Raw genomic sequence first — 57501 nt, forward strand, 5'->3', positions numbered from 1 at the left:
GACGTGGCGGTGGGGATGGATGCGCCAATCGTGAAGCCGACTGCGTTCGGCGATGGACTCGCAGTGCAGCAGGTCGGGGGTCGGCCAGCTACCGGTTTCCCCGTAAAGGGTAAAGGTGGGAACCGCTGACGATATCGTGGTGGACGGGGTCTCGGGGTTCATGGTCTGCGCTCCTGGCGGTTGCCGGGGAGGTGATTGAGCGTGACTACGACAAATGTCAGGGTAGATTCCGCGAAAAGTCCAGTTTGTGGCGAGGAATATGCCTTATCTGGGGTGGTGTTTCAGCGAAAAATACAAGGCATAACCATAACGTTCCGCTGACGAGGTAGCCACCATGACGACAACATCTTCCCCCGAGCGTATCGATAGTGAACTCACGACCCAGGTCGCCATCATCGGGGCCGGGCCCTCCGGACTGCTGCTGGGGCAACTGCTCAGCCGGGTCGGGATCGACAATGTGATCGTCGAACGCAAGAGCGGCGACTATGTGCTGGGACGTATTCGTGCCGGGGTGCTCGAGCAGGGCATGGTCGACCTGCTGCGTGAAGCCGGCGTCAGCGAACGCATGGATGCCGAGGGCCTGCCCCACGACGGCTTTGAGCTTGCCTTCGACAACCGCCGGGTACGCGTCGACCTTGCGGGGCACACCGAAGGCAAGCAGGTGATGGTGTACGGCCAGACCGAAGTCACCCGGGACCTGATGGAAGCACGCGAGCGAGAAGGCGGTATCAGCTACTACGAGGCCAGCGACGTCACCCCCCATGATCTGGAGAGCGAGTCGCCCTCCCTCACCTTTCAGCATGAAGGCAAGGGGTACCGTCTGCGCTGTGCCTATGTGGCGGGGTGCGATGGATACCACGGCGTGTCACGCCAATCGATCCCGCAGGAGCGTCTGAAGACCTTCGAGCGGGTCTATCCGTTTGGCTGGTTGGGGCTGTTGTCCGATACGCCACCGGTGACCGATGAGCTGATCTACGCACGCCACGAGCGGGGCTTCGCCCTGTGCAGCATGCGGTCGGAGAATCGCAGCCGCTACTACGTGCAGGTGGGCCTCGATGAGAAGGTCGAGGACTGGTCCGATGAGCGTTTTTGGGACGAACTGAAACGGCGCCTGCCGGAAGACGTGGCCGAGACTCTGGTGACGGGACCTTCGATCGAAAAGAGCATCGCACCACTGCGCAGCTTCGTGGTCGAGCCGATGCAGTACGGTCGCCTGTTTCTGGTGGGGGACGCCGCCCATATCGTGCCGCCCACCGGTGCCAAGGGGCTGAACCTGGCGGCGAGTGACGTCAACACCCTGTATCGCCTGCTGGTGAAGGTGTTTAACGAAGGGCGCAGCGATCTGATCCCGCGCTACTCCGAGGTGTGCCTCAAGCGTATCTGGAAGGCCGAGCGCTTCTCCTGGTGGATGACGTCGATGCTGCATCGTTTCAGCGACGAGGAAGACTTCGAGGCGCGCATGCAATTGGCGGAGCTCGATTATCTGACCGGCTCGACAGCGGGCCTGACCACCATCGCCGAAAACTACGTGGGGCTGCCCTACGAACCCCTGGAGTAGCGTCATAGAGGTATCTGCCGGCGAGGGACCTGCGAGGGAAAAGCGGCTCTCGGTCAGGGGCAATACCGACATCGGGGCATCGACAGGGAAAGGTGCAATGGGGTCGACGTTGACCTGGTGAGGGCTCGGGGCGTGTCCTGCCGCTAGGCAGCTTCCGGTGCATCGCGTAAGGTCGTGATTCTGCTTCCCGGTCGATGTCGAACCCCATGAAACAAGAGAGCTTGACCCCATTTCAGATCCTGATTCTGATCCTCTCCTTTTACGTGCTTGGTGCCATGGCGGTGCAGGAGCTGAATGACCTGCCGCCGGAGGTCGATGACCTGATTTTCAAGCTGGACCTGGTGGTCTGCGGCTTCTTCTTTGCCGACTTCTGCATCCGTTTTCACCGTGCGGAAAGCAAGTGGCGCTTTATGCGCTGGGGCTGGATCGATCTGCTGGCGAGTATCCCGGTGAGCTTCTTGATGGCTGGCCGTCTGGTGCGCGTAGTGCAGATCATCCGCATGCTGCGCGCGATCAAGTCGGTACACCTGATCTGGAACCTGCTGTTTCGCAACAAGGCCAAGGGCATCTTCGCCTCGGTGGCCTCGGCCACGGTACTGCTGTTGATCTTCGGCTCGGTGGTGATCCTGGTGGTGGAAGGCCCCAATCCGGAAAGCGCCATCGATACCGCCGAGGAGGCGCTGTGGTGGGCCTTCGTCACCGTCACCACGGTGGGGTACGGCGATTACTATCCGGTGACGTCGCTGGGACGGGTGGTGGCGGCGCTGTTGATGGTGGCCGGTGTGGGTCTGTTCGGTAGCTTCGCGGCCTACGTCGGTTCACTGTTCATCGATGATCAGGAGGACGAGTCCGAACGGCTGCATCGGGTCAATCGAGACATGCTGCGAGAGTTGCACCGCGAGGTGCGAGAACTCAAGGCCGAGGTGGTGGCCCTGAGGGGGGCACTCGATGGGAGCAGCGACGCCCCGTCAAGCGGACAGGTTGCCCGTGAAGACCGGGCAGGCGGGTCTGATCAGGTGCCCGAGCCCGGTCCCGAACAGCTGCCGGGAGGCGATCCGCGCGAGTGACGCACACTCGCCGCTGCATCGCCTCCCGGGTGCTTCACTTGACCTCATACTGGCCTTCCCACACGCGGGCATCGTCCTGACCGGGGGCTCGGGTGGTCGCCCCCGGCGTGATGTCGTCGGCATGATCGGCGCGGTAGGCCTCCATGCGCTTCTTCATGCGGTGACGCACCAGCGGCATCAGCGCCAGTCCCACCAGGCTCAGCACCAGGGCCATCATGGTGGCCAGCACCAGGGTGACGGCGCCGACCAGGGTGGCGAGAGCCAGCTTGAAGCCACCCATCCGGCGGGTGGGGCGTGCCTGGCGAGCGCGTTGCTGCCAACGGGACGCCGCCCTCCAGGCGGCGTTGTGCTGGTAGTCGTCGGTGCTGAAGGAATGATCAGTCGTCATGCTGGACTCCGGTCACGTCAAGGGTATGGCGATCGAGGCGGACCTCGAGCTCCTGGTGCTGGGCGTCGTAGCCTTCGATCTCGATATCACCTGTACGGTCGACATCCAGCGAGCTGAACAGTTCCAGGCCGGCCGACTGGGCGGCGTCCAGCGCCTTGCCGACATCGTCGCCGCTGAGGCTCCAGGTCGGGATCTCGCTCTGGCGCCGCTGTTCGCCCAGCAGGCTGCCGTCACGCAGGTCCATGTCGACGTCCAGGCGCCAGCCGTCGTCGCGCCAGCCTTCCGCCTCGAAACGATCGCCGTCGTCGATACCCAGCTCATCGTAGTGGGTGAAGCCGTACTCCCCGGTGCTGGCCAGCAGGCGGTCGATCTCCTCCCGGTTGACGGCTTCATCGTCGGCCATGGCGTTGGTGGCGAGGGTACCGCTCAAGGTCAGGGCGGCCAGGCTCAGGGTGACAGTCTTGTTCATGCTGGGGACTCCATTCGCTGTTGAGGTAAGCTCACCGTGTGCTTGGTGATCTCGGCGAGTGGGACCATCCTGACAGGGGGGACCTGTCGCCAGCCTGACGGGATCGTTCATCTTTCATTCATCTGCAGTGGGTCAGACTTCGCCTCATGACCTCCAAGACACTTTTCTTGCTATGCACGTCCGTGATGGCCGCGAGCCTGGCCCAGGCCCCGCGCCCGAGCGACGACGTCAGCCTCGCGGCGCTGGCGAGCGAGTCGCTGGGTATCGGTTTCGCCCGCGCGGATGACGACTGGCGTGACTTGCACCAGGAGGTGCGTGAGGGCCGGCTGGTGGCGTTGCCGACGCTGCTGGACTGGCTCGATGAGCGCTACGACGGGCAGGTGCTCGAAGTGGAGCTCGAACGTGACGACGGCAGAATCCTCTACGAGATCGAACTGGTCGGCGCCCAGGGACAGGTCGTGGAGTTCGAGTTCGACGCAGGCAGTGGTGAGCTGTTGAGCATCGAAGGGGTCGGCATCGATGCCATGCAGCGCCCCGCGCCGCGCGATACCGACTAGCCCGCGGGGATCACCGCAATACAGGGATGACGCCGGAGGAGGCGTGGCATGAAGATTCTGCTGGTCGAGGATGACCAGGCGCTGAGCGAAGCGCTCGCCGCCTCCCTCGAGGAAGGCGGGCTGCTGGTGGAGGTCGCGGCGACCGGAGGCGAGGCGGATTTTCTGCTGCGCACCGAGCGCTACGACGCAGTCGTGCTCGACCTGGGACTGCCGGATGGCGATGGCACCCGCTGGCTGGCCCAGTGGCGCGACGACGACATCGACCTGCCGGTGCTGGTGCTGACCGCGCGAGAGCGCTGGTCCGACAAGGCTGCGGGCTTTTCTGCCGGGGCCGACGACTACGTCACCAAACCCTTCGAGACCGCCGAAGTCATGTTTCGGCTGCGGGCCCTGGTGCGCCGCAGCCACGGCCACGCCCACCCGGTGCTCAGCGCCGGGGCGCTCAGCTTCGACACCCACACGGGGGCCGTGACGCTGGCCGGCAGGCCGGTGGCGCTGACGGCTCAGGAGTCACGGTTGTTGTCCTACCTGATGCACGCCCGCGAGCGGGTGGTCAGTCGCGCCGAGCTGGCCGAGCACGTCTACGACCGTGACCATGAACCCGATTCCAACGTGATCGACGTCCAGATAAGTCGCCTGCGGCGCAAGCTCGGCAGCGAGCGGATCGAGACACGGCGCGGCGAGGGCTATCGCCTGGTGACCCCGGCGGGAGAGGATGCGCCGTGACGCCGCCGCGCGGTTCGCTGACCCGGCGGCTGCTGCTGGCGTCGCTGGTGCTGGTGCTGGTGATCCTGCCGCTGGTCGGCGGTGGGCTGTCCTACAGCTTTCGCGAATCCGCCTCGGCCTCGTTCGACGAACGCCTGTCGTCGATGCACCGGGTGCTGCTGGCGGCCCTGGATCGAGACTCCCAGAGCGGTGCCCTGGTGGTCAACGACAGTCTCGGCGATGCGCGCTTCGATCAGGTGTTCTCCGGTTGGTACTGGCAGATCAGCGACGGCGAGCGCCTGTCCCGGGGCTCGCGTTCGCTGTGGGATCAGCGCCTGCCGATCACCGCCTCCCCGGACACCGTCTGGCGCACCATCGAAGGGCCTCGTGGGCAGCGGCTGAGGCTGGTCGAGCGTTCCCTCAGGCTGTCGGGGCATCCCCACCCCGTTCACGTCAGCCTGGCGGTCAGCCGTCAGGAGCTCGATGCCGAAGTGGCACGCTTCGAATGGCTGCTATGGCTGTCGCTGCTTGGGCTCGGCGTGCTGTTGCTGACCGGCCTGGCGCTGCAGATCCGCTGGGGGCTGGCGCCCTTGAGGTCGCTTCACGCGGACCTGGCGGCGGTCAAGGGCGGCCAGCGGGAGCGCCTCGATACCCGGCTGCCGACCGAGCTCGCGGAACTGGCGGTGACCATGAACGAGGTGCTCGACCATGACCGACGGCTGATCGAGCGCGGTCGCGCCACCGCCGGCAATCTGGCCCACGCGCTCAAGACGCCGGTCAGCGTGTTGATGACCCAGGCGGAACGCCTTCCCGAGACCGAGCGAGCCAGGATGCGCCAGGAGCTAGGACGTATCGATGCTGCCGTGCGCCACCACCTGGCTCGTGCCAGCGCCGTCGGCAGCGCCGCCCTGGCCGCCAGGGTACGTCTGGCCAGAGTGCTGGCGCCGGTGCTGGACGGCCTGTCTCGGCTGGCCAGGCGTCGTGGTATCCATCTCGAGACCCGCGTGGCGGATGGGCTGGCGCTGCGCATCGATCCCAACGATCTGCAGGAGCTGACCGGCAACCTGCTGGAGAATGCCATCGACTGGGCGCGTACCCGGGTCGAGCTCGATCTCTGGCTCGAAGGCGACAGCGTGCGCCTGCGTCTGGAAGATGACGGTCCGGGCATGAGCGCGCAAGAGCGTGAGGCGGTACTCAAGCGCGGCGTGCGTCTGGATGAGCGCCGCCCCGGCAGTGGGCTGGGGCTTTCCATCGTCGAGGAACTGGTGTCGCTGTACGGCGGTACGATGACCCTGGATCGCGCGGCGCTCGGTGGACTGAGGGTAAGCGTCACGCTGCCCGGCGGCTTGCTGGAAAAGGCGCTGGCCGAGTAAGCCTGCGTTGTGCCGGTGTCCCTGGCTTGCGATGATGCAGGCTGTACGATCAGCCAGAGAGACGATGCGTGGACAAGTTCGAGGTCAAGCTGGACCAGGCCGCACGAGCCGCCTGGCTTTCCTATGTGGGTGGACAGACGCAGGATGAGATCGCCGCACAGCTTGGGGTCTCCCGGCCGGGCGTGCAGCGACTGCTGGCGCTGGCCAGGCAGGAAGGCCTGGTCAAGGTCCATATCGACCACCCCGTGGCCCACTGCACCGCACTGTCCCAGGCCATCCGTGAACGCTTCGAACTGGACTACTGCGACGTGGTGCCTGCGTCCGCCACCGCCGAGGACAGTACCCCCTACCTGGCGGTGGCCGGCGCCGAGCGTCTGTCACGCATCATCGAGCGCAGCGAGCCGCAGACCCTGTCGCTGGGCTCCGGCCGCTCGATTCGTGCGACGGTGGAGGCCTTGAGCCGGATCGACCGTCCACGTCATCGCTTCGTCTCGCTGGTCGGTAACGTGGCCAGGGACGGCTCGTCCAACCGCTACGACGGGGTCATGGTGGCGGCGGACAAGACCGGCGGCGAGCGCTACCTGCTGCCGACGCCGGTGGTCGCCAGTTCGGTCGAGGAGAAGCGGGCGCTGGCGGCACAGCCGCTGTTCCGCGCCATCGGCGAGGTGGCCGAACAGGCCAGCGCGGCCTTCGTCGGGGTAGGGCGGATCGATCGCCAGGCGACGCTGTTTCAGGATCATTTCATCAGCGAGTCGGAACTCGACGAGCTGCTGGCGCTGGACGCCGTGGGAGAGCTGGTGGGCTGGCCGATGGATGCCGATGGCCGGTTGATCGACTGCTCCACCAGTCAGCGAGTGACCAGCCTGCCGCTGACCACGCTGAAGCGTCAGGCGATGGTGGCGGTGGCCGGTGGCCGCGACAAGGGGCCGGCCATCCTGGCCGCGCTGCGCGGCGGCTGGTTGACCAGTCTGATCACCGACGATCAGGCGGCGCGCTATATCGTCGAGCGCCTTTCCTCGCAAATCTAGGCAGCGCGGCCGCTGTATCGTCGAGCGCCTTTGCCTGGCCCCCTTCCTGACACCCTTCCTGGCACCCTCGCGCCCCGGCGGCTCGCCGGGGCGCGAGGGTGTTGTCTGACGCGCTTCTTCGTCACTTCGTGTGGATCTGGCCTTCATGCCTTCACGCCTGCTGGTGCTGCAACTGCTGCTCCTTGCGCGCGGTGATCGCCTTGAGCTTGAGCGATGCCAGCATCCCGACGATGCCCATGCAGGCGATGTAGCCGAAGTACAGCTGGTAGGCGGTGACCGCCTCGAAGCGTGCCGACAGGAAGCCGTAGATCTGTGGCAGGAAGATGTCCGGGGTGTAGGCGAGCAGCGAGATTACGCCGATGGCCAGTCCCGCCACCTCTATGGAAATATCGCAGTCATCGAGTATCGCCCAGTACAGTCCGCGCAACGCATAGGTGAGCACACCGATCATCAGCACCACCGCCAGCAAGGCCACCGTGCCCACCGAGGTCGGCATCAGGATCAAGGTGGCCAGAAAGGCGGTGGCGCCTAGAAACAGCAGTGCCAGCACATTGGTCTTGCCGAAGCGGTCACCGAGAAAGCCGGCGGTGATGCCGCCGATAGGGCGCATCCACAGCTTGGCCACGGTGATGGCGCCGGCGGCGACGGCGGTGACGCCATATCCCTCCTGGACATAGGCCGAGAAGGAATAGGTCGCCCAGAACAGCTGGTAGCCGCACAGGATGATAAGGGCAACCAGCCACAGCGCCGGAATCGACGCCAGATGCTTGAGGTCGGCGAGTACATTGCCGCTGGTCTTGATCTTCTTGGCGCGTATCTCGGAGCCGTCATGGCGAGTGAAGAAAATGAAGGTCAAGGCGGCGATCACCAGACAGGTGAACGAATACATGTAGACCACCACCTTGAGCGCCTCGGTGGTGTTGTCCTGCTGGTCGTTGAGGTAGTAGGCGAACAGGCTGATCGCAATGGTCGCCAGGATCGCCTCGATCAGTCCGCGCCCGCCATCGAGGATACCGAAGAAGCGGCCCTGCTCGTCTTTCTTGGCCAGCATCTTCACCCCCTTCAGCATCGCCGACCAGAAGGTCAGCCCCGAGGTCAGTCCCCAGCCGAGAAAGACCATCGTCAGCATGACGCCGGAAGGGATGGTCGCGAACAGTAATCCGAGCAGCCCGGTGCCGGTCATGGAGACCGTCACCAGCAGGCGGGGCGAGAACTTGTCGGCGAGCCAGCCGCTGGGCAGGTAGCACAGGAAGAACACGACACCCAGCATGGAATAGAAGTTACCGAGTTCACTCGAGGTGATGTCGAAGACCTCGAGGATCGGTGTTTCGAAATTCTGGCGCAGGTAGAGCAGGGGGTAGATGGACCCGGCCGCCAGCAGCATCAGACTGAACTGGAAGTAGCGCTTGCGATTGGACTTGTTGGCGATGGCCGGAGGCAGAGCAGCGTGGTCTGTCATTGTTGTGGCTCCCTCGATCCAGGATCGATTGGCTTGGCATGCGTGGTGGCGTGGGGCCTGCAGGCATGCTCGGCGAGGCCCTGGCCGGCGCTTCACGCAAGGGCCCCGGGGCACCGGACGAGAAGGCAGGGAACTAAATGACAGGTCGCGCGGTGGATCTGCAGAAGTGCCGCAAAGGACGCATCGAACTGCCGGATCAGCGATCGATCGAAGCCTAGGAGGCGGGTCTGAGAGCGTCAATTTTATTCCATATAGGGAATAATATTTCTATATATGGAAAATAAGGAGAGGGTTAAAGTAATTGTTTGATTTTAAAGAAAGTACTGACTGTTACAACGGCTTTTCGAGGTAAGGGGCCAGGCTGAAGCCAGGGGCGGGAAACTACCATGGGAGGATGAAAAGCCTTTAAACAACAAGGTAATGAAGAGGCTGAATATCTAATATTTGCTGTTTTGTGCGAGCTCGGTGAAGGCCAGACGTTTGGCTGATTTACGTCGATGAGTGGTTGCCGGGGCAGGGGCTGAAAGGCGTCCGTGTACCGCTAAAGTCTAAAGCTATCGGCTTTGCGTTTTGTGTGGCTGTGTCCGATCATTTGATCATCAAGTGATTTGATTGATCATTTTCTGGGAGAGGTATCCGCAGCGTTGGCTTGCTCGGATGCACGCAAGGCCCGACCACCACGACGAGTCCGAGGATTCGCGTCGGCGGTACAACAATATCCCCGCCAAGCGGGTAACGATCAGGAGTGCGCCATGAAGCCGTCTTACACCCTCCGTCCTCTTTGCGCGGCGCTGTCCAGGCCGCTGGTGCCGGCAAGCGCGCTGGTGCTGTCGCTGGGCGCGTCAGCCGCCCAGGCCGAGACCATCACCGTCGCCACCGTCAACAACAACGACATGGTGATCATGCAGAGCCTGACCGAAGCGTTCGAGAAGGCGCATCCGGACATCACCCTCGACTGGGTGGTACTGGAAGAGAACGTGCTGCGTCAGCGCATGACCACGGATATCGCCACCCAGGGTGGCCAGTTCGACGTCATGACCATCGGCAGTTACGAGGCCCCAATCTGGGCCGAGCGGGGCTGGCTCGAGCCGCTGGATGATCTGCCCGAGAGCTATCAGGTCGATGACCTGCTGGGACCCGTGCGCGATGGCCTGAGCCACGAAGGCAGCCTCTACGCGCTGCCGTTCTACGCCGAAAGCTCGATGCTCTACTACCGCAAGGATCTGTTCGCCGAGGCCGGTATCGAGATGCCCGAGCAGCCCACCTGGAGCCAGGTGCGCGACTGGGCAGAAGCCCTGCATGACGACGACGGCGAAGTGGCCGGCATCTGTCTGCGTGGCAAGCCGGGCTGGGGCGAGAACATGGCCTTCGTCTCCACCTTGACCAACACCTTCGGTGGCCGCTGGTTCGACATGGACTGGAACGCCCAGATCGACAGCCCGGCCTGGCAGGAGGCGGTCGCCTTCTACGTCGACCTGCTCGACAACTACGGTCCGGCCGGTGCCAGCTCCAACGGCTTCAATGAAAACCTGGCGCTGTTCTCGCGCGGCAACTGTGCCATGTGGGTGGACGCCACCTCGGCGGCGGGCAAGCTGTTCGATGCCGACGAGTCCCAGGTCGCCGACCAACTGGGCTTCGCCCCGGCGCCGGTGGCCGAGACCCCCAAGGGCTCTCACTGGCTGTGGGCCTGGGCGCTGGCCATCCCCGCTTCTTCGGACGCCAAGGATGCGGCTCGTCAGTTCGTGACCTGGGCCACCTCCCCGGAGTACGTGGCGCTGGTCGGCGAGCGTGAAGGCTGGACCAGCGTGCCCCCCGGCACCCGCCAGTCCACCTACGACAACGCCGAGTACATCGAGGCCGCGCCCTTCGCCAGCTTCGTGGTCGACGCCATCAGCAAGGCCGACCCGCTCGACTCGAGCCTCGAGCCGAACCCCTACGTGGGCGTCCAGTTCGTCGGCATCCCCGAGTTCCAGGCCATCGGCACCCAGGTCGGCCAGATGGTGGCCTCGGCCCTGACCGGCGAGACCAGCGTCGAGCAGGCGTTGTCCGCCGCCCAGCGGGCTACCGAGCGCACCATGAAGCGCGCCGGCTACACCGACTGAAGCTCGTTCGCGGGCCGGCCTCCACGGTCGGCCCCTGGCTCCGATCGCCTGCGGACTTACCCCGCAGGCCTGACCAAGCGTGATCCCCCATGAACAAGAACCGTACTTCCGGGCGCACCGTCGGAGGGCTTCGCACCCTCTCGCTGCAGGCGCCGGCCGTTACTCTGCTGCTGCTGTGGATGATCGTGCCGCTGGCGATGACCGTCTGGTTCTCGTTTCAGCGCTACAACCTGTTGATGCCTAGCATGACCGGCTTTGCCGGTTTCGAGAACTACGAATACCTGCTGACCGACCCGGCGCTGTGGTCGGCGATGGGCACCACCCTGCTGCTGGTGGGCTGGGTACTGGCCATCACCGTGGTCGGTGGCACCCTGCTGGCGGTGCTGTTCCAGCAGGACTTCATGGGGCGCGGCGTCGCCCGAGTGCTGGCGATCTCGCCGTTCTTCGTGATGCCCACGGTCAGCGCCCTGGTGTGGAAGAACATGATGATGCACCCGGCCAACGGCGTATTCGCCTGGCTCGCCGAGAGCCTGGGGCTGCCGGCGGTGGACTGGTTCTCGAGCCTGCCGCTGACCTCGATCATCATCATCGTGTCCTGGCAGTGGCTGCCCTTTGCGCTGCTGATCCTGCTGACCGCGATGCAGTCGCTGGACGACGACCAGGTCGAGGCTGCGCGCATGGATGGTGCGGGCCCGGTGGCGATCTTCTTCTACATCACCCTGCCGCACCTGAAGCGTGCCATCAGCGTGGTGGTGATGATCGAGATGATCTTCCTGCTGACGATCTTTGCCGAAATCTTCGTCACCACCTCGGGCGGTCCGGGGCTGGCCACCACCAACCTGGCCTACCTGATCTACATCCGCGCGCTGCTCGACTTCGACGTGGGCACCGCCTCCGCCGGCGGCGTCATCGCCATCATCCTGGCCAACATCGTCGCCATCTTCCTGGTGCGCATGGTGGCCAAGAACCTCGAGCAGTAGCGCCTTGCGGCCGCTGACGACCCATCGACCAACAACAAGCTGACGAGGTGCACCACATGACCACCACCACTACCACCGGCGACAGTGTCAAGGCGCCGGTCGCCGACGCCGGGCGAGGTGCCTCGGCCCTGCGCGCCCAGCGCAGGCGCAAGTTCGGCATCACCCTGCTGGGCTGGGGCGTGGCCCTGATCATCTTCTTTCCGATCTTCTGGATGATCGTCACCGGCTTCAAGACCGAAGCCGAGGCGATCGCCGATCCCAGCCTGATCTTCACCCCGACGCTGGAAAGCTATGTCGAGGTACAGGAGCGGGCCGACTATCTCAAGTTCGCCTGGAACAGTGTTGTCGTTTCCTTTGGTTCGACCCTGCTGGCGCTGTTGATCGCGGTGCCCTCGGCCTATGCCATGGCCTTTTTGCCGACCAAGCGCACCAAGGGCACCCTGCTGTGGATGCTGTCCACCAAGATGCTGCCCTCGGTGGGCGTGCTGGTACCGATCTATCTGCTGTTTCGCGACTTCGGCCTGCTCGATACCCGCATCGGCCTGACCATCGTCTACACCTTGATGAACCTGCCGATCGTGGTGTGGATGCTTTACACCTTCTTCAAGGACCTGCCCAGGGAGATTCTGGAAGCGGGCCGCATGGACGGTGCCAGCACCTTCCAGGAGGTGTGGTACCTGCTGCTGCCGCTGACCCTGCCGGGGATCGCTTCCACCGGATTGCTGTCGGTGATCCTGAGCTGGAACGAGGCCTTCTGGAGCCTGAACCTGACCACCTCTCAGGCGGCGCCGTTGACCGCTTACATCGCTTCCTTCTCCAGCCCCGAGGGACTGTTCTGGGCCAAGCTGTCGGCGGCCTCGACCATGGCCATCGCGCCGATCCTGATTTTTGGGTGGTTGACTCAAAAGCAAATGGTCCGTGGCCTGACCTTTGGCGCGGTGAAGTGACCGATCTTCGGCGCGATGAAAAAACCGATCTTCGGCGCGGTGAACGACGCACCGGCAGACAGATATTCCAGGCGGCGCCGAGGCGCCCCTGACAGAACTTCGAGGACAACAAGATGGCAACACTGACACTCAACCAGGTGGTCAAGAGCTTCGGCGACACCCACGTCATCAAGGGCGTCGATCTGGAGGTCAAGGACCAGGAATTCGTGGTCTTCGTCGGCCCGTCCGGCTGCGGCAAGTCGACCCTTTTGCGGATGATCGCGGGACTCGAAAGCACCAGTGACGGCGATATCGTCATCGACGGCCAGCGGGTCAATGACCTGGGGCCGGCGGAGCGGGGGCTGGCCATGGTGTTCCAGAGCTATGCGCTGTACCCCCACATGACGGTGGAGGACAACATGGGCTTCAGCCTCAAGCTGGCGGGGGTGTCCCAGCAGGAACGCCGCCAGAAAGTGCTGGACGCGGCGAAGATCCTGCAGCTGGAGCCCCTGCTCGAGCGCAAGCCCAAGGCGCTTTCCGGCGGTCAGCGCCAGCGTGTGGCGATCGGCCGCGCCATCGTGCGCAACCCCAGCATCTTCCTGTTCGACGAGCCATTGTCCAACCTGGATGCGGCGCTTCGGGTACAGATGCGCATCGAACTGGCGCGTCTGCACGAAGAGCTCAAGGCGACCATGATCTATGTGACCCACGACCAGATCGAAGCCATGACCATGGCCGACAAGATCGTGGTGCTCCAGGGCGGCGTGGTGGAACAGGTCGGCTCGCCGATGGAGCTGTATCACCATCCGCGCAATCGTTTCGTGGCGGGGTTCATCGGCTCGCCCAAGATGAACTTCCTGAAGGTCGAGGCCGTTGCCGGCGACGCCCAGGGGGTCGAGGTGCGTGTGCCGGGCGGCGATACCGTCAAGGTGCCGGTGGAAGGCGACGAGGTGGCCCAGGGCCAGGCACTGGAGCTCGGCATCCGTCCCGAGCATCTGATGCTCGACGACCAGGGACCGCTGAAGGCCAGCGTCAGCGTGATCGAGCGGCTGGGCGGACAGACCTCGCTGTACGTGGAGATGGACGGCGACTTGCTGACGCTGATGGTGGATGGCGACGTGACCCACCGGGTGGGAGACGAGATCCGCTTCGGCTTCGAGCCGGGCCGGGCACATCTGTTCGGTGAGCAGGGTCTGGCGCTGGCAAGCCTGGAGCGTCACCCGCTGGCGTCTCTGACCCGCCAGGACAATCGTGCCGCCAGTACCGCGGAAGCCTGAGGAGCGACCATGACGACCCTGATCTTCGACTGCGATGGCGTGCTGGTGGACAGTGAGGTGATCGCCGAGGCGACCCTGGCCGAGCGGCTGGCCGAGTGGCTACCCGACCTCGACGTCGAGGCGGCCCTGAATGAAGCCCTGGGCCGCACCACCGCGGCGATTCTCGAACTTCTCGACGGCCAGAGCGCCCACGCGCTGCCCAAGGACGCGCTGGCCCTGCTCGACGACGAGATCGAAGCCCGCCTCGCTCGCGAACTCACCGCCATCGATGGTGTGGCGCAGGCGCTGTCGGCGATTCCCGGTGCCAAGGCGGTGGTCTCCAACAGTCGTCGTCAGCGGGTCGTCGCCTCGTTGTCGCGCACTGGTCTGGATCAGGTGCTGGGCACGGCGCCGATCTTCTGTGCCGAGCAGGTCGACAAGCCCAAGCCCGATCCCGGCGTCTACCTGCTGGCCGCCGAGACCCTGGGGGTCAGCCCTGGTGCCTGCCTGGTGGTCGAGGACTCCATCGCCGGTGCCAGCGCCGCGCTGGCCGCCGGCATGACGGTCATCGGCTTCGTCGGGGCAAGCCATCTGCCCGCCGATCACGCCGAACGGCTCAGCCAACTCGGTGTGTGGCAGGTGATCACCCATATGGCGCAATTGCCCGCCCTGGTGTCCAACTGGCAGCAGCGTCAGCAGGCCAGCGTATGAAAGACGGCTCTGTTGGCCCGGTGGCGGGCAAGCTCCAGGACAAGACCGCCGTGATCACCGGTGGTGCACGCGGGATCGGGCTCGCCATCGCCCGGCGTTACGCCGAGGAGGGCGCGCGCGTGGTGATCGCGGATGTCGACAGCGAGGCCATCGACGAGGCGCTGGAAGGTTTCGACCGTGAGCGTGCGATGGGTACTGCGCTGGATGTCCGCGACAACACCGCCATCACTGCTATGGTTCGAAAGGTAGAGAAACGTTTTGGCGCTATCGACGTGCTGGTCAACAATGCGGCGGTATTTGGCATGGCGCCGGTGCTCGAGGTGGATGAGGCCGACTTCGAGCGCCAGTTCGCGGTCAACGTCAAGGGGCTGTTCTTCACCCTGCAGGCGGTGGCCAGGGCCATGGTCGAGGCGAAACGTGGCGGTGTCGTCATCAATATGGCCTCCCAGGCCGGGCGGCGTGGCGAGCCTCTGGTCAGCACCTATTGCGCCACCAAGGCAGCGGTGATCAGTCTGACCCAGTCCTGCGCGCTGGACCTGATTCGCCACGGTATCCGTGTCAACGCTATCGCCCCGGGGGTGGTCGATACCCCCATGTGGGACGAGGTCGACGCCCTGTTCGCCCGCTACGAGGGACGCCCCCTCGGCGAGAAGAAGCGACTGGTCGGCGAGGCGGTGCCCTGTGGCCGCATGGGGCGACCGGACGATTACGCCGGCGCTGCGGTGTTTCTGGCCAGCGCCGACAGCGACTATGTCATCGCCCAGACCCTGAACGTCGATGGCGGCAATTGGATGAGTTGAGCCACGGGCACGAGCGAGGTGACAGATGACCCCCACCATGGAAGCGATCGCTGACGAACTGCTGACGCGCAGCGAGGGCAGGGCGCGCTATATCGTTGCTCTGGCCGGCCCGCCGGGGGCCGGCAAGTCCTTTCGCTCCGCCTGGCTGGCGCGTCAGCTCAACGAGCGGCAACCCGGCGTCGCCGAGGTGGTGCCCATGGATGGCTATCACTTCGACAACGGCGTGCTGGAATCGCAGGGGCTGCTGCCCATCAAGGGCGCGCCGGAAACCTTCGATGTGGATGGCCTGCGCCATGACCTGGCGCGGCTGAAGCGAGCCGACCGGGACGTGGCCGTACCGGTATTCGACCGACCGCTGGACCTGGCGCGTGCCGGTGCTCGGGTGATCACGCCCGGTCATCGGGTGCTGATCGTCGAGGGCAACTACCTGCTGCTGGATCACGGGCCCTGGCCGGCGCTGGCGGACTACTTCGACTTCAGCCTGTTTCTCGAGGTCGCCGATACGGTGCTCGAGCAGCGATTGATCGAGCGCTGGCTCGGCATGGGCCAGGACCAGGCCGGGGCCATCGCCAAGACCCGGGACAAGGACATGCTCAACGCGCGCCTGATCAAGACCCGCTCGATCACCGCCGATCTCCACTGGCACTAGCCAATCCCATTTTTGGAAAGCGGCTCTGCTTTCTCATTGTTCATCTGGCGGAGAGCCTTCATGACACGACTTTGCAACGCGGAACTGGCTGGCCTCGCTCCGCATATCTCGGTGCCCAGCTACGATCGTCGGGCGCTGACACCGGGCATCGCCCATTTCGGCGTCGGCGGTTTTCATCGGGCCCATCAGGCCATGTACCTGGATCGTCTGATGGAAGCCGGGCAGGCCCATGACTGGGGTATCGTCGGCATCGGCGTGATGCCAGGCGACAAGCGCATGCAGGAGGCGCTGGCCAGCCAGGACCACCTCTATACCCTGGTGGTCAAGCATCCCGATGGCGCGCTGGAACCCCGCGTCATCGGTTCGATCATCGATTACCGCTTCGCGCCGGACGACCCCGAGGCGGTGATAGAGACACTGTCGGACCCGAGCATCCGGATCGTCTCGTTGACGGTGACCGAGGGCGGCTACAACGTCCACCCGGTCACCGGCGAGTTCGATCTCGATGCCGCCGAGGTGGTGTATGACCTGTGCAACCCCGAGCGTCCGCGTACCAGTTTTGGCTTGATCGTGGCGGCGATCGAGCGCCGGCGCGAGCGCGGCATCCCGCCCTTCACGGTGATGTCCTGCGACAACATCCCGGGCAACGGCGAGGTGGCGAGGCGCATGTTCACGGCCTTTGCCTACGCTCGTGATCGCGCGCTCGGGCAGTACGTCGAGGCGGAAGTGCCTTTCCCCAGTTCAATGGTAGATCGCATCACACCGATGACCACGCCGGGCGACATCGAGGAGCTTTCCGAGCGCTTCGGACTGGAAGACGCCTGGCCGGTGATCTGCGAACCCTTCACCCAATGGGTGCTGGAGGATCATTTTGCCAGTGACCGACCGGCGTTTGATGAGGTCGGCGTGCAGCTGGTCGAGGACGTCGAGCCCTACGAGCTGATGAAGCTCAGGTTGCTCAACGCAGGCCACCAGGCGCTTTGCTATGTCGGCTATCTGGCCGGCTATCGTTACGCCCATGAGGTCTGTCAGGATCCGCTGTTCATCGACTTCCTGCTTGGCTACATGGCCGAGGAGGGCAGCCCGACACTGCCTCCGGTCCCTGGCGTCGATCTCGATCAGTACCGGCACACCCTGATCGAGCGCTTCGCCAATCCCGAGGTGAGAGACACGCTATCGCGGCTTTGTGCTGAAAGCTCGGACCGAATCCCGAAGTGGCTGTTGCCGGTCATTCGTCACCAGCTCGAACACGGCGGCGAACTCAAGCGTTCTGCCGCGGTGGTGGCAAGCTGGGCGCGCTACGCCGAAGGCGTGGACGAGCAGGGCCAGCCCATCGTGATCGTCGATCGCTGGAAGGATCGGCTGACCGAGCTCGCCGGTTCCCAGCGCGAGCACCCCACCGCCTTTATCGAGAACCGTGAGCTGTTCGGGGATCTCGCCGACTCGCCGCGCTTCGTGGTGGCCTACGTCGAGGCGCTGAAGCTGTTGCAGGACAAGGGCGCCAGGGCGACCCTGGAGGCGCTGGCGTCCTGACCCACCGCTGAGCGCGTCGGCTTCGACGCACCGTGTCGATGCGCCAACGAGGAATCTTTTCATGTATCTCGGTGTGGATTGTGGCACCCAGAGCACCAAGGTGGTGGTGGTGGATCTGGCGCGTGGCGCCACCATTGGCGAGGCCAGTCGACCCCACCGCATGATCGAGGGCGCCAGGGGGCGGCGCGAGCAGGACCCGGCACAGTGGATCGAGGCCTTTATCGGCGCCTTCCACGCGGCGATCGCGTCGGCCGGTGTCAGCGCCGGTGATATCCGCGGCATCGGTGTCTCCGGCCAGCAGCATGGCATGGTGGCGCTGGATGCCTGGGACCAGGTGCTGTACCCGGCCAAGCTGTGGTGCGATACCGAGACCCATGCCCACAACCAGGCCCTGATCGGCGCTCTGGGCGGGGAAGAGGGCTGCCTGGCGCGGCTCGGCCTGGTGCCTCAGACCGGCTACACCGCCTCCAAGGTGGCCTGGCTGCGCGAGCATCATCGCGACATCTATGATCGCGTGGATGGCGTGCTGTTACCCCACGACTACCTCAATCTGTGGTTGACCGGCGAGCGTGTCAGCGAGGCGGGAGACGCCTCGGGTACCGGTTATTTCGATAGTCGCTCACGGCGCTGGAGTCCTGAGGTGTGGCAGTGGATCGCCCCTGAGCTGGACCCGGCCCGGGTGCTGCCAAGACTGATCGATTCCCGCGACACGGCAGGGCAGGTCCGGCCGGTGCTGGCCCGGGAGCTGGGGCTTTCCCCTGGCGTCGCGGTCGCCAGCGGCGGCGGAGACAATATGCTCGGCGCCATCGGCACCGGCAACATCGTGCCGGGCGAGGTAACCATGAGCCTTGGCACCTCGGGCACCGTCTGCGCCCACTCCGATCACCCGGTGCTGGCCGATTCCGCCATGGTCGCCAACTTCTGCGCCAGCCACGCGGGCTGGCTGCCGCTGGTCTGCACCATGAACACCACTTCGGCCACCAATCGCGTGCGTGAGCTGTTCGGTCTCGACCTGGCGGGGTTCAACCAGGCCCTGGCCCAGGCGCCTGTCGGCGCCGATGGCGTGACGGTCTTGCCGTTCTTCAACGGCGAACGGGTACCGAGCCTGCCCGAGGCCAGCGCCTCCTTTCTCGGCCTGACCAGTCGCAATACCAGCCCCGCCCATCTGTGTCGCGCGGTGGTGGAGGGCGCCACCTTCTGTCTGCGCTACGGCCTTGACCTGATGGGGCCGCTGGCCGACCAGGCACGCCAGATTCGGCTGATCGGCGGCGGCGCCCACAGCGCCGCCTGGCGCCAGATGGTGGCGGACATCACCGCCACCGAGGTGGTGTGCCCCCGGGTGACCGACGCCGCCGCGCTTGGCGGCGCCATCCAGGCGGCCTGGTGTGCCAGGGAGGGCGAGCTGGACGAGCTGTGTCAGACGCTGGTGCAGCTGGATGAAGGCTCCCGGGCCGAGCCCGACGCAGGCCGAGTCAAGCGCTATGGTGAGGTCTACCTGGGCTGGCTGGTCGCCCTCGACCGTTTGCATGGATGACAGCGGAGGCTCTTGCATGGATGACAGCTGAGGCTCCGCCCGCTAGCGTTGGAACATGTCGGGCCAGCCCGCTCGTCTCAATGCCGTGCAGCGAGGACGCCATGCCTATTCCACCGCCATCGTCACCTTTACCGTCTGATTCGCCCACCTCACCGCCCGGCGCTTCATCCTCTGCTCCGTCCGTGGGCGAGGGCGCCACGAGCCCTGCCCAGCGCGAGATCCTGGCGCTGGGAGCGCTTGCGCTGTCCCGGGCGATCCATGCACGAGAGCTTAGTTGCCGCGAGGTGATGGACGCCTACCTGGCACAGATCGACGCGGCCAACCCGGTGGTCAACGCCATCGTCTCTCGCCGTGACCACGAGGTGCTGATGGAAGAGGCCGGGGAGTGCGACCGCGAACTGGCGGCGGGGCGCTCTTGCGGCTGGCTCCACGGCATTCCCCAGGCGATCAAGGACCTTTCGGCCACGCGTGACCTGCCGACCTCGATGGGCTCGCCCTTGTTCAAGGGTCAGGTGCCACAGCAGGACGGCATCATGGTCAGGCGGATGCGCGAGGCCGGTGCCATCTTTGTCGGCAAGACCAACACGCCGGAGTTTGGCCTCGGTTCCCAGACCTACAACCGCGTCTTCGGCGCGACCCGCAACGCCTTCGATCCCGCCCTGTGCGCCGGTGGCTCCAGCGGCGGGGCCGCTGCCGCCCTGGCCATGCGCATGCTGCCGGTGGCCGATGGCAGCGACATGATGGGGTCTTTGCGAAACCCCGCCGCCTACCACAACCTGTTCGGGATGAGGCCTTCCTTCGGTCGCGTTCCCCATGGTCCAGGCCCTGATATCTTCGGCCATCAGCTGGCCACCGAAGGTCCCATGGCGCGCAGCGTCGGCGACCTTGCCAGGCTGCTGGCGACCCAGGCCGGGGCCCACCCCCGCGCTCCCCTGTCACTCGCCGATGATCCCGAGCGTCTCGCCGATCCGTTCGATGACGCTGACGCGGCGTCGGGCCTGCGTATCGGCTGGCTCGGCGACTGGCAGGGCTGCCTGGCGATGGAAGAGGGTGTGCTGGACGTCTGCCAGGGGGCGCTGTCGGTGTTCGAGCGCCTCGGTGCCCGGGTCGAGCCGGTGGTGCCGGAGATGTCACCCGAGCGGCTGTGGCAAAGCTGGCTGGTGCTGCGCCAGTGGGCGGTGGCGGGCAGTCTGTCAGAGGTCTGGGCCGACGATAGCCGTCGTTGCCAGCTCAAGCCCGAGGCCTGCTGGGAGGTCGAGCAGGGCATGGGCCGAACGGCGCTGGATGTGCACCGCGCCAACGTCGAGCGCAGTGCCTGGTACGCCTGTCTGCTCGGACTGTTCGAGCGCTTCGATGCGCTGGCCCTGCCCAGCGCCCAGGTATTTGCCTTCGACGTCGACACACCCTGGCCCGGGCAGATCGCCGGGCGAACGATGGACACCTACCATCGCTGGATGGAGGTGGTGATCGCCGGCTCCCTGTCGGGGTGCCCGGTGATCAATCTGCCCGCAGGCTTCAACCCGCACGGCCAGGCCATGGGCGTCCAGCTCATCGCTCCCCATCGCCGTGATCGCGACCTGCTGCGCTGGGCTCATGCCTTCGAGCAGGCCGCACCCGACTGGCTCGAGCGCGAGCCCGAATGGCGTACGCCCAAGGCTCAGCCTCCGCGTTGAGGCCCCGTCGCGCCACGTTGCCTGGCGGGGCTCAGCCTTGCCATACCTCAGCGACCAGGCGGTAGCTCTCGAGGCGATCCTCCAGGGCATAGGTGTCGGTGTTGATCATCAGCTCATCGGCCTGGGTGCGTTCGAGCAGGCGCTCCAGACCGTCGCGCACCGTCGCCGGGCTGCCGATCACCGCGGCGCCAAGAAACCCTTCCACCTGGGCGCGCTCCATGGGGGTCCAGTCCAGCGTCGCCACCGGTGGCCGGGCGCGTCCGCGCTGGCCGCGAATCAGGCCCAGAAACTTCTGTCGGGCGGTGCTGGCGAGGTAGTCGGCGCGCTCGTCCGTGGCGGCGGCCAGCACCGGCAGACCGACCATGGCGTAGGGCGCCGCGAGCACCTCGGAGGGGCGGAAGTCGCGGCGATAGATGGCCAGCGCTTCGTCGAGCTGGGCCGGGGCGAACTGGGCGGCGAAGGCAAAGGGCAGCCCCTTGTGGGCGGCTAGCTGGGCGCTGTACAGGCTCGAGCCCAACAGCCAGATCGGTACTCGGGTGCCCTGGCCGGGCACCGCCCGGACCCGCTGCTCCGGTCGGGCATCGCCAAGAAAGCCTTCCAGTTCGGCCAGACGCTGGGGGAAGTCCTCGACGCCAGCGTGTGGATCGCGGCGCATCGCCGCCATGGTGGCCGCGTCCGAGCCCGGTGCCCGGCCCAGTCCCAGGTCAATGCGGCCCGGATAGAGCGTCTCCAGGGTGCCGAACTGTTCGGCGATCACCAGCGGTGGATGGTTCGGCAGCATGATGCCGCCGCTGCCCACGCGGATGCGTGAGGTCTTCTCCGCCAGGTGTCCGATCAGTACCGAGGTCGCCGCGCTGGCGATCCCCTCCAGCCCATGATGTTCGGCCAGCCAGTAGCGGGTGAAGCCAAGCGATTCGCTCAGGCGGGCCAGGGCAACGCTGTCGTGGAAGCTGTCGGCGACGGTGCCTCCATCCCGGATCGGCGCCAGGTCCAGGACCGAAAGGGGCGTAGTGTCGAGACGGGCCATGGGGCTCTCCTTCTTTTGGGCCGGGCTTTTGGCCGGGAAAATTCGTACCTGAGGCGACGAATTTGGCGGATGTTTTGCTGCGCCGACTGGCGGGTGGTGGATTCCGCTGTCTTGGTGGCGAACTTCACTATGATGTCACCGAGGTGCCTCATCGGTGCTTCGACTCTCCAGTGGCAGTCCAGTGTCAGCTTAGTGCCAAGCCGGATCGGTGGGCTGCCCGGGGATGATAGATAACAACCTAACTGTTATCAAAGTACGGGTCTGCAAAGGCTGCTCGGCGAATGCCCGGGCAGAAGCGTTCGATAAGGAGCGTCCGAGCGTGGTCTTCGCCGGAGCGGCGCTGCACAGGCCTTCCAACAAGCAGTCGAACAAAAGGAAGGCGATATGCAACGCAATGAAGGACAGCGGGTCTTTTACGTCTCCGCGATCATCATCCTGATCCTGGTGGCCCTGGGGGCCATGTTCCCTGAAGGTTTCGGCGAAGTCGCCAGTCGCGCCCTGGGTGGCGTGTCCCACTATTTTGGCTGGTTCTATCTGCTGTCGGTCACCGGCATCGTGGTATTTCTGCTCGGCCTTGCCGTGAGCAAGTACGGCAAGGTGCGCCTGGGGCCGCAGGACGGCAAGCCAGAATACGGCTTCTTTTCCTGGGTCAGCATGCTGCTGGCGGCCGGCTTCGGGGTTGGCCTGGTGTTCTACGGCATGGCCGAGCCCATGACCCACTATATTGCACCACCCTACGCCGACATGACGCCGGAAAGCGCGGAGTCGGCCCGCTACGCGATTCAGTACAGCTTCTTCAACTGGGGGATTCATCAGTGGGCGGCCTTCGCCCTGGTGGGCTTGATCATCGCCTACTACCAGTTCCGCAAGGAGCAGGCGGGCCTGGTGTCCGTGGTGCTGCGTCCGCTGACCGCCAAGCGACCGGGGCTGCGCAAGTTCAACGGCGCCCTGGACGTCTTTGCCGTGGTGGCTACGGTGATGGGGGTAGCGACCTCGCTGGGGCTGGGCGTGCTGCAGACCAACGGCGGCCTGCACGCGGTGTTCGGCATCCCGGAGAACGGCCTGTGGCAGTTCATCATCCTGTTCTGCATGTTCCTGGCCTACATGGCGTCCACCTGGTCGGGCCTGGACAAGGGGATCAAGCGACTGTCCAACCTCAACATGATCATGTGTATCGCCATGATGGTCTACGTGCTGGCCACCGGCCCCACCATCAAGCTGCTGGAGACCATCACCCTGGGACTGGGCGACTACCTGCAGAACTTCTTCGTGATGAGCCTGCGCATGTCGCCCTACAACGATAATCCCTGGGCCCAGAACTGGACCATCTTCTACTGGGCCTGGGTCATCGCCTGGTCGCCCTTTGTCGGTACCTTCGTGGCGCGTATCTCCAAGGGGCGCACCATCAAGGAGTACGTGTTCGGCGTGCTGTTCGTGCCGCCACTGCTGGCCTGCCTGTGGCTGGGCGTGTTCGGTGGCACCGCCATCCATATGGAACTGGCCAACGAGGGCCTCGGCCTGGCCCAGGCGACCCAGGACAACATCACCGTGGCGCTGTTCGAGATGTTCGATCTGATGCCCTTCTCGGGACTCTTGTCGGTGATGGCAATGATGCTGATCTTCATCTTCCTGGTGACCTCGGCAGACTCGGCGTCCTATATCGTTGCCCAGATGACCGACAACGGCTCGATCAATCCTCCCCTCTACAAGCGGGTGCTGTGGGGTGTGCTGATCGCCGCCATCTGCCTGACGCTGATCGCCGCTGGCGGCCTCAAGGGACTGCAGTCGGCATCGGTACTGTCGGCGCTGCCGTTCACCTTCATCCTCTACATGATGGTGATCGTGCTGGTGAGAGAGCTGCGCAAGGATCGCAAGCTGATGCTCGACGGTCTCTATCAGCACTACCGCGAGATGCCGGTCGGTGCAGACGCCTTCGAGGCGCGTGACCAGGCCAAGACCGAAGGCATGGAGCCCCCCGAGGAAGCGCTGAAAATGGATGACAGTGAGGAGGGTGGCTCCAGCGAGGCGATGGCCACACCGAAACCGCAGTAACCACTAGTGGCGGTCGGGCTTCGATCACCCGTCTGTGATAGCCCCGGCTGGTAAGGGACAGGCGGAGCCAGACCTGACCGCAGGAAACCAGAAGGCCCGCCCCATGGCGGGCCTTCTGCTATGTCGTCAACTGACGGCGCTATTGGAGGCACTATTTCCGACACTATTGCCGGCGCTATTGCCGGTACCCCAGGGTGCCGGTAATTTTTTGTGCCGAATCGAATATTCGCCTACCGTGATGGAGAGTCCGACTTTTGTTAGGGTGCTACGCCCCTCACATCATGACCGCCGTCTGGCAAGGAGTGTCCATGAACGGTCGAGCGCTGCAGGAGCGCCTGCCGCTGTCTGGCAAGGATCGCGTCTTTCGTCTATCTGCCCTTATCATCATCGCCCTGGTCGCCGTGGGCGCCAGTTTCCCCGACGCCTTCGGTGACGCCGCCAACACCGCGCTTAGCCAGGTGACCCACTACTTTGGCTGGTTCTACCTGATGGCGGTGTTCGCCTTCGTCATCTTTCTGGTAGCGCTGGCGATGAGCAAGTACGGCAAGGTGCGCCTGGGGCCCCAGGATAGCACCCCCACCTACGGCACCTTTTCCTGGATCAGCATGTTGCTGGCGGCCGGCTTCGGCGTCGGTCTGGTGTTCTACGGTATGGCCGAGCCCATGACCCACTTCGCCGAGCCTCCCTATGGCGCGGTCCCCGCCGAAAGCGTGGAAGCGGCGCGCTACGCCATCCAGATGAGCTACTTCAACTGGGGGGTGCACCAGTGGGCGGCATTCTCGCTGGTCGGGCTGATCATCGCCTACTTCCAGTTTCGCAAGGACCAGGCCGGGCTGGTCTCCTCGGTGCTGTCGTCGATGACCGCCAAGCGCCCGGCGCTGCGCCCCTACACCGACTGGCTCGACATCTTCGCCGTGGTCGCCACGGTGATGGGGGTGGCGACCTCGCTGGGGCTCGGGGTACTGCAGGTCAATGGTGGCCTCAATGCGGTCTTCGGACTGCCGGAAAGCGGCCTTTGGCAGGCGGGCATCCTCGGGGTGATGTTCGTGGCGTACATGGCCTCGACCTGGTCGGGGCTCGACAAGGGCATCAAGCGATTGTCCAACCTCAATATGGCGCTGTGCATCGCGATGATGCTGTACGTGCTGTTCACCGGCCCCACGGTCAAGATCCTCGAGACCATCACCCTGGGCATCGGCGACTACCTGCAGAACTTCATCGGCATGAGCCTCAAGATGTCGCCCTACAACGATGACCCCTGGGCTTCCAGCTGGACCATCTTCTACTGGGCGTGGGTGATCGCCTGGTCGCCCTTTGTCGGCACCTTCGTGGCTCGGGTCTCGCGGGGACGGACCATTCGCGAGTACGTACTCGGTGTGCTGGTGGTGCCGCCGCTGCTGGCGTGTCTGTGGATCGGGGTGTTCGGCGGGGCGGCCCTGCATATGGAGCTGGGCGGTGATGCCGGCCTGGCCGCCGCCACCCAGGACAATATCACCGTGGCACTGTTCGAGATGTTCGACCTGATGCCGTTTTCCACGGTGCTGTCGGTGCTCGCCATGATCCTGATCTTCATCTTTCTGGTCACCTCGGCAGACTCCGCCTCCTTTATCGTCGCCCAGATGACCGACCATGGCTCCATCGCTCCGCCGCTGTACAAGCGGATCTGCTGGGGGCTGTTGATTGCCGCCATCTGTCTGACGCTGATCGTTGCAGGTGGGCTCAAGGGACTGCAGTCCGCCGCCGTGCTGGCGGCCCTGCCGTTCTCGTTCATCCTGTTCGGGATGATGTTCGTGCTGGTCAAGGAGCTGCAGGCGGATCGCCGCAACATGCTGTCACAGCTGTACCGTCAGCATGGCGAGACCCCGGTGGGCGCGGATCCGTTCGAGGCCGGCAACCTGGCCGAGGAGGAGCGTCTGCGGCGGGCCCCCAACGTGGTCAACCGGCGCATCAACCACTGAGGTGACGTCGACCGGCACCGGCGATCTGTGACCCCGGGCGAGCACCCTCAAACGAAACTTGGCGCAAAATGCAGTATCTACGATGCATTGGTAGTCAGGAAGAGTGCCAGGACGTAAGCTCAGGGTATCGTCGGAAGGATCTCGGCCATGTCTTCACCCCCTGCCCGCGGCGCGACCCGCCGCGGGCCTCCGTCTCGTCGCAGGCGGCTGACATTCAACTGGGTCACCTTCGATCGCTGGCTGGACCGTATCGTCATCCTGGCGGTGGTAACCGCCGTGACGGTCGGTATCGTCGCTCTGGCGCTATCCATGTTGGTGGACCCCTGATCGTACTCGACGCCTCGGTCGTGGGATGAACCGTGGCCAAGGGTCGGGCGCAGGAAGGGTCGGGCACAGAAAGGGTCGGGCACAGAAAGGGTCGGGCACAGGAAGGAACTATATGGGGCAGTGGCTGTTGATCATGCTGCTGGTGTTGGGCGTTGCCCTGGACAAGGGGATGATCGCAATACCGGATCGCTGGTTGCCCTGGACACCGATATCGATCGAGACGCCGCCTGGTCCTTTCCTCGGCTGGAAGCTGGCGCGGCTGGCGGATGACCCCGAGGCCTGCCGTGCGGTGCTGGCGGCGGACCCGCCCCAGCGATATACCCCACTGGATGACGTCACCCGGGGCCAGTGTGAGCTTTCCAATCTGGTGCGCTACGCCGGTGGCCAGTCGCGCATGCAGCCGAGCGTGATGACACGCTGCCCGCTGGCGGTGGCCTGGGCGGTGTTCGAGCGTCACGAGCTCAACGCCGCTGCGCGCGCCCACCTTGGCGTGGACGTGGCCCAGATCGAACACTTCGGCAGCTTCGCCTGCCGCAATATCTATGGTCGGGCCGAGGGACGTCGCAGCCAGCATGCCAGTGCCGAGGCCCTGGATGTGGCCGCCTTCGAACTCGAGGACGGTCGTCGCGTCAGCTTGTCGGGCCACTGGGGCAAGGGAGCCGAAGGACGTTTCCTGAAGGAAGTGGGGCAGCGCGCCTGCAAGGTCTTCGGCACCGTGCTGGGGCCTGACTACAATGCCGCCCACGCCGATCACTTTCATCTCGGCGTGGGCGGTCGGGTCTGCCGCTGAGGGCGGCATCTTGGCTCGGATCGGGGCGGGGTCGAAAGCTGCCTGGACGCCTCGGGCCTGGACTTAGCGACTGAGGTTGATGTCCCGGGAATCGGTGGCAGCACCGGTCGCCGCACCCACGCCGCCGCCGATGACCGCGCCCTTGCCCACGTCGCCGCCGGTGATCGCCGCCGCGCCGGCACCTACCGCTGCACCGACCCCCGCGCCACTCAGCGCCCGTTCTCCGGTACCGGTACCGCAGGCCGACAGTGCCAGGGCCATGGTCAGGGCAGTAGCGCTCAGCCCGGTCATCTTCAGAAGTTTCATGTCGTCGTCCTCATGCTGGGGGATGACCCTAACAGTAACAACGGCACAGAAAGGAGCAAGTGAAGCAAATATGCAGCAATTGTCGCCAATTGGCGCCAATTGTGGGAGCCGCGCCCGCTTGGCCGACCCCCGTTTAGCCGAACCCCGCTTGGTCGAACCAGGCCAGACACACGACAGCTCAGATACCCGGCCGGCCAGACCCAGGCGAGATACCCGACCGGCCAGACCCAGGCGAGATACCCGACTGGCCAGACCCAGGCGAGATACTCGACCGGCCAGACCCGGGCGAGATACCCGACCGGCCAGATACAAGAACACCGCCGGCAAGCCGGCGGTGTTCCTGTGCGTCGAGCAGGTTTGGAACGAGGCACCCTCGCCTCGCCCCAGGCCCAGGACCTTAGTTGTCCAGGTCGACGTCGTCCTCATCGGTGGCGGCGCCGGTGGCCGCGCCTACGCCACCGCCGATCACGGCGCCTTCGGCGACGTCACCACCGGTGGCGGCGGCGGCGCCGGCACCTACGGCGGCACCCACGCCAGCGCCACTGGCGGCGCGTTCACCGGTGCCGGTGCCGCAGGCGGCGAGGCCCAAGGTCATGAAAGTGGCCAGCAGCAGGCTGGAGAGTGTCTTGATGGAACCCTTCCTCATGATGTTTCTCCTATGCTGTTATGTGCCATATCGAGCCTATTGGCCAAGAGAGCCGAGCACAACCCCTTGATTCTCCGATGCGGTGTCGCTTCCAGCAGACATTTTCTGGTGCCGTGTCGTCACCGGCGACGACTCCCGCCTGTCAGGTACGTCTTGGATCCCTCGGCTGTTGTTGGGTAATGCAGTGGACGTTGCCGCCGCCGAGCAGGATCTCTCGGGCGGGCACGCCGATCACCCGACGCTCGGGAAAAAGCCTCGCCAGAATGTCGCGAGCCTCGTTGTCGCGGCGTTCATCCAGCAGGGGCATGACCACCACTCGATTGCCGATGTAAAAGTTGACGTAGGAGGCCGCCATGCGGTCCCCGGGCTGGCGTGGGTGCGAGCTGGACAGGCGGTCGATGCCGCTGGCCTCGTCTTCGCCGATAAACAGTGGGCCGGGCTGGGGCAGGCGGTGCACGGTGAACGGTCGACCGCAGGCATCGGTACTGGCTTCCAGCACCGCCAGGGCGTCGCGGCAGATCTGGTACTCCGGGTCCGCGGCGTCGTCGCACCAGGTCAAGGCAACTTCGGCGGGGCCCACAAAGCAGCAGAGATTGTCGACGTGGCCGTCGGTTTCATCGAGGTAGCAGCCCCGGGGAAGCCAGATGACCTTGCTGATGCCCAGCTGCTCACCCAGGCGCGCCTCCATGGCGGCACGATCCAGACCCGGGTTGCGGTTGGGGTTGAGCAGGCACTCCTCGGTGGTGATCAGGGTGCCCTCGCCGTCGACGTGAATGGCGCCGCCTTCCAGCACGATACCGGCATCGAAGCGGGGGATGCCCAGCATTTCGGCGATCTTGGGGCGAATCCGGCGGTCCTTGTCCCAGGGAAAGTAAAGCCCGCCCTTGAGTCCGCCCCAGGCGTTGAATTCCCAGTCCACCACCGCCAGGCCATGTTCGGGGTGGGTCAGAAAGGTCGGGCCCACGTCCCGCATCCAGGCGTCGTTGCTGGATAGTTCGACCACGCGAATCGATTCCGGAAGCTGATAACGGGCGTTTTCGTACTGATCGTCGTTGACGCCCACGTAGACGGTCTCGCTCTCGGCGATGGCGCTGGCCACCGCGACGAAGGCCTGTTGGGCGGGCTTGGCTCCCAGGCGCCAGGTATCCGGGCGCTGGGGCCACAGCATCCAGCAGGCGTCGTGAGGGGCGAATTCCGCCGGCATGGACCAGCCAAGTCGGGCGGGACTGTGCGCGTCGCTGCCGGCGGAACGCGACGCGGCAGGGGCCGGGGTCGGTGAAGACGAATGGTGTGTCTGGTTCATGGAGGCTCTCACAAGAATCCGATCAGCAGGAACACGCCGGTGGCCAGGGCCGCGGCGATCAACACGTAGGGGATCTGGGTCAGGGCGTGGGCCATGGGGCTGCAACCGCTACCCTGGGCCGACAGCACCGTGGAGTCCCCGTAGAAGCAGGCGTGGCTACCGAAGGCGCTGGCCGAGATCAAGGCGCCGACCACCAGCGGCATATTGGCGTCCATGCTGATCGCCAACGGCAGCACGATCGGCATGGCCACCGCGAACAGCCCCCAGAAGGAGCCGGTGGCAAAGGCCAGGAAGGCCATGGTGACGAATACCACGGCGGGCAGCAGGCCGGCGGTCATCAGCGGCTGTACCGCCTGGATCACCACCTCGGTGAGGCCCAGGACGTCGTTGACCTCCTTGAGCGAGAAGCCGGCGACCAGGGTGCCCAGCGGCATGATCATCGCCTTGAAGCCTTCCAGGGCGGTATCGAAGGTGTCATTGAAGCTCAGCAGACGCTGGACGGCGATCAGCACCAGGGTGACGGCCAGGGCAACGATGACCCCGCGCAGGATGTCGATATCGAAGTACCAGGTGGCGACGATCAGGCTGGCGATGGGCAGCAGGAAGTTGAGCAGATGCGGGCTCTGGCCATCGTAGTTGGTGTCGATCTGCAGCGCGTGCTCCTCGCCGCCATCGGGCACCGGCTGGCCGGCCTTGGCACGGGCCTCGGCGGTCTTCATCGGGCCGATGTCAGGCAGCCAGCCCAGCGCGACCAAGGGCACCAGGGCCGCCGCCACCCAGGCGTAGGCCATGTACGGGATCGCCGAGATGTACAGCGACATGCCGTTGTCGGCGACGTTGTTGTCCTCGAGCAGGCCGGCGAAGAATACCGCCCAGGTCGAGAAGGGCACCAGGATACACACCGGGGCGGCGGTGGAATCCACCAGATAGGCCAGCTTTTCGCGGGAGACGCCGAAGCGATCGGTGATCTTCTTCATCGAGGCGCTGATGGTCAGGGCGTTGAGGTAGTCGTCGACGAAGATCACCAGCCCCAGCACCCAGGTGGTCAGCAGGCTCTGGCGACGACTGTGCAGTCGTTGGGTCATGGCATCACCGAAGCTCAGCACGCCGCCGGTCTTGACCAGCAGGGCGATCAAGCTGCCGAACAGGCCGCAGACCAGGATGATCCAGGTGACGGTGTCATTACCGAGGACCGTGAGCAGGATGTCCGACCCGCGGGTGACGACCTCGCTGGGGGCGATCATCAAGAGCCCGACCAGGCAGCCGGCAAGCAGTGATTCGATGGTGCGACGAGTGATGATGGCGGTGACCAGCACCACCAGGGTGGGAACCAGGCTCCAGGCGCCGTAGGTTTCCATGCAAGCTCCTTGTATCGCCTGTGGCGACGGTTGTTATTGGACGGAAGCTATCGCGCAGGGGCGAGCCCTGCGCTGGCCGCGCGGCAAAAAAGCGTGCGGACTCGTGTTGCAGGAGGGTTCGTGGCTAGAGATAGCCGTCGCGACGCAGGGACTCGGCGGTGGCGGCAAGCGCCTCGTCGAGGATGGCGACGGCCTCGTCGACGGTGTCGCGGGTCCAGATCAGGGGCGGCGAGATCACGTTGAGATGCCCCACCGGACGAATGATCAGTCCGCGCTGCTGGGCCTCGAAGGCCACCCGATCGCCGACACGCGCGTCCACCGGAAACAGCGCCTTGGTGTCCTTGTCTGCCACGTTCTCGATGCACATCATGAAGTGGCTGCCGCGCACGTCGCCGACGGTGGGATGTCGTGACAGCGTCGCCAGTGCCTGCTCCAGATAGGGGCCGACCTCGCGGACGTTGGCGCAAAGCTCTTCTCTCTCGAGGATCTCGATATTCTTGAGCGCCGCGGCGCAGCTGACCGGATGTCCGGAGTAGGTGAAGCCGGTGCTGAGTACTCCGCCCTTGCCCTGGGGCGTGCCCAGCACCTCGTAGAGGCGGTCGGAGATCAGGGTCGCGCCGAGCGGGGCATAGCCCGAGGACAGGCCCTTGGCCAGGTTGATGACGTCGGGCTGGGTGTCGAATACCGCTTCCGAGGCGAAGATGTGGCCGAGGCGACCGAAGCCGGTGACCACCTCGTCGGCGATATACAGGATGTCGTGGGCGCGCAGCACCTCCTGCATGCGGGCGTGATAGCCCCGGGGGGCCACCAGTACGCCGCCGGCTCCCATGATCGGCTCGGCGATGAAGGCGGCGATATTGTCGGCGCCGATCTCGGCGATGGTGGCCTCGAGTTCCGCGACCAGATGATCACAGTACTGTGCTTCATCCATGCCTTCGGGGCGACGATAGAGGTTGGCCTCGCTTAGATGGGTGACCAGACCATCGAGGGTGTCGAATTCCCAGTTGTTGCTCTCGATGCCGGTCAGGCTCGCGGCCAGGTAGGTGGTGCCGTGGTAGGCGTTGCGGCGCGACAGGATACGCTTCTTGTTCGGCTTGCCCAGGCGGTTGAAGTAGTAGTGCACCAGGCGGATGGTTGCGTCGTTGGCGGTGGAGCCTCCGCAGCTGTAGAAGACATGGTTGAGGTGGGCCGGGGCCAGTTCGGCGAGCTTGGCGGCCAGCCGCGTAGCCGGTGCGTTGGACAGATTGTTGAAGGTCGAGAAGTAGGCCATGCGGGTGGCCTGTTCGGCCATGGCCTGGCCGATCTCGGCACGACCGTGGCCAACGTTGACGCACCACAGCCCGGCGATGCCGTCGATAAAGCGGTTGCCGTGAATGTCCTGAACGTGGATGCCCTCGGCATCGGTGATCAGCTCGCAGCCCTTGTCGTGGAAGACGCTGAAGTCGGTGAAGGGATGGACGAAGTGGTCCCGATCCTGGCGCCACAGGGTCTCGGCATCCACTGTTGTTGGGACTGGGGCCGGAACCGGAGCCGTGTCGGCGACGGGAGTCGAGGGGCGGGACGAGAGGCGAGTGTCGGGTGTTGTCATTGGAAACCTCCTTGGGAAGGTCTCCAGTCTCGCCAGACTGCCCCTGTCGATGACATATCCTTATGAGGGTAGGTCTCCTCGGGCCGCCAGGCGGCGGCAGTGCCGGTATCACCGATGGGGTAGCCTATGATCGACTCAGGTTGCCATGACCTTGATCTACCTCATGATTGAGAGAGGGGTGCGCGAAACGGCACTACCGAGACTTGAGGCAGACGTAGCGATCCTCCGACGTTGGTGTAGGCTGTGCCGTAATGATCCGCAGGTGCCGGAAGAGGTGGCCCAGATTCTGGCGCGGCGGATGCTGAATGGTCAGTCCGGATACTTTGCCATGTTGCCAGCACCACCCTTTACTCGTCGTGCCCTGGGCACCCTTGTCGCCTTTCTGATGTCGGCCCCGTTACCCGCTATCGCCGCCAACTGTGGTGCCTCGGGAGGGCTGGCTTTTGTCGGTGTCACCAACGATGGTTCGCGCTCGGTGTGGTTGTCGGGGACCTCGCCGGGTGACTTCGGGTTGGAGGCGGCGCAGGGAAAGCAGAGCGTCGATGAGTGGACGCGCAATGCCGGAGGCCTGCACCTGACCCTGTCGCCAGTGGTATCCAACGGCAACGGTGGTGTGCACAAGCTTCTGGATCTGGGGGGCAACAAGGATTGTCTGCTGGATACCCAGAACCAGAAGGGTGGCTTCACATTGCCGCCGGCCGGGCAGATCCCGATGCCGGAGCGTCCGGGCATTACCCCTCCCATCGGCAAGATCTTTCCTGATTTTTCCCGCCCTGGCGGGGTGACGCCGCCGATAGGTACGGTGCCGCCAGGCTTCCGGCCACCCACCGGGGTGACGCCGCCGGTAGGGACGGTGCCACCGAACTTCCGGCCGCCCACCGGAGTGACGCCGCCGATAGGGACGGTGCCGCCAGGCTTCCGACCCCCGACCGGGGTGACGCCACCGATAGGCACGGTGCCGCTAGGCTTCCGACCCCCGACCGGGGTGACGCCGCCGATAGGCACGGTGCCGCCGGACTTCAGGCCGCCCACCGGAGTGACGCCTCCGATAGGTACGGTGCCACCGGACTTCAGGCCACCCACCGGGGTAACGCCACCGATAGGCACGGTGCCTCCGGACTTCAGGCCACCCACCGGGGTGACGCCGCCGATAGGCACGGTGCCTCCGGACTTCAGGCCACCCACCGGGGTGACGCCGCCGATAGGGACGGTGCCGCCAGGCTTCAGACCACCCACCGGGGTGACGCCACCGATAGGCACGGTGCCACCGGACTTCAGGCCACCCACCGGGGTGACGCCGCCGATAGGTACGGTGCCACCCGCTTTCCCACCAATCGAGCGACCGCCGACCGGGGTAACGCCGCCGATAGGTACGGTGCCCGCCCCCGAACGTCCGCCGGTGGGGGTGACGCCGGGGCGGCCCACCCTGGGGCAATGGAGCCTTCCTCCGAACGTTGCGCGGCCGGGCGAGGTAGCGCCCCCCATCGGTGTCGTGCCTCCGGATGTCAGGCCACCTTCCGGGGTGACACCTCCCATCGGCGTCGTACCGCCTGAACAGCGTCCGCCGTCGGGTCTGACACCCTCTTTGCCATCGATGCCCCAGGGCCAGATCGTTGGCCGTGTCGACGCGGCCGAGTGGTATGCCGGGCGGGTGCCGCTGCCGGCTAACCGCTGCATCGACCCTCGTCACGACCCCAGGCTCGGGGGCGCACCGCTGGCCGACGGTACCCTGCCGGTGGTGACCTGCCCCGAGAACCTGCTGCGCCAGCACGCCCAGGCAAGAACCCGGAACGCGCTGGAGGCCACCTTGATGGAACAGGTGCCGATCACCGCAGGGCGTCAGGGAGAGCCGGTCTCTCCCTGGAACACCTGGGTGGATGCTCGTTATACCGATATCTCCGATGACCGTGATGGCCAGGATCTGGATGGCGAGGCCCAGGTAGTGGCGGTGGGTGTCGACCGCTGGGTGTCGGAGCAGACGGTGGCGGGGGTCAGTTTCAGCGTCGACTCGAGCCGCTCTGACAACTTTGGCGGCGCCTGGGACAGCGACAGCGATGGCTTCAGCATCTCGCCCTATGTCGCCTATCGACTGTCCGAGCGCTGGGCGTTGGACGCATCACTGATCTGGCGCTGGGGTGACAATGACACCGAACTGGCGACCCTGGAAGGCAGCTTCGACACCCGTAGCTTCGGCGGCGCGCTCAATGCCCACGGTCAGTACCGCTGGGGGGAGGCCCTGTTGCGTCCCACTGTCTCGCTGTTCTACTCCCGTGAGCGCAGCGACGACTATGACCTGGACGGCAAGATCCTGGGGATACCGGTGGAGGTGGAAGTGCCCGGCGACTCCTACAGCACTGGCGTCGCGTCGGTCAGTGGTGAGCTTAGCCGTATCTACCACACTGACCACGCGGGTCTGATCATGCCCTACGCCGAACTGGGGGTGGACTGGGCCTTCGAGCAGCCCAACGACGGGCGCTACCTCAACGAGGATCTGGAGTGGGAGGACCCTTCTGATCTGACGGGTACCCTGCGCACTGGCGCCCGCTGGTTTGTCGGCGAGGCCACCCTGCTCGAGGCCAGCGCCGGTTATCTCAGCATCGGCCATGACGACCTGGATATCTGGGAGGGGCGGTTGTATCTTTCCTACCGCTTCTGAGCGGGTGCGTCAGTCACGCTGCTGGCGGGAGATCAGCGCTACGTGATCGAGAAAGGCGCGAAACAGCTCGGCCTGACTCGAGACCTGCAGGCGCTGGTAGACGTGCTTGCGATGGACCTTGACGGTGCCGTCGCTGATGCCGAGCTCTCGCGCCGCCGACTTGGCCGAGTGGCCCGCCAGCAGCAGGCGCACGATATCCTGCTCGCGGCGGGTGAGCACCCCCTGGCCAAAGCTCGAGAAGGCGGCGTCGACGGGCTCGACCTCCTGGTGTTGCGGTTCGAAGGCACTGCGTTGCCAGCTCCAGAACCGCTGAAGCAGGGCTTCGACGATGGGCGTCAGGTGGCGTAGCGCCTGTACGGTGCGCCGAGTCAGCGGTGGTGACTGGGTACGGAAGCCGAGGGACAGCACCATCACGGTGTCGTCGCTGACCCGTGCGAAGAGTCCGATCTCATCCTTGAGTCCCAGGCCGCGATAGTAGTAGTGGTAGTACTCGCTGCTCTCGAAACGGTCCGGCGCCAGATCGCGAAGTCGATGGGTACCGTTATCCTGACCAGACTCGATGGCCTGGAACATCGGGTCGAGCAGGTAGACGCGACTCAGATAAGGGTCGATGTCGCGCTGGCGGCGTTCGGGGGGATAGTTGTCATGGACCACTCGCGGACGGCCTCGGCCCTGGTAGGCATGCAGGATCAGGGTGTCCATGGGCACCAGCTCGGCGAGTGCCTGCTCCAGCTGTCGCGGAAGGTCGCTGCGATCGGCACCCTGAATCAGGCCAGCCAGTCGTTGGTGCCAGGCCTGGGCCGCGCTGGATGCCAGGTAGTCGATGGGAGTCATGGGATTCGCTGGGTCGAAAGTCTGAAGCCCACACTGTATCACTTCGTTATTGGTGTCAGTGGTCGTCCCGAGGGTCTGCCGGGCTCGGCGTGACGTGGCACTGGGGCGAGTCGGGCTGCTATCTTGGACTCCTTTGCCAACGGGACGGCAGCATGAGCGTGAGCATGACGACTCCAAGGGGCGGCGACAGGGCGAGCCGGCGCGAGATCTTCGGCTGGGCGATGTTCGACTTCGCCAATCAGGCCTACACCCTGCTGATCATCACCGTGGTGTTCGGTGAACTCTTCACCACGGTGATCGTCGGCGACCGAGGCGACGACTTTCGCCTGGCCAACCTGCTGTGGAGCCTGGCGCTGGCGCTGAGCTTTCTGCTGGTGGTGGTGACCGGCCCGCTGTGTGGTGCGGTGATGGACTACCGCGCCGAAAAGAAGCGCTTCCTGTTTGCCAGCTATCTGGCCACCATCGCCACCACCGCCATGCTCTACTTTGTCGAGCCGGGCTACGTGGCGCTGGGCTTTGTGTTGATCATCCTGTCCAACTACGCCTACTCCATGGGCGAGTCCTTTATCGCGGCCTTTCTTCCGGGGCTTGGGCCGCCAGAGAAGCTCGGCGCCATCTCCGGTTTCGGCTGGGCGCTGGGCTACGTCGGCGGACTGGTGGCAGCTGGCTTCACCCTGGCCATACTGGGCGAGGCCACCGCGGATAACTTCGAGCGGATCCGTTGGGTCGGGCCCTTCGCCGCGGGATTCTTCCTGTTGGCGGCGATACCAACCTTCGTCTGGCTCAAGGAGCGCGCCGAACCACAGCCCCATCGCCAGCCCTTCGCCCGCATCGCCTGGCAGCGGGTATCGACCACCTTGCACGAGCTGCGTCGGTTCCGTGACCTGGGTCTGTTTCTGACCTCGGTGCTGTTCTCCATGGCTGGCGTCTACATCATCATCGCCTTCGCCTTCATCTATGGCGCCCAGGTCATCGGCTGGCAGGAAAGCACCCGCAACCTGATGTTCATCATCGTCCAGATCACCGCCGCGGCAGGGGCACTCGGATTTGGCTTTATCCAGGACCGCATCGGTACCCTGGTGACCTATCTGATGACTCTGGTGCTGTGGGTGCTGGCGATCCTGGCCATCTGGGCCACCCCCGAGGTCACCGCCTGGCTAAACGCTACCTGGGGACTCGACTGGCAGGCCGAGCAACTGTTTCTGGTGGTCGGCTGCCTGGCGGGCCTCAGCCTCGGCTCCAGCCAGTCGGCCAGCCGGGTCCTGGTAGGCCTGTTCTCGCCCCGCCAGAAGGCGGCCGAGTTCTTCGGGTTCTGGGGGTTGGCCAACAAGCTGGCGGGGGTCATCGGTATCGTCGGCCTGGGACTGCTGCAGGCGGCGGTGGGGCTCAAGGCTTCGATCCTGTTGTGCGCTGCCTTCTTCATCATCGCCATCGTGATCTGCGCTGGCGTCAATCAGCGCCGCGGCCAGCGGGTGGCAGGGGAGTGGGAAGCCAGGCTGGACGATACGCACTGAACCACCTGGGCCGAGGGAACGCTATCGAGGACCTTGGCCGAGAGACCCGCTCCGAGGACGTTTGAATGCTGCCGGACGCGCTGTTCGCACCCGATACCCTGATCCTGCTGTCGGCCATCTTCGTCCTGGCAGGACTGGTCAAGGGAGTGCTCGGCATGGGCATGCCCACGGTACTGCTGGCGCTGTTGACCGCGACCCTGGGGCTGCCTCTGGCCATGGCGCTGATGCTGGTGCCCACGGTGGTCACCAACGTCTGGCAGGCCCTGGTGGGAGGGCATCTGCTGGCGCTATGCCGTCGGCTCTGGTTGTTTCTGTTGGCGGCGGTGCTGGCGGTCTGGCCGGGGGTATGGGTGCTGGCCAGCGTCGAGGCTCACTGGCTGTCGTTGCTGCTGGGGCTGTTGCTGATGCTCTACGCACTGATGAATCTGAGCGGGCGACGGCTGCGCTTCTCGGGAAGCCCGGTCCAGGCCGGCGCCGTCGGCGCGATGAATGGCGTCCTGACCGGGCTGACAGGCTCCAGCGTCTTCCCCGGGGTGCCCTTTCTGCAGGCCATCGGTCTGTCACGGGACGCCCTGGTTCAGGCCATGGGGCTGTTGTTCAGCCTGTCGACCCTGAGCCTGGCGCTGGCACTCGGCGAGAGGGACTTGCTCTCCACCGACCTGCTGCTGGCGTCGAGCCTGGCGCTGCTGCCGGCGAGTCTTGGCATGTGGTGGGGCGCCTGGCTCAGACGCCGGCTATCCGAGGCGCGCTTTCGCCAGGTGTTTCTGCTTGGCCTGCTGGCCATGGGCGGCTACCTGGTGACGCGTTCGCTGCTTGCGGCTTGAGCAACGACCCGGGCGACCCGAGCTTCATCGAGAGCTGCATTGGGCCGTTGCAGGCGCCGTCAGGGGTTGCCGGGGCGCCCCAGGGTTCGTTACTTCGGACGTTCCAGTGAGAACAGGTCGGTGCAGCGTGCGTAGTCGCTGCCGGCCATGCGCCCGATCGGGGCCAGGGCGTCGCAGCTGACGTGTCGACCGTTCCACACCCGGGGATCGGCGTGGATGACGGTCACCTCGGCCAGTACCAGGTTGCCTGACAGCGGACGGTCGCCGAAGTGCAGGATATCGTGAAGGCGACAGCCGAAGGCAACCGGTGCCTCCTGAATACGCGGTACCCGCAGGTCTCCCAGGCTGGCCTTGGTCAACCCGGCATGGTCGAACTCGTCTCCCTCGGGCGGCAGGCTTGCGCTGGTGGCGTTGAGCGCCTCGGCCAGCGCCTCACCACCGATATGCACGATGCACTCGCCGACCTGCTTGAGGTTGGCGATGGTGTCCTTGGTGGCGCCTTCGCCGTTGAGCAATGGAGAAAACGCCAGCACGGGGGGATCGACGCTGGCCACATTGAAAAACGAGAAGGGCGCCAGATTGGCGTGACCGCTCTCGCTCAGGGTCGACACCCAGGCGATGGGACGCGGAGCGATGGCTCCGGAGAACAGTCGATAGATCAGGCCGGCGTCCAGCTCGCTGACCTTGAGGGTGGCGTCGTCGCTCACTGTCGAACTCCTTGTGTTCATTGTCGTTGCAACAGCACCCGTTGTGCTGGTGCCAGTTGGCGTGGGGCGGTCCAGGCGCTATCCCAGCACGCCGAGCCCGACAGGTCCAGCCTTGGCGGAGCTGCGTGATCGAGGCCATCGCCTCGGTCCTGGAAAGGCGCCAGGGCCGCCAATCAGGCCCCGGTGCCTGGTCGGCGACGGCGAGCGTTCAGGGAATCGGTGCCTCGAGGAAGTCACGCAACTGTTTTTCGGCCTGCTGGATGTTCACCACACCGTCGATGTGGCCGCGGTCACCCTCCAGGGCCTCGAGGGTCACCGGAGTGCCGTCGGCCTCGATCAGTGCGGCGGTCTCGCGAACCTTCTGGGGCGAGAACACCAGGTCGTCTTCGCTGTAGAGCATCAGGGTCGGGGCCTCGATGGCGGCCAGGCCCGCCTCCAGGCTGTCGCCATGGCCAGTCATGAAGGCCTGGTTGGCCTTGACCAGATACAGCAGGTGATTGGCGTCGGCGGTGGCAGCCCGCTGTTCGGCGACGTTGTCCAGGGTCGCCTCGACCTCGTACTGGGCTTCCAGTGAGCTCATCGGTGAGGTGTTGGCGTCGGCCCAGTCGCGGTCGAAGGTGGCGTCCGCCCAACGCCAGTGGTTGGCCTGCAGGGTGATCAGCTTCAACGACTCGCGTAGACCGTCGAGCGGTGGCGTCTGTGCGTAGTAGTCACCGCCGCGCCAGTTGGGGTCCAGCGTGATGGGGGCGGCCCAGGCGTCCAGGCTGGCGATCAGCCAGGGATCGGCCACGCCCGCACCGATCACCGGAATCAGGCGTTCGACCCGCTCGGGATAGGCGCTGGCCCACTCGTAAGCCTGCAGCGCCCCCATGGAGGCACCCATCACCGCGTGCAAGCGCTGGATACCGAGATCATCCAGCAAGGCCTTCTGCACATTGACGAAGTCGCGAATGGTCACCAACGGGAAGTCGGTGCCCCAGGGCTCGCCGGTGTCGGGGTTGTGACTGGCAGGGCCGGTGGTGGTGACTCTGGGGTCGCCGGCGTTGAGGTTGACCAGGGTGTCCGACGACACGACGTAATAGCGGTCGGTGTCGAGCGGCTTGCCGGGGCCGATGATGGCATCCCAGTAGCCCGGGGTCTCTTCACCGTCATAGCGGCCGGCGGCGTGACTGGTGCCGGAGAAGAAGTGGGTGATCAGGATGGCGTTATCGCCTGCCTCGTTAAGCTCGCCATAGGCCTCCCAGCCGACTCTGACCGGGGCGATGGTGTCACCGCCGACGGTGGTGTAGCTTGGCATCTCGAAGACCTGTTTGGTGACATTGTCCAGGCCGGTGGAGGCCGCCTCGTCATGGTTGTCGGCGCTGGCCAGTGCCGGCGAGGCGATAAGCCAGATCGAGGCGACGAGGAGGCCAAGGGCGACGGCGGCGCCAGGCTGGCGCCGGTCATGGAGAGCGGACGCATAAACTGTCATCATGAACCTTCCCTGGTGGTGGTTGGCGCGGACGATGCCGCGTACAGACACCAGTACAGCGTTCACCTGGCGCCTTCGCCATGCTGCCTTCGTCGTCCCGGCGCGAGGAGGACGAAACCGCCCGTGAGGAGAAACCGATGACCCAGCGACAGGGGACACGTGGCCCCGGGCTCGCCATGATGCTGTTGTTCTGGGTGCTGTTCATGGGGCTCGGTGGCTGGTGGGCGACGTCCTGGCTGGAGCAGCGCCTGAACCCCAATGCCAACCTGAATCAGGTGGCCGAGGGCGAGCCGTTGAGGCTCAAGCGCGGGCCTGGCGGACACTTCGTTGCGCCCGGCAGTATCAATGGCACGCCGGTGACCTTCCTTGTCGACACCGGCGCTACCCGTGTCGCTCTGCCGGGAGATCTGGCGGCAAGACTGTCGTTGCCGGACCTCGGCAGCGCCTGGTTTCATACCGCCAATGGTCGTGCACAAGGCACCCTGACACGCCTCGACAGCGTTACCCTGGGCGGCCTGTCGGCGACTCGGGTCGATGGCTCCATCAGCCCGGGCATGGAAGGTGAGACGGCGCTGCTGGGCATGAGCTTTCTCGGACGCTTCGACATTGCCATCCGTGGCGATATCCTGGAATTGCAGGCGCGCGGCTCCTCGTCACCGAGAGCCGACGCCGCTCCACACAAGGAGATTCAACCATGACCGCGCTCTCTCGATTGCGGCTGAAGTGGCCCATCCTCCAGGCTCCCATGGCCGGCGCCCAGGACGAGACACTGGCGCTTGCGGTCACCGCAGCCGGAGGCCTGGGAGGCCTGCCTGCCGGCATGCTGGCCCTCGAGGCGCTGGATCAGGCCCTTGCAGCGGTGGAAGGACAAGGCCCGGTCAACGTCAACTTCTTCAGCCATGTGTCGCCCGAGCCTCAACCGAGTCGACTGGAGAAGTGGCGAGCGTTGCTGGCCCCTTACCATGAAGAGTTGGGAATCGCGCCGCCACCTCCAAGTGACACGCCTACCAGACGGCCGTTCGACAGCGATGCCTGTGCCATCGTCGAGCGCCACCGTCCCGCAGTGGTGAGCTTTCATTTCGGTCTACCTGAGGCACAACTGGTCGAGCGGGTGAAGGCCTGCGGAGCGCTGGTGCTGTCTACCGCCACCACGGTGGATGAGGCCCGGTGGCTGGAAGCCCATGGCGCCGACGTGGTGATCGCCCAGGGCCTTGAAGCAGGCGGTCACCGGGGACATTTCTTGAGTAACGACCTGAGTCTTCAGTTGCCGCTGGCGTCATTGCTGCCCCGGGTGGTCGAGGCTATCTCGTTGCCGGTGGTGGCGACCGGAGGGATCGGCGACCCCCAGGGGGTCCGGCAGGCACTGGACCTGGGAGCCCAGGCGGTCCAGATCGGTACCGCACTGCTGTGCTGCCCCGAGGCCTCGGTGAGGGCCGTCCACCGAAGGGCGCTGCTGGATGATGAAGCCTCCACCGACATCACCAATGTCTTCTCCGGTCGGCCCGCCCGCGGGATCGTCAATCGTGCCATGCGCGAGCTGGGGCCGCTGTCGGATGAGGTACCCGACTTTCCGCTGGCTGCCAGCGCCTTGTGCGAGCTGCGCGCGGCCCACGAGTCCCGTTGCAGCGGTGACTTTTCTCCGCTGTGGGCGGGCCAGAATCGGCGCCACTGTCGAGAGGTACCGGTGGCCGAGCAACTCCAGTGGCTGGCAGGAGAACTCGAGGAGCAATGAGGAGCACGTCTTCCTGTGCGCTCGCAACGCCAACCTGGCGACAAGCGTAGATTGCGGTTCCTGCGGGCAGGTCAGGGTCGCGAGGCAGCGCTAACGCTTCGGAAATCACGCGGCGCTTTTGCATAACATGCGGCTTCGCTCTGGCACGCAAGGCCGCGGCGCTTTTGCATAACCTGCGGCTTTGCTCTGGCACGTAAGGCCTCGGCGCTCTGGCATAACATCCAGCTTCGCTCTGGCATAAAAAAGCCGCGGCACTCGGCGATGAGTGGCCGCGGCTTCTGCTGATATCGGTTGATTATTGCTTTACCGATGTATTACCGCCTTGTGGCGGGGCGAACGACATCGCCGAGCATGCTTTCGGTCTGTCGATCAGCACTCGCCTTCGGCGCACTTCTCGGTCTCGGCCAGGTCCGCGGCGTAGATGATGACGTCACCGTCTGTCTCATTCTTCCACCAGTGCCAGATCTCGTTGAACTCGGCGATGATCGACGGCGCCTTGTGAACGCGCGGCTGCTCATGCTTGGAGTTGTACTCGACGATCTCGCCCTGGAACACGAACAGGATAGCCGGGCGGTTTTCGTGGGAGTGGTAAGGCACGATGCCACCTGGTGCCACGTCGACGCGGCGGAAGCGCAGGTGACGTTGCTCGAGCGGTGCAGCGCCTGCCGGCAGCTTGACGTCCGCAAGGTCGATGTAGGCCAGTGTGGTATCGACCTCGTCAACGGGTTCCATCGGCGGATTTTTCTGATGTTCAAACATGGCGTAATTCCTTCTTGCGCAGCGTTGGGTTTGGTGGGGCGTGTATCACCGTGGTGATCTTCAGGTATCGGGGTAGATGTCTTTGACGGCCAGCACCGCATTGATGGTGACCGGGAAGCCGGCATAGGGCGCCAGCTGCATGAACAGTTCGACCAGCTCGTCACGGGTGAAGCCTAGTGAGCGTGCGATGCCGATATGGATGCGTAGCTGATTCTCGTGGCCTCCACAGGCCAGTGCCGAGAGCGTGGCGCTCTGGCGCAGCTTGGGGTCCAGGCCATCACGACCGTACATTTCGCCAAAGGGGAATTCGGCGACCAGGCGCATCAGGTCGGGGGCGAAGTCACCGAGCTTTTCCTCCAACGCTTGTGCGGCGGCGGGATTGTGCTTGCGGAAGAAGGCGAGTCCCTTCTCCATGTTGGGTGAAACGGCGGTGGAACTCATTTTCCAGCATCCTCATGGCGACGATAGTGGTCGGGGTAATCGCATTCCGTGTCGGCCTTTCCGTAATCGGCGGCAGCAGGAAGACAAGCCATTTTTTTGCCGCTACCAATCTCTACGTCGTTTGAAACATACGACTGTTTTATCTTGCTGAGTCATCACTTCTTGTCGGACTGATCCGTTTGCTCAGCTTGGTCGGTGCCGGGCCTGCAACCTTACCGGCACCGCTATGCCATAACGCCTATCGGGACCCGTTGCCGATCAGTGGGTGCCCTCGAACATGGCTCTCAGGTCAACGCTGTCCTGCTTGCCGATGTCGTCGTAGTGTTGCTCGATCCAGTCCTGGGCGCGTTTGCGGCCGAGATCTCGCAGATGGCACAGGAAGTCCCACTCGGCGTTGAGCTTCGATGAGGCCCCGAGGGGTTTCAGCAGGTCCTGGCTATCGATGATATGGACCAGCATGTCGCGATAGTTCTTGGGGTCGAGGTGGCCTTCGTGGATCAGTCGCTTGACGAAGGCAAGCGCCCTCAACTCCTTGAGCAGACTGGCATTGAAGGTGATCTCGTTGGTGCGATTGAGGATCTCCTGGGCGCTGGTCGGCGACCCCTCACGCTCCACCGGATTGACCTGGACGATCAGGATGTCCCGGGACTCGGTGGTGTGATAGAAGGGAAACAGCGGAGGATTGCCGGAATAGCCGCCGTCCCAGTAGGGCACGCCGTCGACTTCGACCGCTTCGAACAGGAAGGGCAGGCAGGCCGACGCCATCACCATGTCGGGGGTGAGTTCGGCGCGATCGAAGATCTTGACGCGCCCGGTCTCGGCGTTGGTCGCGGCCACGAAGACCTTCATCTGGTCGCAGCCACACACATTGTCGAAGTCGACCTGCTCGACGATGATGTCCCGCAGGGGGTTGTACTTCATGGGGTTGAACTGGCTCGGCGAGAAGAATCGCGTCATCAGGTCGAAGTAGACGTGGCCCGGCGAGTAGTCGAGGCTCCAGTTTCCGCTAAGACGATCCCAGGGGGTGCGCTGCAGAATGCTGAAGCGCGCCGACTGGGACACGGCACGCCAGAACGTTTCCAGTTTTTCGCGCCCAGCCTCTCGCCCGCCCTGGACTAGACCATCGGCCAGAACGACAGCGTTCATGGCGCCAGCGGAGGTGCCGGAAATGGCCTCGATCTCGATGCATGGGTCGTCGAGCAGGGCGTCGAGGACCCCCCAGGTAAAGGCGCCGTGAGCGCCTCCACCCTGAAGTGCCAGACTTATTTTCTTGGGTGGCTTGGCCATCAAGCTCTCCTGTCATCTTGGTGCGGTCGTCCGTGAGGCCGTCTTTCCTTGCCGGGAAAAGTGCGGCAGCAGCGGCGTCGGCGGCAGGTTCGCCGCATGCTCTACCCTGTCGAACGGTGCTTCAGTGTGCTGTCCAGCCGCCATCGACCGGCAGGGCGATTCCCGTCATGGAGGCGGCGCCGTCCGAACACAGGAACAGCGCCGTGGCCGCCAGTTGTTCGGTGGTGACAAATTGGCGGGTCGGCTGGTTGGCGAGCAAGACGTCGCGAATGACCGAGTCCTCGGAGATACCGCGTGCCTTGGCGGTGTCGGGAATCTGCTTCTCGACCAGAGGCGTCAGCACGTATCCCGGGCAGATGGCATTGACGGTGATGCCGTGTTCGGCGACTTCCAGCGCCACGGTCTTGGTCAGTCCCAGAACGCCGTGCTTTGCGGCCACATAGGCCGACTTGAAAGGCGATGCCACCAGAGCATGGGCGGACGCGATGTTGATCACTCGCCCCCAGCCACGTGCCTTCATGCCAGGCAAGGCGGCCTTGGTTAGGTGAAAAGCGGAATTCATGTTGATGGCGATGATCGCGTTCCACTTGTCCTCGGGGAACTCGTCCACCGGTGCCACGTGCTGAATACCGGCGTTGTTGACGATGATGTCCACGCTGCCGAATTCTGCCTCGGCCCGCTTGTGCATGGCGCTGATCTCGCCGGGGTCCATCATGTTGGCGTTGTCATAGACGACCTTGACGCCGTGCTTTTCGAGACTGGCGCGAGTGGCCTCCACGTCCGCGGCGGCCTCGATACCGTTGATGACCAGGTTGATGCCCGCCTTGGCGAAGCCTTCGGCGATACCGAGACCGATACCGCTGGTGGAGCCGGTGATGATGGCGGTCTTCTGCTGGGGCATGGATCACTTCCTCTAGAGACGAGATCGCCGGCGCTGGCCGGCAGGAACTTGCAGCGTGTTCATGGCTTGACCGATAGGTCGCTTCACTGGCCTCGCTTCGTCGACGAGCTTTTTCGATGGCTTCATCGTCGGGCTGTATCGACGAGCTTTGTCGATGCCGTCATCGACATCGACCAGCTCCACAGAGCTCGACGTGTTTCACCGAGTCCGATCAGGCGGCAGGCCGGCAGCAGGCTCGTTGGTCATGGCCTTGTTCGACAGTGTCACCAGCATAGACTGGCATGCAAGATTCGGCTTTTGCTGAAATGGCTTTGTCCACATAATGCTCATCAATGCTTAGCAGCAAAGCCGTTTGCCGCCTGACGAATACCCGGGCGCGCGTCGGTAACTTCCTTGGGAGCGCAGCGAACCACTGGTAAAATGCCTGCATGAATCCCAAGTCGCCCACGCTACCCGCCGACCTGCGCGACGATCCTCTCTACTATCTGCGTCACTTTCAGTTTGTGCTCGACTGGGTGATGGCACGCCACGCCGACCTGCTGGCAGAGCCAGAACAGCGCTTTATCATGGCCTTCGGCGAGCTGCCGGAGGCAGCCCAGGCGTTGCTGGTCCGCATGGTCTCGCGCAAGGGTGAGCTGTTTCGCACAAGTCGCCTGGTCTACACCGAGGTCGATGATCTCGAGCAGGCGCTGAGCCGACTGGCGGCGGCGCAGCTGGTGGAGCTTGATCCCGTGCTGAGTCTCGATGACCTGCTTGCACAGTTGCGCCTGCCCGAGGCTCGACGGGTCTTCGCCGAAACTGTGTCCGCTTGCGGTCTGCCCAGCTCGGTCTCCAAGTCACGTCTGTGCGAGGCGCTGGCCGGCCAGTTCACGCCGCGGCGCTGGAGCGCCTGGTGGCCTGAGTCCGACGAGACCCTGGTGCGGGTCTCGGTAATGTCGGTGTGTGATCGACTGCGCCTGATGTTCTTCGGCAATCTGCGCCAGAGCTGGTCCGATTTCGTGATGGCCGAGCTTGGCCATATGCGCTATGAACGGGTGAGTTTCGATCCCGCGTCGCGGGGGTTTCAGCAGCGTCAGGAGGTGGATGCCTATCTCTGCCTGCATCGGCTGCGAGAGCGATTCGACGACGGCGAAGCCGTGGCTGATATCTGGTCGGCAGTACCAAGGCTGCCCGACGACAACCCCTGGCTCGCGGCACGGCGGTCTCGCCTGCTGCTGCGTCTGGGCCAGCAGGCCCAGCGAGAGGGGCAGGTGGCGCTGGCGCTGGAGATCTTCTCCTTTGCTGGCCCGGGCGAAGCGCGGGTGCGTCGACTGCGCCTGCTGGAGCGAGAGGGAGAGCATCACCAGGCGTTGACGCTGGCGACCCAGGCGCTCGAGGCACCGCTGGACGACGCCGAGCGCCAGGCGCTTGCCCGGCTGGTGCCGCGATTGCAGCGCCGCCTGGGTCTGCCGGTGCTCAAGCCGGCAGCACAGGCGCCGCCGCAGAGCTGGAGCCTGAGCTTGCCGCCACTATCGCTGGCGGCCAGTGGCTCGGTGGAGTTGGCGCTGCGTGATCACCTGGCCCGGGATGAGGCCCCAGCCTTCTACGTCGAGAATCACCTCTTCGCCGGGCTCTTCGGGCTGCTCTGCTGGGACGTCATCTTCGCCCCCTTGCCGGGAGCCTTCTTTCATCCCTTCCATCGCGGGCCGGCGGATCTGTATCGGCCAGACTTCGTATCGCGGCGGCGTGATCGCTTCGATGCCTGCCTGGAGGCGCTGGCGAGCGGCGACTACCGCGAGCGTATCAGGGCCCGCTGGCGCGACAAGCAGGGGCTGGCCAACCCCTTCGTCTACTGGGAAGTGCTCGACGAAGCCTTGCTGGAACTGGCGCTTCACTGTATTGCGCCTGAACACCTGGCGGTGCTGTTCGAGCGCCTTCTCGAGGATCTCAAGGCCAACCGATCGGGCTGGCCAGACCTGATCCAGTTCTTTCCCGATGCTGGCAAGGGCCAGCCCCGCTATCGTCTGATCGAGGTCAAGGCGCCAGGAGACCGGCTGCAGGACAACCAGCGACGTTGGCTTGAGCACTTCCAGTGCCACGGCATTCCGGTGTCGGTGTGCCACGTGAGGTGGTCCGATGGCTGAGGGATCTTCATCGTCTGACGATGCCGAGACAGCCACCTCGGACACGGCCGAGTCGGTCTCTCTCAGCGTCGGCGTGCGGGAACTGTGCGAGTTCACCGGTAGACGCGGTGATCTGGATCACCGCTTCACCCCGGCCCCCAGCTCTCGGGAAGGGATAGAGGGCCATGCCCGCGTCGTGGCCCGACGTGGCGAAGGCTACCGCAGTGAGGTGATGGTGGTCGCCACCCTCGAGGGTCTCAAGGTCCAGGGGCGCATCGACGGTGTGGCCGAGAACGGTGGGCGACTCGAAGAGATCAAGACCCACCGGGGACGCCTGGAGCGCATGGCCGACAATCAGCGCGCGTTGCACTGGGCCCAGGTGCGGGCCTACGGCGCACTTTGGTGCCGCCAGCAGGGGCGCGAGCGGATTACCCTGGCGCTGGTCTATCTGGATCTGGTCAGCGGTCGCGAGACTTGCCTGAGCGTCGAGGCCGAGGCCGCCACGCTGTGGCAGGAGCTTGAGTCGGCCTGTCGCGCCTATCGAGCCTGGGCGCTGGCCGAAGCCTCACATCGCCGGCGGAGAGATGAAGCGCTGGACCGTCTGACGTTTCCCTACCCTGCGTTCAGGCCTGGGCAGCGCGAGATGGCCGAGACCACCTACAAGGCCGTCGCCACTGGCCGGGATCTGCTGATAGAGGCGCCGACTGGCATCGGCAAGACGCTGGGGAGCCTGTTCCCGCTGCTCAAGGCGATGCCCCGCCAGGCGCTGGACCGCACCGCCTTTCTGACCATGAAGACCACCGGCCGACAGCTGGCGCTGGCGGCACTGGCGCAGCTCGACCCTGGCCCACAGCGCAAGCTGCGCACGCTGGAGCTGATCGCTCGGGACAAGGCCTGCGAGCATCCCCAACTGGCCTGCCACGGAGATAGCTGTCCTCTGGCTGAGGGCTTCTACGACCGACTGCCCGAGGCGAGGCAGGCGGCAGTGGAGCAGGGCTGGCTAGATCGTGACGGACTCAGGCAGGTGGCGCTTGAGCATCGCGTCTGCCCCTACTACCTGGGCCAGGAGATGGCTCGCTGGTGCGATCTGGTGGTCGGCGACGTCAATCACTATTTCGACTCGAGCGCGCTGTTGCACGGCTTGGCCCAGGCGCGACAGTGGCGCCTGGGTGTGCTGGTGGACGAAGCCCACAACCTGATCGAGCGTGCCCGTGGCATGTACTCGGCGAGCCTCGACCAGCGCCGTCTTGCTCGTTTGCAAAAGGAGGCGCCGGGGGCGCTGCGCCAGCCTCTGGCCAGGGTGATCAAGCAGTGGCAGGCACTGGTGCGTCAGTACGGCGGAGAGGACCCGGGCAGTCGCGAGGCGCCACGCTGGTTTGCCCTCGACGCCTTGCCGGCGGAGTTGATCGGCTCCCTTCAGGGGCTCTGTGGTGCCATCGGCGACCACCTGGGCGAGCATCCGGAGGACACCCAGCCGGCGCTGACCGACTGCCTGTTCGAGGCGTTGGCCTTCGTTCGGCTGGCGGAGCGTTTCGGTGATCACTCGCTGTGCGAGCTCACCCGTCACGGGCGCGGGCGGGCACGACTGGCCATCGTCAACCAGGTGCCCGCCGACTTCCTGCGGCCCCGTTTCGCCGCGGCTCACGCAAGCGTGCTGTTTTCCGCGACCCTGGCGCCACCACGCTATCAGATCGACTTGCTGGGGCTTGCCGAGGACACGGTATGGTCCGAGGTCGCGTCGCCTTTTGTCGCCGAGCAGCTCGAGGTGCGGGTGTGCGCGCAGCTGTCTACCCGCTACCGCGATCGGAAGCGATCCCTGCCGGGAATACTCGACGTCATGAGCGAGCAGTACCGTCGACGTCCCGGCCACTATCTGGCGTTCTTCTCGAGCTTCGCCTACCTGGAGCAGGTGCGAGAAGCCCTGGCCGAGGCCCATCCCGACATTCCTCAGCGCGCCCAGCGACGCGCCATGAGCGAGGCGGAGCGGGAGGCCTTTCTGGAGGACTTTGTGCCAGGGGGTGAGGGAATCGCCTTCGCGGTACTCGGAGGCGCCTTCGCCGAAGGCGTCGACCTGCCGGGCGAGCGCTTGATCGGCGCCTTTGTCGCCACCCTGGGGCTACCCCCCAGCGATGCCCGCCAGGAGGCGCTGAAGACGCGCCTCGAGCAACGCTTCGGTCGCGGTGACGACTACGCCTATCGTATCCCCGGGCTGATCAAGGTGGTCCAGGCGGCCGGGCGGGTCATTCGCGGGCCCCGGGATACCGGCACCCTGGTATTGCTGGACGATCGCTTCGCCAGGCCTGAGGTGCAGGCGAGGCTGCCCCGCTGGTGGGAAACGGCCCGGAGCTGACGTCGCCCCTGTGTCTGACCTGTCGCTGCCCTTGTCCATTCCCTATCCTTGCCTGGGCAGACTGGCCGTCGACGTGGCGGGTGAATGGCAGGGCAAGTGATTTCAGGCACAGGTTCTGGCATGAGGGCCGGAGGTCAGGACTCGTTGCCCGAGCGCTTGGTGTCGTCGCCATCCGAGGCTTGGCGCCGGGGGATTTCCTCGACCCGGGTCAGGATGTCCTCGTCGGCCTCGAACAGGGTCTCGAGCTCCTTGGCCGCCTGCCGCACCGTCTGCATCTGCTTCTTCTCGTTGCCGAAGACCTCGAGCTGACGCCGCAGGGTCTCCTCGTCGTGGGGGCGGAAGGTGTCGATGGTGTGCTGGGCCTGGTCGCGGGGCACACCGAGCCCGATCAGCACCTCACGGGTCATTTCCAGGCTCGCCGGCAGCAGCTCACGAAGGATAAAGCCGACCTTGGCACGCATCAGCAACTGGGCATGGTGACGATCTCGGGCACGTGCATAGATCTTGAGGTGGGGAAAGCGCTTGCTGGCGCGATGGATGATACGCATCGAGATATCCGGATCGCCGACCGCGACCACCAGCACCTGGGCATGACGCGCGCCGGCGGCATCCAGCAGGTCCAGTCGGGTAGCGTCGCCGTAGTACACCTTGTTGCCGTAGCGACGCACGAAGTCGACGTGGTCGGCATTGATGTCGAGGACGGTGTAGGGGATCTCGAGCCCTTGAAGCGCACGCCCCATGATCTGACCGAAGCGACCGAAGCCGACCAGAATGATGCGTGGCGAATCATCGTCCATGGCATCGAAGTCGCGCTTGGGCCGAGGCTTCTTGAACAATGGCCGAACCAGTCGTTCGTGGCCCAGAAACAGGATCGGTGTGGCGGCCATGGACAGCGACACTACCAGCACCAGAACGTGCACGAGGTCCTGCGCCAGCAAGGCGGCGGAACCCGCGGCGGTCAACAGCACGAAGGCGAATTCTCCGCCCTGTGACAACAGCACGCCGAGGGTGGTGGTCTCGCGCCAGCCGCAGCGGTAGACCCGAGCGGCGATCATCAGGCTGGCGCCCTTGGCCAGCAGCAGCAGTGCGGTCAGCCCCAGCACCAGCCCAGGGGACTGTGCCAGCAGGCCGACCTTGGCGGTCATGCCCACCGCCATGAAGAATAGTCCCAGCAGCAGACCGCGAAACGGTTCGATGTCGGCCTCGATGCTGTGGCGATACTCGGAATCGGCCAGCAGGATACCGGCGATAAAGGCGCCAAGTGCCATGGACAGTCCGGCCAGCTCCATCAGCAGGGCGGCACCGATCAGTACCAGCAACGACATGCCGGCGAACACTTCGCGGCTGTCGGTGGCCGCGGCCAGGCGGAACAGCGGCGGCAGCAGCTTGCGCCCGCCAAAGATCAGACCGGTGAACGCGACGACGGCGATGGCGACTTCCTTGAGCACCGCAGTCATGCCGCCGCTGACCAGCGAGTCGGCGGCAAGGATCGGAATCACCGCCAGTACCGGAATGGCCGCCATGTCCTGGAACAGCAGCAGCGCAAAGGCATGGCGTCCGTGGCGGCTGTTGAGTTCCTGGCGCTCGCCCAGCAGGTGAAGTACCAGTGGCGTAGAGCAAAGCCCCAGACTGAAGCCCACCACCGCCGCCGCCACCGGCGGAAGGCCCAGTGCCAGGGCGGTCAGGCCCAGCACCAGGGTAGTGATGGCCACCTGCAGGCTGCCAAAGCCGAACACCGCCTTGCGCATCAGCTTGAGCCGTGCCGGTTTCAGCTCCAGGCCGATGACGAACAGCAGAAAGACGATACCGACCTGCGAAAACTGCAGTACCCCTTCCGCGTCTGGTACCAGGCCGAGGGCCGAGGGGCCGATCAGCACGCCGGCGATCAGGTAGCCGAGCACTTCCCCCAGGCCAAGGCGTTTGATGATCGGGACCACCAGCACCGCCGCAGTGAGAAAGATCAAGACGTTGAGAAGCAGCGCGGTGGCCAAGGTCGGGTCTCCAGGGCGGCTCGTGGGTGGGCCTCATAGCATACCTGATGTCACCGGCATGCATGTTATGCCGATGGCAGCGTGGGCGCTGGGGCAGGGCTCTGAGGCGGAGCTTTGCTGCGGTGTGCTGGTGCCGGGGGCTGGTTCGCGGTGCTGGACAGCCCCCGGCGTCACGCCACCTTTAGCGCCGTGGGCCGCAGCGGGGGCTTCTGCTCATTCGGACGAGAGGCTGTCCTCACCGAGGGCGACATAGCCTGGCAGTGCCTGGATACGCTGGATCCAGGCACGAATGCCGGGAAAGGCGCCGAGATCGAAGCCGCCTTCGTGGGCCACATGGGTGTAGGCGTAGAGCGAGATGTCGGCGATGGTGGGGTGCTCGCCCACCAGAAAGGGCGTAGCCTCCAGCTGACGCTCCATGACGCCGAGCGCCTTGTAGCCGCCTTGCTGCTTGGCGTCGAATTCGGCCCGCCGGTCCTCCGGCAATCCGAGGTAGAGCGAGATGAAGCGCGCCACGGCGATGTAGGGCTCATGACTGTACTGTTCGAAGTATTGCCACTGCAGCACCTTGGCATGGCGGTAACGATCCTCGGGCAGCCACTCACTGCCGCTGGCCAGGTAGTGGAGGATAGCGTTGGATTCCGCCAGAAAGCGTCCATCATCCAGCTCGAGCAGGGGGATCTTGCCGTTGGGGTTGCGGCCCAGGAAGTCTTCTTCGCGGGTGTCCCCGGCCAGGATGTCGATGCCTATCCACACCATGCGAATGTCCAGCAGCGATGCCAGCAGCTTGATCTTGTAGCAGTTTCCCGAGCGAGTATCGCCGTAGAGATTCATGGAGGTGTCCCCTGGTGCATGGATGATGAGTCTATGGTGTCACTATTGCGGGAGGCGGGAAGGGCGTCAGCGCGATTCGGCACTGAGCGACGCTGCGGGAGTCGCAGTGGCATCTGGCAGCTTCTATCCTGTTCCAGGCGGTCAGGGCCGACCCGTACCGAAGGGTAGTCTAACCCTTGTAGCATGGAGCTGCGCCCCAGTAGCAAGAGCGGCAAGAGCGGCAGGATGGGCAAGAGCGTCGAGCTGGCCTCGCAGCAACGCTGGCCCGACTCGAAGTCAAGGATGCCGGAGGTAAGGCGATGGATGACAGGCGTGCCGCAAGGTGGCCAGCACGACTGCTTGGCCTGTTGGTGCTGGCGACAGCGTTGGTTGCACTGGCCGCCGGGGGCTACCTGCTGGCGCTGGGGGGCTCGGCGTACTACGTGCTGGCAGCGGGGGGGCTGGCGCTGACGGGATGCGGCCTGATGGCACGATGGCGCCTCGCCCCGGGACTTTACGCTTTACTGCTTGGAGCAACCCTCGGCTGGGCGCTGTGGGAAGTGGGGCTGGACGCCTGGCGCCTGCTGCCGCGTCTGGGCCTGCCGGCATTGCTGGGGCTGGTGCTGCTGTTGCCCTGGTTCTCCCGCGGTGCCTACGCCTGCTGCAGGCAGGCGCTGGGATTGATGACGCTCTCTTGCTTGTCCTTGCTGCTGTTGCTGGCCTTTCTCCCTGCTGTCGAACCGTCCTTGTCTTCGCGTCCTGAGTCTTCTGTCTCCTCGGTGCCCGAGGGCGCGGCGAGACCCCAGGGTGAGTCCGCCACTGGCCTTGATGCGCTATGGCGTCTCGAGCTGGAGCAGGATAGGGCGGAGGCAGAGGCAGAGGGAGAGACAGAGAGCCACTTGGCCACCGCCTTCCCTCTGGTCATCATCGACGACAGATTGATTGTCTGCACCTCGAGCGGTATCGAAGCCCGCATGGTCGCTACCGGCGAGCGTCTTTGGTCGCACTCGAACAGCGACGGGCACCCGAACAGCGATGGAAAGGGCAACGCGGACAATATCGAGCCGCTGGGGCCCTGTCGCACGCTTGCCTATCACGATGCCGCTGAGCGAACGCAGGATATGGTCGAGGGCGTCTTTGTGCCGACCCCCGGGGAGGGCGAGCCGGATCCGCTGGAAATGTCGACGACCCATGAAGGTGCCGGGGAAGAGGGGGTCGCGGAAAGCGATCTGGTCTGTCCGCAGCGGCTGTTCGTTGTCACCCGAGATCGGCGCTTGCTGGCGCTGGATGCCGACACCGGCAGACACTGCGAGAGTTTCGGCACCGACGGCCAGGTCGACCTGGCCGAAGTGGCTGACGTGGCTGACGTGGCTGACGTGGCTGACGCGGCTGACGCGGCTGACGCGGCTGACGTAAGTGCCGACACATCCGCCGAGATGCTGAAGGGAGCCGCCGGCATCCAGGTCACCTCGCGACTGGTACTGCTTACGGGGTTCAGCCACGAGGTGGTGGCGCTGGACATCGCCACCGGCGATCGCATCTGGCGCTGGCGGCCCGAGACGCCAGGCGCCGACAACCTTCGCATCGTCGCCGTCGATGAGACCCAGGGCCTGCTGATGGTGGCTGTCCCTACTGACCCTGCTGACCCTGCTGCCTCTGGGGCCGAGCGCCGCCCGGACAACGTCCGAGATGAGAGTGAGCAGGGCCCGGGGGGCCGGGTGACGGCGCTGGAGGTGACCACCGGCGAACCGCTATGGACGCGAGCGCTGGATCTTGCCCCCACGCCGGGCGTGGGGGCGATGCCTGTCGATGCGGCGATCACAGCGTCGACGGCAGCAAAGGACGTTGTCATGGTCAGCCTGGACGATAGACCCCAGGTCGCGGTGGTGGCGACGAGCGAGGGCCGGCTGTTGATGCTGGACATGCCCAGCGGGGAGACCCTGGCGTCGCTCGACCTGAGGCCACCACCGCCGCTGTCGGCTGAGACCTGGCGAACCCCGCCCTCTGACCCGAAGGCACTGCGCGAACGTGACATGTGGGGACTTTCGCCGGTGGATCAACTGCTTTGCCGTATTCGCCTGCGGGCCAGGGACAGCGCTGGGCCAGTCACCTTGCCGGCGTCGCTGGAGCGGCTGATCAGACCGACGCTACCCTTGGTGTCACCCCGTATGGCGCTGAGGCTCGGCCCGGATGGGCAAGCGCTCTACGCCAGCGTCGGCTCCCGTGGTGCCGACCCTCGTCATCCCTGGCTATCCTGTCGTACGCCTCCCTGGGGGGAGCTGGTCAAGGTCGAGCTGTCCGCGCTTTACGCTCTGCGCGGCAGTGATGGTAGTGATGATAGTGATGGTAGCGATAGCTCGGCGATCGTCTGGCGTCGCACCGTCGGTGACCTCGACGTCGAACTGCCTCAGGAGTTGCGCTTGCCGTTCGAGCTTTCGCTGCCTGTCGGAACGGCGAATCTGTCGGCACCGATGATGCTCTCGGGTAGTTCCGGCGATGCAGCGGTGGTCGTCGCGGACCAGACAAGGTCAGTCGCGCTCTACGCCTTCGCTCTGGATGATGGTCGGGCATTGTGGCACCAGCGAATGGTCGAGGGGGCGCGGGGTGCAAGCCAACTCACTCACCAGGGCAGGAGCGAGGCGAACGTGGTGGCGCTTGTCCTGCCGCAAGGTGCAGCGTCTCCAGACCATGCCGCCGAACTGGTGGTGTACGCAGCGCCCGAGGCTTTGCCCCAAGGGGGTGGCGCGAAGTGAGCGAGTGCGGGCGTCGGTCCCGCGGCGCCCGACCATGGCTATGCTGAAAAACAACATTGCAGGTTACGCAGGGGGCACCCATGAGAACCATGTTGATTGTCGTCGTCGGGGTGGTCGTGGTCCTGGTGTTGCTGTGGCGCTGTCCCAAGCCGCGACAGCACACCGCCATGTGGATATTCAGCCTCGCCTGGCTGGCGATATGCGCCTGGAACCTGAGCGTCGGGCTGTCGCACGGCTACGCCCTGGGCGAAGAGTTGCTGGTCCATGCGCTGCTTTACGGGGTACCCGTGGGGCTTGGCTGGTGGCGGGTGTGCAGGGAGCCGTCCTCGATCTGACTGGTGCAGGACAGAGGCTGGCGCTCTGTTCAGTCGCCGGGCGCCTTTTGTTTATAGTGGCCGGGGATCTTGACGCGCTCGCCATTGGGCAGCGTCTTGACGTGGGTGGGAACGTAGACTCGCTTGATGACACTCTTGGATGTCGCCATGACGGACCTCCTGCATGTTCCATGGAGAGGACCTCCGATAGTCCTCATCACTACCAGAGCATGATGAGGTTGTAAATGAGAGCATATATCTTTTGTCATCAAATCACATTTGACCTGCATCAAGGGAAGCGACCATTGCCTGCGCAGCGAGTGCGGGGCTAGACCGATGAGCGCCCACGCCCCCCTGATCGAACATCGACACTATCCAGACCGAGTGTTGAGTGACCGCCACGACTTTCAGCAGCTGTTGCTGGGCCGCGGCGGCATGGTGGAACTGGACGTTGGCGGACGTGGTCTGCGCGTAGGGCCGGGCGTACTGGCCCCGGTCCCCAGCGGCGAGACCCACCACTATCTCGCGCCGGGGGCCAACGACATTCTGGTGCTCGACCTGCCGGTGGCCTGGTGCCAGGCCCTGGGGGTGGAGGGGATCTTCGAAAACGAGCGAGCGAGGGGCTATCGCGCGCCGGCGAGCCTGGTCGAGGCGGCGCCCGCCCCGGGCGCCGGCGTCGAGGCGCTGGCCCGGTGGCTTTCCCGCCTGCAGCACGCGCTGGATGAAGGGCGCGGCAGGCCGCTCCCTGCGCCGCGTCTGCGTCTGCTCCAGCTGCTGCCAAGGCTACGCGGCGAGCTGGCCCACCCCTGGCGCGTCAAGGAGATGGCGGCGCTGTGCCACCTGTCCGAGGCGGTCTTCGCCCGTCAGTTTCGTGAGCTGCTCGGAGTGCCGCCGGCGGTCTGGCTGCGTCGTGAGCGGCTGGCCCTGGCGCGACAATTGCTGGTCACCCGGACTCGTTCCGGCTCGGCCATGGCCCTCAGCGAGGTCGCGCTGGTCTGCGGGTTCCACGACGCCGCCCACTTTTCCCGCGTCTTCCGCGAGGCCCATGACGTTTCTCCCGGCGCCTGGCGGCGTCAAGCCGCAACCGCCACGCACAACAGGTCAGAATCGTACAAGACCTAGTGTGGGCGGCTGGCCCACACTCGAGACCTCGGTGCTCTGGAGGTCTTTATGCGCTCTTCCTCTTCTTCATCTTCTTCCTCTGCCCAGGCGGGGGCATCCTCCGACGCGGTCGACATCTCGCGTAGGCGCGCCACCTGGATCGGTGCCACCACGGTGCTCAATTGGGCCATGCTGGCCCTCTTTACCCAGTTGTCGGGGCCCGTGCCACCGTTTCTGCTCACCGCCCTGGCGTTCGGCGTGGCCTTTGTGTGCTTTGTGGTCTATCAGTGCCTGCGCGGCGAGGCGGTGCTGGCGCCGATGCGCCAGCCACCGCTGGTCTGGGCGCTGGGCGTCGGCGGGCTGTTCGGCTACCACGCCCTCTATTTTATCGCCCAGCAGAACGCGCCGCCGGCCAACGCCGGCCTGATCAGCTATCTCTGGCCGCTGTTGATCGTGCTGTTTGTCGCTCTGCTACCCGGCGAGCGCCTGCGCGGGTTTCACGTGGTCGGTAGCCTGCTCGGTTTCGGCGGGGCGGTGCTGTTGATCGGCGGAGACGTCGACGCCGGCGGTAGCCTCCTGGGCTACGCCGCCGCCTTCGCCTGTGCCTTCGTCTGGAGCGGCTATTCGGTGCTGTCCCGGGCCACCCGCACGGTACCCACCGCCGCGGTGGGGGGCTTCTGTCTGGTCACCGCGATACTGGCGGCAGCGTGTCATCTGGCCTTCGAACCCGGCCGCTGGCCCCAGGGCAGCGACTGGTTCGGTATCATCGCTCTTGGCCTGGGCCCGGTGGGCAGCGCCTTCTTTACCTGGGATATCGGGGTCAAGCAGGGG

At 65.1% G+C, this 57501-nt stretch carries 50 protein-coding genes (2 of these 50 cut by a window edge); 31 read left to right on the forward strand and 19 right to left on the reverse strand.

Annotated elements, in window-relative coordinates; all coding sequences use genetic code 11:
- On the reverse strand, positions 1–162 hold the 5' portion of the coding sequence (locus NFH97_RS11800; RefSeq protein WP_108450166.1) for a helix-turn-helix domain-containing protein. 771 nt of this gene lie to the left of the window's left edge; only the first 162 of its 933 coding nucleotides appear in the window; it begins with the start codon at positions 160–162; its stop codon lies off the left edge, out of view.
- 172 nt (positions 163–334) lie between these two features.
- Here NFH97_RS11800 and pobA point away from each other — a divergent pair, with 172 nt between their 5' ends.
- Positions 335–1558 carry a 4-hydroxybenzoate 3-monooxygenase gene (pobA, locus tag NFH97_RS11805; protein WP_349624846.1) on the forward strand — a complete coding sequence of 408 codons (1224 nt, stop codon included), beginning with the start codon at positions 335–337 and terminating at the stop codon, positions 1556–1558.
- A gap of 221 nt (positions 1559–1779) precedes the next feature.
- Entirely contained in the window at positions 1780–2625 is an 846-nt protein-coding gene (locus NFH97_RS11810) for an ion transporter (protein WP_348814881.1), read from the forward strand.
- 34 nt (positions 2626–2659) lie between these two features.
- Here NFH97_RS11810 and NFH97_RS11815 read toward each other — a convergent pair whose 3' ends face one another.
- Both NFH97_RS11815 and NFH97_RS11820 read right to left on the reverse strand, forming a co-directional pair.
- Positions 2660–3013, reverse strand: coding sequence for a hypothetical protein (locus tag NFH97_RS11815; RefSeq protein ID WP_045994631.1), 354 nt, complete (start codon positions 3011–3013; stop codon positions 2660–2662).
- The gene (locus tag NFH97_RS11820) at positions 3003–3482 is read right to left on the reverse strand and encodes a PepSY domain-containing protein (protein WP_348814880.1); all 480 of its coding nucleotides are present in this window, start codon (positions 3480–3482) and stop codon (positions 3003–3005) included. The genes NFH97_RS11815 and NFH97_RS11820 overlap by 11 nt, the downstream gene beginning before the upstream one ends.
- A gap of 167 nt (positions 3483–3649) precedes the next feature.
- On the opposite strand from NFH97_RS11820, the gene NFH97_RS11825 reads away from it, so the two are divergent.
- The 4 genes from NFH97_RS11825 (at position 3650) to NFH97_RS11840 (ending at position 7145) form a co-directional block, all read left to right on the forward strand.
- Positions 3650–4039 carry a PepSY domain-containing protein gene (locus NFH97_RS11825; RefSeq protein ID WP_348814879.1) on the forward strand — a complete coding sequence of 130 codons (390 nt, stop codon included), beginning with the start codon at positions 3650–3652 and terminating at the stop codon, positions 4037–4039.
- A 48-nt stretch (positions 4040–4087) separates the two neighbouring features.
- Positions 4088–4765, forward strand: coding sequence for a winged helix-turn-helix domain-containing protein (locus tag NFH97_RS11830; protein ID WP_045994628.1), 678 nt, complete (start codon positions 4088–4090; stop codon positions 4763–4765).
- Positions 4762–6117 (forward strand): ATP-binding protein, encoded by a 1356-nt coding sequence (locus NFH97_RS11835; protein ID WP_349624847.1) that lies wholly within the window; start codon positions 4762–4764, stop codon positions 6115–6117. Before NFH97_RS11830 ends, NFH97_RS11835 begins: the two co-directional genes overlap by 4 nt.
- 68 nt (positions 6118–6185) lie before the next feature.
- Positions 6186–7145 carry a sugar-binding transcriptional regulator gene (locus tag NFH97_RS11840; protein WP_045994626.1) on the forward strand — a complete coding sequence of 320 codons (960 nt, stop codon included), beginning with the start codon at positions 6186–6188 and terminating at the stop codon, positions 7143–7145.
- 151 nt (positions 7146–7296) lie between these two features.
- On the opposite strand, the gene NFH97_RS11845 is transcribed toward NFH97_RS11840, so the two are convergent.
- Positions 7297–8604 (reverse strand): MFS transporter, encoded by a 1308-nt coding sequence (locus NFH97_RS11845; RefSeq protein ID WP_349624848.1) that lies wholly within the window; start codon positions 8602–8604, stop codon positions 7297–7299.
- A gap of 752 nt (positions 8605–9356) precedes the next feature.
- Between NFH97_RS11845 and NFH97_RS11850 the strand changes: the two genes are divergently transcribed.
- The 10 genes from NFH97_RS11850 (at position 9357) to NFH97_RS11895 (ending at position 20768) form a co-directional block, all read left to right on the forward strand.
- Entirely contained in the window at positions 9357–10706 is a 1350-nt protein-coding gene (locus tag NFH97_RS11850) for an ABC transporter substrate-binding protein (RefSeq protein WP_108450158.1), read from the forward strand.
- 89 nt (positions 10707–10795) lie between these two features.
- Positions 10796–11686, forward strand: a complete 891-nt coding sequence (locus NFH97_RS11855) for a carbohydrate ABC transporter permease (protein WP_045991261.1) — start codon at positions 10796–10798, stop codon at positions 11684–11686.
- A gap of 56 nt (positions 11687–11742) precedes the next feature.
- A complete protein-coding gene (locus tag NFH97_RS11860; RefSeq protein WP_045991260.1) occupies positions 11743–12633 on the forward strand; it encodes a carbohydrate ABC transporter permease in 891 nt (296 codons plus the stop codon).
- A gap of 113 nt (positions 12634–12746) precedes the next feature.
- The gene (locus tag NFH97_RS11865) at positions 12747–13889 is read left to right on the forward strand and encodes an ABC transporter ATP-binding protein (protein ID WP_045991259.1); all 1143 of its coding nucleotides are present in this window, start codon (positions 12747–12749) and stop codon (positions 13887–13889) included.
- Between the two features lie 9 nt (positions 13890–13898).
- Complete coding sequence (locus NFH97_RS11870) at positions 13899–14579, forward strand: HAD family hydrolase (RefSeq protein ID WP_349624849.1); 681 nt, start codon at positions 13899–13901, stop codon at positions 14577–14579.
- Positions 14576–15379, forward strand: coding sequence for an L-iditol 2-dehydrogenase (locus tag NFH97_RS11875; RefSeq protein ID WP_349624850.1), 804 nt, complete (start codon positions 14576–14578; stop codon positions 15377–15379). The genes NFH97_RS11870 and NFH97_RS11875 overlap by 4 nt, the downstream gene beginning before the upstream one ends.
- 25 nt (positions 15380–15404) lie before the next feature.
- Entirely contained in the window at positions 15405–16028 is a 624-nt protein-coding gene (locus tag NFH97_RS11880; protein WP_108132238.1) for a nucleoside triphosphate hydrolase, read from the forward strand.
- A 60-nt stretch (positions 16029–16088) separates the two neighbouring features.
- Positions 16089–17561, forward strand: a complete 1473-nt coding sequence (locus NFH97_RS11885) for a mannitol dehydrogenase family protein (RefSeq protein ID WP_349624851.1) — start codon at positions 16089–16091, stop codon at positions 17559–17561.
- 61 nt (positions 17562–17622) lie between these two features.
- On the forward strand, positions 17623–19095 hold the full coding sequence (gene xylB, locus NFH97_RS11890) for a xylulokinase (RefSeq protein WP_349624853.1): 1473 nt from the start codon (positions 17623–17625) through the stop codon (positions 19093–19095).
- A 101-nt stretch (positions 19096–19196) separates the two neighbouring features.
- Complete coding sequence (locus NFH97_RS11895; protein WP_349624854.1) at positions 19197–20768, forward strand: amidase; 1572 nt, start codon at positions 19197–19199, stop codon at positions 20766–20768.
- Positions 20769–20799: 31 nt separating this feature from the next.
- On the opposite strand, the gene NFH97_RS11900 is transcribed toward NFH97_RS11895, so the two are convergent.
- Positions 20800–21795, reverse strand: coding sequence for an LLM class flavin-dependent oxidoreductase (locus NFH97_RS11900; RefSeq protein WP_348814872.1), 996 nt, complete (start codon positions 21793–21795; stop codon positions 20800–20802).
- A 384-nt stretch (positions 21796–22179) separates the two neighbouring features.
- Between NFH97_RS11900 and NFH97_RS11905 the strand changes: the two genes are divergently transcribed.
- From NFH97_RS11905 to NFH97_RS11920, 4 genes are all read left to right on the forward strand, one after another.
- A complete protein-coding gene (locus NFH97_RS11905) occupies positions 22180–23847 on the forward strand; it encodes a BCCT family transporter (RefSeq protein WP_083970190.1) in 1668 nt (555 codons plus the stop codon).
- Between the two features lie 308 nt (positions 23848–24155).
- The gene (locus tag NFH97_RS11910; protein ID WP_045991251.1) at positions 24156–25805 is read left to right on the forward strand and encodes a BCCT family transporter; all 1650 of its coding nucleotides are present in this window, start codon (positions 24156–24158) and stop codon (positions 25803–25805) included.
- Positions 25806–25952: 147 nt separating this feature from the next.
- Entirely contained in the window at positions 25953–26132 is a 180-nt protein-coding gene (locus tag NFH97_RS11915; protein WP_108132245.1) for a hypothetical protein, read from the forward strand.
- Between the two features lie 112 nt (positions 26133–26244).
- On the forward strand, positions 26245–26922 hold the full coding sequence (locus NFH97_RS11920) for an extensin-like domain-containing protein (protein ID WP_045991249.1): 678 nt from the start codon (positions 26245–26247) through the stop codon (positions 26920–26922).
- Positions 26923–26985: 63 nt separating this feature from the next.
- On the opposite strand, the gene NFH97_RS11925 is transcribed toward NFH97_RS11920, so the two are convergent.
- The 5 genes from NFH97_RS11925 to NFH97_RS11945 form a co-directional block, all read right to left on the reverse strand.
- On the reverse strand, positions 26986–27228 hold the full coding sequence (locus NFH97_RS11925) for a YMGG-like glycine zipper-containing protein (protein ID WP_108132246.1): 243 nt from the start codon (positions 27226–27228) through the stop codon (positions 26986–26988).
- Positions 27229–27625: 397 nt separating this feature from the next.
- Entirely contained in the window at positions 27626–27874 is a 249-nt protein-coding gene (locus NFH97_RS11930; protein ID WP_045991247.1) for a YMGG-like glycine zipper-containing protein, read from the reverse strand.
- Positions 27875–28016: 142 nt separating this feature from the next.
- On the reverse strand, positions 28017–29177 hold the full coding sequence (gene aguA, locus NFH97_RS11935; RefSeq protein WP_349624856.1) for an agmatine deiminase: 1161 nt from the start codon (positions 29175–29177) through the stop codon (positions 28017–28019).
- Positions 29178–29185: 8 nt separating this feature from the next.
- Positions 29186–30535 carry a Na+/H+ antiporter NhaC family protein gene (locus NFH97_RS11940; protein ID WP_349624857.1) on the reverse strand — a complete coding sequence of 450 codons (1350 nt, stop codon included), beginning with the start codon at positions 30533–30535 and terminating at the stop codon, positions 29186–29188.
- A gap of 124 nt (positions 30536–30659) precedes the next feature.
- Positions 30660–32123: an aminotransferase gene (locus tag NFH97_RS11945; RefSeq protein WP_222569973.1), complete on the reverse strand. Its 1464-nt coding sequence runs from the start codon at positions 32121–32123 to the stop codon at positions 30660–30662.
- A 274-nt stretch (positions 32124–32397) separates the two neighbouring features.
- Between NFH97_RS11945 and NFH97_RS11950 the strand changes: the two genes are divergently transcribed.
- Positions 32398–34779 (forward strand): autotransporter outer membrane beta-barrel domain-containing protein, encoded by a 2382-nt coding sequence (locus NFH97_RS11950; RefSeq protein WP_349624858.1) that lies wholly within the window; start codon positions 32398–32400, stop codon positions 34777–34779.
- Positions 34780–34788: 9 nt separating this feature from the next.
- Here the strand turns inward: NFH97_RS11950 and NFH97_RS11955 are convergent, their stop codons facing one another.
- The gene (locus NFH97_RS11955; protein WP_349624860.1) at positions 34789–35613 is read right to left on the reverse strand and encodes a helix-turn-helix transcriptional regulator; all 825 of its coding nucleotides are present in this window, start codon (positions 35611–35613) and stop codon (positions 34789–34791) included.
- Between the two features lie 164 nt (positions 35614–35777).
- Between NFH97_RS11955 and NFH97_RS11960 the strand changes: the two genes are divergently transcribed.
- On the forward strand, positions 35778–37127 hold the full coding sequence (locus NFH97_RS11960; protein WP_231498595.1) for an MFS transporter: 1350 nt from the start codon (positions 35778–35780) through the stop codon (positions 37125–37127).
- 65 nt (positions 37128–37192) lie between these two features.
- Positions 37193–37951, forward strand: coding sequence for a sulfite exporter TauE/SafE family protein (locus tag NFH97_RS11965; RefSeq protein WP_045991241.1), 759 nt, complete (start codon positions 37193–37195; stop codon positions 37949–37951).
- Positions 37952–38040: 89 nt separating this feature from the next.
- Here the strand turns inward: NFH97_RS11965 and NFH97_RS11970 are convergent, their stop codons facing one another.
- Positions 38041–38658, reverse strand: a complete 618-nt coding sequence (locus NFH97_RS11970) for a flavin reductase family protein (RefSeq protein WP_231498596.1) — start codon at positions 38656–38658, stop codon at positions 38041–38043.
- Positions 38659–38866: 208 nt separating this feature from the next.
- Positions 38867–40132 carry an E22 family MetX-like putative esterase gene (locus NFH97_RS11975; RefSeq protein WP_349586821.1) on the reverse strand — a complete coding sequence of 422 codons (1266 nt, stop codon included), beginning with the start codon at positions 40130–40132 and terminating at the stop codon, positions 38867–38869.
- 134 nt (positions 40133–40266) lie between these two features.
- Here NFH97_RS11975 and NFH97_RS11980 point away from each other — a divergent pair, with 134 nt between their 5' ends.
- Positions 40267–40827: a retropepsin-like aspartic protease family protein gene (locus NFH97_RS11980; protein ID WP_108132253.1), complete on the forward strand. Its 561-nt coding sequence runs from the start codon at positions 40267–40269 to the stop codon at positions 40825–40827.
- On the forward strand, positions 40824–41861 hold the full coding sequence (locus tag NFH97_RS11985; RefSeq protein ID WP_306169246.1) for an NAD(P)H-dependent flavin oxidoreductase: 1038 nt from the start codon (positions 40824–40826) through the stop codon (positions 41859–41861). Before NFH97_RS11980 ends, NFH97_RS11985 begins: the two co-directional genes overlap by 4 nt.
- A 369-nt stretch (positions 41862–42230) precedes the next feature.
- Here NFH97_RS11985 and NFH97_RS11990 read toward each other — a convergent pair whose 3' ends face one another.
- From NFH97_RS11990 to NFH97_RS12005, 4 genes are all read right to left on the reverse strand, one after another.
- Entirely contained in the window at positions 42231–42620 is a 390-nt protein-coding gene (locus NFH97_RS11990) for a cupin domain-containing protein (protein WP_052704216.1), read from the reverse strand.
- Positions 42621–42680: 60 nt separating this feature from the next.
- Positions 42681–43061: a carboxymuconolactone decarboxylase family protein gene (locus tag NFH97_RS11995; RefSeq protein ID WP_052704215.1), complete on the reverse strand. Its 381-nt coding sequence runs from the start codon at positions 43059–43061 to the stop codon at positions 42681–42683.
- 258 nt (positions 43062–43319) lie between these two features.
- Positions 43320–44348: a patatin-like phospholipase family protein gene (locus NFH97_RS12000; RefSeq protein ID WP_045991237.1), complete on the reverse strand. Its 1029-nt coding sequence runs from the start codon at positions 44346–44348 to the stop codon at positions 43320–43322.
- Positions 44349–44469: 121 nt separating this feature from the next.
- Positions 44470–45249, reverse strand: a complete 780-nt coding sequence (locus tag NFH97_RS12005) for a 3-hydroxybutyrate dehydrogenase (RefSeq protein WP_045991236.1) — start codon at positions 45247–45249, stop codon at positions 44470–44472.
- A gap of 428 nt (positions 45250–45677) precedes the next feature.
- Here NFH97_RS12005 and NFH97_RS12010 point away from each other — a divergent pair, with 428 nt between their 5' ends.
- Both NFH97_RS12010 and NFH97_RS12015 read left to right on the forward strand, forming a co-directional pair.
- Positions 45678–47372: a VRR-NUC domain-containing protein gene (locus NFH97_RS12010; RefSeq protein WP_349624861.1), complete on the forward strand. Its 1695-nt coding sequence runs from the start codon at positions 45678–45680 to the stop codon at positions 47370–47372.
- Complete coding sequence (locus tag NFH97_RS12015; RefSeq protein ID WP_349624862.1) at positions 47365–49701, forward strand: ATP-dependent DNA helicase; 2337 nt, start codon at positions 47365–47367, stop codon at positions 49699–49701. The genes NFH97_RS12010 and NFH97_RS12015 overlap by 8 nt, the downstream gene beginning before the upstream one ends.
- A 134-nt stretch (positions 49702–49835) precedes the next feature.
- On the opposite strand, the gene NFH97_RS12020 is transcribed toward NFH97_RS12015, so the two are convergent.
- Together NFH97_RS12020 and NFH97_RS12025 are read right to left on the reverse strand one after the other, a co-directional pair.
- Positions 49836–51692, reverse strand: a complete 1857-nt coding sequence (locus tag NFH97_RS12020) for a monovalent cation:proton antiporter-2 (CPA2) family protein (RefSeq protein ID WP_349624864.1) — start codon at positions 51690–51692, stop codon at positions 49836–49838.
- 213 nt (positions 51693–51905) lie between these two features.
- Entirely contained in the window at positions 51906–52523 is a 618-nt protein-coding gene (locus NFH97_RS12025; protein ID WP_108132258.1) for a glutathione S-transferase family protein, read from the reverse strand.
- 299 nt (positions 52524–52822) lie between these two features.
- Here NFH97_RS12025 and NFH97_RS12030 point away from each other — a divergent pair, with 299 nt between their 5' ends.
- From NFH97_RS12030 to yddG, 4 genes are all read left to right on the forward strand, one after another.
- Positions 52823–55255 carry an outer membrane protein assembly factor BamB family protein gene (locus NFH97_RS12030; protein ID WP_349624865.1) on the forward strand — a complete coding sequence of 811 codons (2433 nt, stop codon included), beginning with the start codon at positions 52823–52825 and terminating at the stop codon, positions 55253–55255.
- Between the two features lie 80 nt (positions 55256–55335).
- Positions 55336–55590, forward strand: a complete 255-nt coding sequence (locus NFH97_RS12035; protein ID WP_045991231.1) for a hypothetical protein — start codon at positions 55336–55338, stop codon at positions 55588–55590.
- Positions 55591–55905: 315 nt separating this feature from the next.
- Positions 55906–56691, forward strand: coding sequence for an AraC family transcriptional regulator (locus NFH97_RS12040; protein WP_253553747.1), 786 nt, complete (start codon positions 55906–55908; stop codon positions 56689–56691).
- Between the two features lie 48 nt (positions 56692–56739).
- A protein-coding gene (gene yddG, locus NFH97_RS12045; RefSeq protein WP_253029474.1) for an aromatic amino acid exporter YddG crosses the window boundary here: on the forward strand, positions 56740–57501 show its 5' portion. 183 nt of this gene lie beyond the right edge of the window; the window shows 762 of its 945 coding nt (coding positions 1–762); it begins with the start codon at positions 56740–56742; its stop codon lies beyond the right edge, outside the window.

This window comes from Halomonas sp. SCS19 (genome assembly GCF_040147015.1).
Classification (GTDB): Bacteria; Pseudomonadota; Gammaproteobacteria; order Pseudomonadales; family Halomonadaceae; genus Halomonas; species Halomonas litopenaei.

Coding starts and splice junctions, on each gene's coding strand:
- aguA (WP_349624856.1), bottom strand. CDS start 29,177: ATGAACCAGACACACCATTCGTCTTCACCGACCCCGGCCCCTGCCGCG.
- xylB (WP_349624853.1), top strand. CDS start 17,623: ATGTATCTCGGTGTGGATTGTGGCACCCAGAGCACCAAGGTGGTGGTG.
- NFH97_RS11865 (WP_045991259.1), top strand. CDS start 12,747: ATGGCAACACTGACACTCAACCAGGTGGTCAAGAGCTTCGGCGACACC.
- NFH97_RS11930 (WP_045991247.1), bottom strand. CDS start 27,874: ATGAGGAAGGGTTCCATCAAGACACTCTCCAGCCTGCTGCTGGCCACT.
- NFH97_RS11960 (WP_231498595.1), top strand. CDS start 35,778: ATGACGACTCCAAGGGGCGGCGACAGGGCGAGCCGGCGCGAGATCTTC.
- NFH97_RS11880 (WP_108132238.1), top strand. CDS start 15,405: ATGACCCCCACCATGGAAGCGATCGCTGACGAACTGCTGACGCGCAGC.
- NFH97_RS11875 (WP_349624850.1), top strand. CDS start 14,576: ATGAAAGACGGCTCTGTTGGCCCGGTGGCGGGCAAGCTCCAGGACAAG.
- NFH97_RS11965 (WP_045991241.1), top strand. CDS start 37,193: ATGCTGCCGGACGCGCTGTTCGCACCCGATACCCTGATCCTGCTGTCG.
- NFH97_RS12030 (WP_349624865.1), top strand. CDS start 52,823: ATGGATGACAGGCGTGCCGCAAGGTGGCCAGCACGACTGCTTGGCCTG.
- NFH97_RS12010 (WP_349624861.1), top strand. CDS start 45,678: ATGAATCCCAAGTCGCCCACGCTACCCGCCGACCTGCGCGACGATCCT.
- NFH97_RS11845 (WP_349624848.1), bottom strand. CDS start 8,604: ATGACAGACCACGCTGCTCTGCCTCCGGCCATCGCCAACAAGTCCAAT.
- NFH97_RS11905 (WP_083970190.1), top strand. CDS start 22,180: ATGCAACGCAATGAAGGACAGCGGGTCTTTTACGTCTCCGCGATCATC.
- NFH97_RS12040 (WP_253553747.1), top strand. CDS start 55,906: ATGAGCGCCCACGCCCCCCTGATCGAACATCGACACTATCCAGACCGA.
- NFH97_RS11945 (WP_222569973.1), bottom strand. CDS start 32,123: ATGACAACACCCGACACTCGCCTCTCGTCCCGCCCCTCGACTCCCGTC.
- NFH97_RS11900 (WP_348814872.1), bottom strand. CDS start 21,795: ATGGCCCGTCTCGACACTACGCCCCTTTCGGTCCTGGACCTGGCGCCG.
- NFH97_RS11910 (WP_045991251.1), top strand. CDS start 24,156: ATGAACGGTCGAGCGCTGCAGGAGCGCCTGCCGCTGTCTGGCAAGGAT.
- NFH97_RS12005 (WP_045991236.1), bottom strand. CDS start 45,249: ATGCCCCAGCAGAAGACCGCCATCATCACCGGCTCCACCAGCGGTATC.
- NFH97_RS12035 (WP_045991231.1), top strand. CDS start 55,336: ATGAGAACCATGTTGATTGTCGTCGTCGGGGTGGTCGTGGTCCTGGTG.
- NFH97_RS11895 (WP_349624854.1), top strand. CDS start 19,197: ATGCCTATTCCACCGCCATCGTCACCTTTACCGTCTGATTCGCCCACC.
- NFH97_RS11815 (WP_045994631.1), bottom strand. CDS start 3,013: ATGACGACTGATCATTCCTTCAGCACCGACGACTACCAGCACAACGCC.
- NFH97_RS11985 (WP_306169246.1), top strand. CDS start 40,824: ATGACCGCGCTCTCTCGATTGCGGCTGAAGTGGCCCATCCTCCAGGCT.
- NFH97_RS11855 (WP_045991261.1), top strand. CDS start 10,796: ATGAACAAGAACCGTACTTCCGGGCGCACCGTCGGAGGGCTTCGCACC.
- NFH97_RS11995 (WP_052704215.1), bottom strand. CDS start 43,061: ATGAGTTCCACCGCCGTTTCACCCAACATGGAGAAGGGACTCGCCTTC.
- NFH97_RS11830 (WP_045994628.1), top strand. CDS start 4,088: ATGAAGATTCTGCTGGTCGAGGATGACCAGGCGCTGAGCGAAGCGCTC.
- NFH97_RS12025 (WP_108132258.1), bottom strand. CDS start 52,523: ATGAATCTCTACGGCGATACTCGCTCGGGAAACTGCTACAAGATCAAG.
- NFH97_RS11870 (WP_349624849.1), top strand. CDS start 13,899: ATGACGACCCTGATCTTCGACTGCGATGGCGTGCTGGTGGACAGTGAG.
- NFH97_RS11955 (WP_349624860.1), bottom strand. CDS start 35,613: ATGACTCCCATCGACTACCTGGCATCCAGCGCGGCCCAGGCCTGGCAC.
- NFH97_RS11885 (WP_349624851.1), top strand. CDS start 16,089: ATGACACGACTTTGCAACGCGGAACTGGCTGGCCTCGCTCCGCATATC.
- NFH97_RS11980 (WP_108132253.1), top strand. CDS start 40,267: ATGACCCAGCGACAGGGGACACGTGGCCCCGGGCTCGCCATGATGCTG.
- NFH97_RS11820 (WP_348814880.1), bottom strand. CDS start 3,482: ATGAACAAGACTGTCACCCTGAGCCTGGCCGCCCTGACCTTGAGCGGT.
- NFH97_RS12015 (WP_349624862.1), top strand. CDS start 47,365: ATGGCTGAGGGATCTTCATCGTCTGACGATGCCGAGACAGCCACCTCG.
- NFH97_RS12000 (WP_045991237.1), bottom strand. CDS start 44,348: ATGGCCAAGCCACCCAAGAAAATAAGTCTGGCACTTCAGGGTGGAGGC.
- NFH97_RS11925 (WP_108132246.1), bottom strand. CDS start 27,228: ATGAAACTTCTGAAGATGACCGGGCTGAGCGCTACTGCCCTGACCATG.
- NFH97_RS11990 (WP_052704216.1), bottom strand. CDS start 42,620: ATGTTTGAACATCAGAAAAATCCGCCGATGGAACCCGTTGACGAGGTC.
- NFH97_RS11915 (WP_108132245.1), top strand. CDS start 25,953: ATGTCTTCACCCCCTGCCCGCGGCGCGACCCGCCGCGGGCCTCCGTCT.
- NFH97_RS11940 (WP_349624857.1), bottom strand. CDS start 30,535: ATGGAAACCTACGGCGCCTGGAGCCTGGTTCCCACCCTGGTGGTGCTG.
- NFH97_RS11850 (WP_108450158.1), top strand. CDS start 9,357: ATGAAGCCGTCTTACACCCTCCGTCCTCTTTGCGCGGCGCTGTCCAGG.
- NFH97_RS11860 (WP_045991260.1), top strand. CDS start 11,743: ATGACCACCACCACTACCACCGGCGACAGTGTCAAGGCGCCGGTCGCC.
- pobA (WP_349624846.1), top strand. CDS start 335: ATGACGACAACATCTTCCCCCGAGCGTATCGATAGTGAACTCACGACC.
- NFH97_RS11920 (WP_045991249.1), top strand. CDS start 26,245: ATGGGGCAGTGGCTGTTGATCATGCTGCTGGTGTTGGGCGTTGCCCTG.
- NFH97_RS11975 (WP_349586821.1), bottom strand. CDS start 40,132: ATGATGACAGTTTATGCGTCCGCTCTCCATGACCGGCGCCAGCCTGGC.